The following is a 56563-nucleotide window of genomic DNA, read 5'->3' as shown; positions in this document are numbered from 1 at the left end:
GGGACATGGCTGCTGTATCGGCGGGGTGGGCGCCGAACTTGAGGGCGCTCTGCCGCCCGCGCGCTCCACACTGCCTTTATGGCGTCGCGCCATGCTCGACTCTACACAAGCCCCTCTGGCACACCCCTTGCACGCACCAGGGCCAGATCCCTTCGACAGGAGGCGCCATGCGCCGGGTCACATCTCTCTTCGCCATCGCGTTGGCCCTGGCCTCGCCGTGGGCGGTTGCCGCCGACTGGCAGCCGGTGGCCAGCATCCGCACCGCGGCGTTGTCGACGCTGCCGGCCGGCAGCGAGGGCGAGGCCCAGGTGGCCGATGCGCTGCGCCTGCCCAAGTGCGGGGGAGCACTGCAGGTGCAACCCACTGCCAACACCACGGTCGAAGTCAGCTGCCCCGATGCCGGTGGCTGGCGCCTGTTCGTGCCGGTAAAGGTGCGGCGCAACCAGACCGTGCTGGTGCTCAACCGCGGAATCGGCACTGGAGAAACCCTCACCGCCGCCGATATCACCACTGCCCAGCGTGACGCCGCCCGGATTGCCGGTGCAGTGCTGGCCGATCCCAATGCGGCGATCGGCCGCATCGCCCGCCGTCCGTTGCAGGCCGGAGCCCTGCTGTCGAACAACGATCTGGTGGTGCAGCGTCTCATCAAGCGAGGAGACAATGTAGCCCTGGTATCGCGTCGCGGCTCGGTCGAGGTCCGTATTGCAGGCCGTGCAATGGGCGATGCCGGTGAAAACGAACGGGTCTCGGTAGAGAACCTGTCCTCGCGGCGGATCGTGCAGGGCACGGTCGATGCCGCCGGTGACGTAATCGTGGCGCGTTGATTTACCGCAAAATATCCCTAAAGATCACGGCCCTGCGGCCGTTATCCCTTGTGAACGGCAACTCCAGGACACCCCATGAGCCAGAAAATCGACGGCAACCTGCAGGTCCCCCAGACACTGCGCAGCGTGACGACCCCGGCCAACAAGCCCGGCGTCAGCACCGATGCGGCGGCGCGCCCGGTCGAAGCGGCCGACAGCCTGCGCCTGACCGGCGAGGCCACCAATCTGCAGGCCATCGAGCGTGAGCTGACCACCGCCCCGGCGATCGACGCCCAGCGCGTGGCCGCGGTGCGCGAGTCACTGCAGAACGGCACCTACAAGATCAATCCGGACGCGATCGCATCGCGCATGCTCGAGCTGGACCAGCAGCTGCACGGATGACTGCGGCGATGAGCGAGCCGCTGCAGCGTCTTGCCCAGGCCCTGGACGTTGAACGCCAGGCCTTGGTCGAGCACGACGTGCACGCCCTGATCCGGGCCACCGGCGCCAAGCTTGAGGCGCTGCGTGCGCTGGAAGGCGCGCCGCCGGTGGGCGAGGGCGAGCAGCTGCAGGAACTGGCCGAGCGCAACCGCGCCAACGGCGTACTGCTGTCGCGCCGCCGCCGCGAGGTCAACTGGGCACTGCGCCAGCTCGGCCGCACCGAAGATGCCTCGGCCTACGATGCCAAGGGCCAGGCGCACACCGTCACTGCGCGCCGCCCACTCGCCGTCGCCTGACGCGACGGCGGTCGCACAACCCCATCAAGCGGGCTGAAGCCCGCTGCACGACCGCGTATATTGGGCGCCTGTTCGAACGCCTCGAGTCGCCGTGTCCGCAGCCAACGCCCTGGTTACCGCCCCCCTTCCGCCACAGCCGGTGCTGCAGGCCCTGCTTGAGCGCCTGCGCGAAGGGCTGCTGCTGTTCACCGACGACGGGCAGGTCGCCCTGGCCAACCCGGCTGCGCAGAACCTGCTGGCCAGTGGTGGGGGCGGCGATCTGCCACCGCCGCAGCGCCTGCGTGAACTGCTGCCGCCCGATGCGCTGGAGCAGGCGCGCCAGCATGGTCACTGGAACGGCAGCCTGCCGCTGGGCGAGGGCGTGGTCATCGCCCATCTGTATCACCACGGCCCGGTGGGCCAGGGGCACTTTCTGGCATTGTTCCGCCATATCGAAGGACAGGAAGACTACGAGCGCGAACTGCAGCAGCGCCATGCGGAGTTGCGGCAGGCGTACCTGCGCCTGAACGGTACCCAGGAAAAACTGCTGCAGTCGGAGAAGATGGCCTCGATCGGTCAGCTGGCTGCCGGCGTCGCGCATGAGATCAACAATCCGATCGGCTACGTGCACTCCAACCTGGGCAGCCTGCAGGAGTACCTGCGCAGCCTGTTCACTGTGATCGAAGCCTACGAGCGCGCATTGCGGGCGCCGGACCCGAAGGCGCTGATCCCGGAAATCGACGATATCCGTGACCGCCTGGACATCGACTTCATCAGCCGCGACCTGCCGCAGCTGATGGCCGAGTCGCGCGAAGGCATCGAGCGGGTGACGCGCATCGTGCGTGATCTGAAGGACTTCTCGTATTCCGGCCGCGACGAGTCGTGGAAGCTGGTCGACCTGCATGCAGGCCTGGAATCGACCATCAACATCATCTGGAACGAGCTGAAGTACAAGGTCACCCTGGTGCGGGAGTTCGGCCAGTTGCCGTTGGTCGAATGCCTGCCGTCGGAATTGAACCAGGTCTACATGAACCTGCTGCTCAACGCCGGCCATGCCATCGCCGAGCGCGGCACGATCACGGTGCGCACCGGCGTTGATGGCGATCACGTGTGGGTTGAGTTTGAAGACACCGGCGGTGGCATCTCGCCGGAACTGCGCCAGCGCATCTTCGATCCGTTCTTCACCACCAAGCCGGTGGGCAGCGGCACCGGCCTGGGCCTGTCGATCTCCTACAGCATCATCAACAAGCACCACGGCCGCATCGACCTGGACAGCATTCCGGGCGTTGGCTCGCGCTTCCGCGTGGTGCTGCCGGTGAAGCAGCCGCGCTGACCGCTTCTGGTAGTGCCGGCCGCTGGCCGGCAACCTCATTGAAGCCGATATCCAGAGCAGCCGGCCAGCGGCCGGCTCTACCAGAGGGGATCATCACCGCAAAGGGCGATCCTCACCGCCATCTCCGCTTTCCACCGGCGCCGGACCGGCGTTGCTGCGGCGCTGCTCCTCATAGGTGCGGAACGCCTGGTGGATGTGCTTGCGCAGCTCATCGTCGTTCCACGGCTTGGTCAGGAAGCGATAGATCGCGCCGCGGTTGATCGCGTCGGTCACGGTGTTCAGATCGGTGTAACCGGACAGCACCAGCCGGATCGTGTCCGGGTACAGCATCTTCACCCGGCCCAGGAACTCGGTGCCGCTCATGTCGCTCATGCGCTGGTCGGACAGGATCACCTGCACGTCGTTGATCGCCAGCAGATCGAACGCATCGCGCACGTTGCCGGCCGCCAGGATGCGGTAGCCGTCGCGGCGGAACAGGCGCACCAGCGAGCGCAGCACGTTCTCCTCGTCGTCCAGCAACAGCAGCGTGCGGTCTGGACGGGTCTCGGCAAAGGCTTCCGGGCGCAGGTAGCGGCGGCGCAGGGTCATGCCGGCGGCATCGGCCGACATCGGTTCGCCGAACAGGTAGCCCTGGAATACATCGCAATCGTTGCGACGCAGGAAGCCCAGCTGCGCCTGCGATTCCACGCCGTTGGCGATCACCGTCATGCCCAGCTGGTGGCCCATGGCGATGATCGCGCGGGCGATGGCCGCCTCACGGTTGCCGGCCGGCGCGCTCTTGATGAAGCTGCGGTCGATCTTCAGCTTGTCCACCGGGTAGCGCACCAGTGCACTCAGGCTGGAGTCGCCGGTGCCGAAATTGTCCAGGCTCAGGCTGATGCCTTCGTTGCGCAGGTTGGCCAGCGTCTCGTGCACGAAGTTGACGTTGTTGGTCAGCGCGCTTTCGTTGATCTCCAACGTCAGCATCTGCGCCGGTACGCCCGCAGCCTGGATCAGGCCCATGACTTCAGCGAAGAAGTTCGGTCGCAGCAGCTGCAGGGTGGAAACGTTCACGGCGATGGTGAAGTCGTCGAAGCCCTGGTCGCGCCACAGGCGGGCCTGCTTCAGTGCGCCTTCCAGCACCCAGGTGCCGATCTGCACGATGATGCCCAGCCGCTCGGCGGTGCGCATGAAGCGTTCCGGCACCAGCATGCCCAGCGTCGGCGACTGCCAGCGCAGCAGCGCTTCCATGCCGACCACGTGGCCGTCGCGGGCGCTGACCAGTGGCTGGTAGCGCAGTTTCAGTTCGCCGTTGGGAATGGCGTCCACGATCTGGCGGGCGATGATGCTTTCGCTGTGCGCGCTCGGCGGCGTGTCCACGGCGTGGATGCGCACCGCGTTGCCGCCTTCGCGGGCCGCCTGGTACAGCGCATCCTCGGCATGATCGAGCAGGCGCGAGGTGCTGCTGGCATGGTCCGGGCACAGGCTCACGCCCAGCTTGCCGGTCATGAACAACGTGTACGGCAGCACCGACAGCGGAAGTTCCATCTGCTGCCGGATCTCCTCGGCAAAGTCCTCCGGCAGCGGCACGTCGGCCGTGCGTGGCACCGCGATCAGGAATTCATCGCTGCCGTGGCGCCACAACTTGCCGCGACCACGCAGGTAGGACTGCAGCCGCTGCGCCACCAGTACCAGGGCCTGGTCACCCACCTCGGCGCTCATGTTTTCGTTGACCGAGGCGAAGTGGTCGATGTCGACATGCATCAGCATCAGTGCAGTGCCGCCCGAGGCCGCCTCGGCGACCATCGCCTGCAGCTCGGGGTTGCCGGCGCCAAGGCGATCTGGCGCATCATCGATGCTGACCGGGGGCTGGTTGGGATTCCACATAGGCTCAGTAGTCCGGTGACTCAACGGCGGCCATGCTGGCCGCCTGGTAGGGGAGGTGAACGTCGATCAGGGTGCCTTCGCCGTGCGCGGATTCGATCCGCACATGGCCACCAACGCTCTGCGCACGCTCACGCATCACGATCAGGCCCAGCCCGCGCGGACCGTCAGGGTCGAAACCCTCGCCGTCGTCGCGGATCTGCAGGTGCAGGCCGCGCTGGCCGACATCGCGCAGCTGCAATTGCACCTGGCTGGCGCGGGCATGGCGCAGCACGTTGGTCAGGCTTTCCTGGGCGATACGGAAGCAGGCCTGTTCGATGCTGTTGTCGGGACGGTGCGGCAGGGGCTCGATCTCGGCCAGCAGTTCCACCGGTGACGAGCGGAACAGCACCCGTGCCTGCCAGCTCAGGGCTGCTTCCAGGCCCAGCGCGTCGAGCTGCGGCGGGCGCAGCAGAGTAGAGATGTCGCGCAGCTTGGCCACCGTGGTATCGGCCAGGCTGACGATCTGCGCCAGGTCCTCGCCGCGGCGCTGCGGATCGTCCTCGTCCTGCGCGGCATAGGCGGACAGCTTGATCGCCGTGATCGCCTGGCCGATATCGTCGTGCAGGTCGCGCGAGATCGCGCGGCGTTCGTCCTCCTGCAGCGAGAACAGGCGGCCGGCCATCGCCTGTAGTTCACGGTTGCTGGTTTCCAGTGCACTGCGGGTGCGCTCGGAATCGCTCAGGTCGCGCACGATCAGCAGCTTGCAGTCGCGTCCGCCATAACGCACTTCGCCCACCGCCAGGCCAGCATGGAAGCTGCGGCCGTCAGCGCGCTGCATTGCCACCACGCTGCTGTGACCCGGCCCCAGATGGGGCTGGCCTGCACGCAGCTGGCTGCGCACGCGGGCCAGATCGGCGCTGTCCACCAGGGCCGACAGCGGCTCGCCCAGCAGGGTGTGGCTGCCATAACCGAACAGGCTGGCGGCCCAGGCGTTGGCGTACAGCACGTGTTCGTCGGAGAGGATCACCACGCCATCGGGCAGTACCCGTACCAGCTCGCGGAACTGCTCCTCGCGCTCGCGCAGCAGGCGCCGCGACTGCTCGCGCTCGGTCACGTCCTGCAGGGTACCCAGCACGCGGTTGCGGCCGGCCTCGTCGATGCCGCTGGCAGCACGCAGATGCACCATCAAGGCGCGGCCATCCATCGACAACAGCGGCAGCAGCACGTCCACGTGCACGGGATCACCGGAGCAGAGCTCGGCCAGCAGCTGTTCGGTCTGGGTGGCGGTGGCCGGGTCGGCCGGCACCAGCAGTTCGTCGAAGCGATGCCAACGCCGGGCCTCGGGCGGGCGGCGACCGAGCAGTCGATAGACCTGGTTCGAGTAGCGGCCGAGCCCGGTGGACGGGTCCAGCTCCCAGGCGCCGATGCGGGCCAGCTCGTGAGCTTCTTCCACCCGGGCCAGCGCCTGGTCGCGGCGCAGCTGGGCCAGGTCTTCGGCGGTGCGGTCGATGGCAATCAACAAGCGGGCGTTGTGGCCGTCATAGCTGATGGCGTTGGAGCGCAGCTCCATCTGCCGCAGTGAGCCATCACGCAGCTGCAGCTGGGTACGCAGGATGCACAGTTCCTCCGGTGCCTCGCGGATCGCCTCCAGCTTGGTCTGCAGCGCCAGGTCCTGGCCTGGCGGCCACAGCAAGTCGATGGTCTTCTCCAGCAGTTCGTCACGGTCCCAGCCGAAGGCCGTACAGGCCGCCGGATTGGCATCGAGGATCGCCAGCGTATCGAGGTCATAGACCAGGATCGGGCCGGGGTTGCCTTCGAACATCTGCCGCAGGCGCAGCTCCGAGGCCTGCTGGCGCGCATGGGTGTGCAGCACGTGCTCGGCCAGCGGGCGCAGCAGCAGATACAGCAGGCCGGCACTGGCGAGGGCGAAGAACGAGCCCTTCAGGCCCTGCCACAGGGCCGCCTGCTGCGGGTCGGGCACCAGTGCCTGCACCGCGCTGTCGGTGGAGATCATCCAGGCCAGCGCCATCGCCAGGTAGCTCAGCACCACCCGGCGCCGGTCGCGGCTCAGCGCCTGCGCCATCCGCGGGTCGGGAACTGGGGCGTTGCCGGTCGGTTCTGCGGGCATGGACAGGGCGGAAGAAAGGGGCGCCGGCCATCTTACCGCGCAGGTGCGCCCAGACCACTCAATTATCCGCCGCAGGCGCCGTTAACCACTGCGTGCCCCGCTGACGGGCGTGTCATCCGGAGCAAGATCGCGTGGACCAAGGGATCATCGCCAGCCTGCTGCAGCACCCGCTTGCGTCGGCGCTGGTCATCGTCGACCGCACGGGCCGCCCGCTGGCGGCCAATCCGGCTGCGCGCGAGCATGGCCTGCCGGCCACCGTGGCTGCGTATGCGCCGATGCTGGAGGATCTGCGCCTTATGGCCGCCGATGGCGGCATCGTAGCCTGCACGCTGCCGGGTGGCCCGCACGGGCACTACGACGGACACCTGCGTGCCGTGCACGATGGCGCCGGCAATCTGCTGGCCTTCACGCTGAGCATTCCCGAGCCGGTGCCGCTCGGCGGCGGTGGGCGCTGGGAGCTGGCGCTGGACAGTGCCGGCCACAGCCTCTGGGACTGGGACATTCCCAGCGACCGTGTGGTGCGCACCCCGGCACTGGGCGATGAAACCGCCACAGAAATTCTGGCCCGCGTGCACAGCGAGGACATCGCCCAGGTGCGGGTCGCACTGGACGAACATCTGCGTGGCTTGAGCGAGCAGTACAGCGCACAGTTCCGTTTCCGCCAGGCCGATGGCCAGTGGCGTTGGGTACTGGATCGCGGGCGCGTGGTCGCGCGCACCGCCGATGGCCAGCCGCTGCGCATGGTCGGCACGCATACCGATATCGAACAGCAGAAGCAGCTGGAAGGGCTGCTTCAGGAACAGCAGCTGCACCTGAGCGAGGCCCAGCGCATCGCCAGCATGGGCAGCTGGTCGTTCGACCCCAATAGCGGTCATTTCTGGTGGTCGCCGGAGCTGCGCTCGATGCTGGCGCTGGAGCAGGGCAGTGCACCCGGCCAGCGACGCTGGCTGAAGCAGCTGCATCCGCGCTCGCGTGGTGCGTTGCGTGCAGCGTGGCGGCGCCTTTGGCGCGATGGCCGGGCCGCCAACATCGAACTGGAGCTGACCCGGGGCAACGAACCGTCGCAGCATCTGCGGCTATGGATGCAGCCGCTGCTGGACATGGATGGCCAGCCCAAGCGCCTGCTCGGCCAGGTGCAGAACATCACCGAGCAGCACCAGACCGATGCGCTGATCCGCTGGCGCACCGAACTGCTCAACCGTGTTTCCGCGCTGGGCCGCATCGGCGGCTGCGAGATCGAGGTGCAGACCCGGCACATGCAGTGGACCGAGGAGTGCTACCGCATCCACGGCCTGCGCAAGGAGCCGATCACCCTCGACCAGGCGCTGGCGCTGTACACCGAGGATTCGCGGAATGCCTTCGACGCCGCGCTGGTCCGGATTGCCGGCGGCGGGCTGCCCGAACAGCTGGACCTGTGCTTCTACCGCCAGTCAGGCCTGCGCGTGTGGGTGCAGGTGCTGATCGAGCTGGATCGACGTGACGGCCTGCCGCCGCGCTTCGTGGTGCTGTTCCGTGACATCACCCGCGAGCGCGAGGCCAACGAGCGCATCGAGCTGCTGGCCCACTACGATCTGCTCACCGGTCTGCCCAACCGCGTGCTGCTCGGCGAACAGACGGCAGAGGCCATCGAGGAGGCGCGCGATCGCGGCACATCGCTGGCGATGCTGTTCATCGATCTGGACGGCTTCAAGACCATCAATGACAGCTTCGGCCATGCCACCGGTGATGCGCTGCTGAAGGCCGCGGCCACGCGGTTGCACCAGAACCTGCGCAACAACGATCTGTTTGGCCGCTTCAGTGGCGACGAGTTCATCGTGGTGCTGCGCGACCTGGCCGAGCCGGAAGACGCCGGCCACGTCGCGCGCAAGCTGATCGCCTCGCTGGCCGAGCCGCTGCGCCGGGGTGAGACCACGCTGAAGGTCGGTGCCAGCGTCGGCATCGCCATGCTCGGTGAGGCTCAGACCGATTTTGATTCGCTGCTGCGCGCGGCCGATGCCGCGATGTATGCGGCCAAGGAAGCGGGGCGCAACACCTACCAGTACTACAGCCAGGACGCGCTGGCCCGTATCCAGCGCAAGCTGGAGCTTGAACATGCCCTGCACGGGGCGATCGAACGCGAAGAATTCAGTCTGGCCTATCAGCCGTTGCTGGACGCGCATCATGGCGAGCCACCGGCGATCGAGGCATTGCTGCGCTGGCACCGGCCCGGGATTGGCTACTGCAGCCCGGCCGAGTTCATTCCGATTGCCGAAAAGTGCGGCGAGATCGTGCGCATCGGCGACTGGGTGCTGAACGAAGCCTGCCGCCAGGCTATTGCCTGGGACCGTGCTGGACTGCGTTTCGACCGCATCGCGGTCAATGTGTCGGCAGTGCAGCTGCGCGACCGCGGGTTCGCCGAACGCGTGATCGAGATCTGCCATGCCCACGGCTGGCCGCCGCAGCGGTTGGAGCTGGAGCTGACCGAGTCTGCGCTGATCCGTGACACCGACATCCTGCGCCATTGTTTCGACGTGCTGGAACGGCACGGCGTACCGCTCGCGGTGGATGACTTCGGTACCGGCTTCTCCAACCTCAATTATCTCAACCGCTTCCCGGTGGGCCGCCTGAAGATCGACCGCAGTTTCGTGCAGGGCATGCTGCATGATTCGGGCACGGCCGAAGTGACCCAGGCCATCGTGCACCTGGGCCACGCGCTGGGCATGAAGGTGGTGGCCGAGGGCGTGGAAACGCACCAGGAAGAAGATATGCTGCGCCGCCAGGGCTGCGACGAAATCCAGGGCTACCTGTACTCGCGCCCGCTCAGCCCGCGTGATCTCGCACAGTGGCTGCGGCAGCAGCACCCGACGCCGATGCGCACCGACGCCAGCGGCGAAGCAGTGCTGGTGCGCTGACAGCCCGACGCTGGTGGGTGCCTGCGCTCGCGACCATCCACGCATGGCATGGATCTACTGACGGCGCCGACTCTGGTGGGTGCCGACCGTTGGTCGGCACGGATGCCCGTGCCTCTCGATCATCCACGCATGGCGTGGATCTACCTCGAGAACTCCACCTTCAACTGCATGCGCAGCGTTTCTACGATGGCAGCGTAGCGCCGCTTCTGGATCAGATAGCTGGCCAGGAACAGCGGCAGCACCAGCAGCATGGGCGCCACCATCGGACGAATCGCCACCAGCAGCAACAGCAGCAGCAGCGACAATATCGCCACGAACCAGCTGCACAGGCCGATCACCCGCACCTCGTGCCGTCGCGCGTTGAGTACGATGCGACCGCACATCAATGATTTCGCCACCCCGGTAGATCCACGCCATGCGTGGATGTTGCGGCGAGGGCCAGGCGTCACGCCGGCGGATGAAAGCCATCCACGCATTGCGTGGATCTACCGGTTCATCAACGCAATGCCTGCAATGGAATAGCTGGCGATCAGCAGCCCGAACACGTACTCCGCCACGATGATCAGCCAAAAGGTCATCGGCTCGACGTCCCGCCACGCATCAATGGTGCCGGCGCGGTGGTGGCTTAGATGGACATGCCCGGTGTTGATCGCAGTTGCCGCCATCCAGGCACATAGAAAGGCCATCAGCATGAAGAGCAGGCTGCCGAACAGGAATGCGACAGGTCGATGCCGGGGCGGCCGCAAGGTGGCGTAGGCGGGGCGCCAGGTGAAGGTGACGGCAATGAGCACCATCGCGGCAAATCCCAGCCAGGTCATGAACGTGGTACTCATGCGACGACACTCCGTGTCCAGCCGTAGGTGGCATGGCCGGATCATGCCATGGGTTTGGAGCGGGTGGCGGTGACAGCCATCCACGCATGGCGTGGATCTACCTCAGCGCTTCGCCATCCAGCCCCAGGTCCCACGCCAGCCCCAGCACTTCCTCGTCCGCGCGGGACGGCGCCGGGCGCGCATCCGCCAGCTGCTGCAGTTCGCGGATCTCTTCGCGGGCGACGTCTTCCAGCTGTTGCAACTGCTCACGCACGCTCGCGTAGCGCGGGCGCTCGGTGTCGGTGAGGGAGGGCAGGGCGCGGATCAGGGTCATGGTGCGCGTACAGGATGCATCCAACGGCGGGTCACAGGCAAAGGCCCCGGACGAACCGGGGCCTTGCGGGCTGCCGTCGACGGCAGCGGACATCAGGATCAGAACAACTCGACCGTGCCAGCGCCCATGCTCTGCTGGGCAACCGGCTTGTGCGGCGGGCGCTCCCATTCGCTGCGCAGCTCGCGCAGGCGGCTGCCGGTGCGCTGCAGGGCGGTGGCGATCTCTTCGTCGAACACGCCGCCATTGCGGTGCAGCAGTTCCTGCAGGGCAACCGCTTCACGATTGATCGCGGTCAGGCGGTCCAGGTGGGTGTGCACGCCGCCCAGGGCCTGGGTCGCGATGTCTTCGAACTGCAGGGCGCGCACGGCTTCGGCCACGCTGCCGTCGATCGAACGGGCGCAGTCGGAGACTTCGCGCATGCCGTCGCCCAGCGAGGCATTGATCTGGGCGACGTTGTCGAGCATCGCCGCCGCTTCCTGGCGGGCTTCGCGGGAGCGGTCCATGTCACGCGAGGCCATGTGCGAGACCGTCTCGCGCACCTTGGCGATGGCGTCCTTGGAGCTGTGCGCCAGCTTGCGGATCTGCTCGTTGAAGGTGGTCGAACGCTCGGACAGGTTGCGCACTTCGTCGGCGACCACCGCGAAGCCGCGACCGGCTTCACCGGCGCGCGCCGCTTCAATGGCAGCGTTCAGGGCCAGCAGGTTGGTCTGGTCGGCGATCGACTTGACGTCTTCCAGCAGCGCGAAGATGCCATCCAGGTGCTGCGCCATCTGGTCGATGTGCTGCACGGTGGTGCTGCTCTGGCCGCTCACCTGTTCCAGTGCTTCCACCAGCTGTTCCATGCGGTGGCTGGCGTGCTGGGCGAAACGTGCAACGTCGAGACCGGCATTGCCTTCATCACCGGCGCGATCGACGATGCGCGACAGGGCCTGGCTCTGCTGGCGCGACTTGCGGTTCATGGCATCGAAGCTACCGCCCAGGCTGGAGACCGCCTGGCGGATCAGGTCACGGGCGCGTTCCACTTCGCCACGCGAACCGTCGATTTCGTTGCCGACGAAGTTGCGCAGTTCGGTCAGCAGCTGGTCCTGCTCACGCAGGACACGGGCATGTTCCGGGGAACGGTGCGCCTGGGCGCGGGTGGTCCACCACGCAAAGCCAAGCCAGCTCAGCGTCATCGTGGTCAGGATCGCCCAGCGCAGGGCGGCCGGCCATTCGAAACCGATGGCGAAGGGGAGCAGCAGGGTCAGAGCCAGGGGGGCGGCCAGACGGATGAAAATGCGTGAGTACATGGACGTTCTCGGGAGGTGCACGGAGGATGTATCGGCCGTACCCCCTTTCTCTTTAACGCCGATATGCCTCGAAGTGCATTCTGAATGCGCCGGTTTTCCGGCGCGGCCGGCGATTCGGGGACGGAGCCCTTTCCATGCTGGAAAGGGTTCCGATCCCACGCCCTCAGGCCAGCTGCCGGTCCACGGCCTCGATCATCGCCTTGCGGCCAAACAGGAAGTCCCAGTAGCTGCCGCCCAGCTGGCGCCACAGCACCGCCGAGCGCACCGCGGCCAGCAGCAGGGCGCGGATCTCGGCGACCACGCCGGCCTGGCCCAGGTAATGCGGGTTGCCCTGCACCATGACCCGCGGCTTCAGGTGGCTGATGGTGTCGGCGTAAAGGCCTCCCAGGTTGGCCAGCACGTCCGGATGGCCGCTGTCGCCCAGTTCGACGGCCTGGCGCTGGGCGCGCTCGATGCCGGAGGCGACCTTGTTCACGGTGGCGCCATCCTGAACGAAGCGGCGCTCCAGCTGCAGCACCGACAGGGCCAGCTTGGGCAGGATCGGGTCCTGGCCCTGGCTGCGGAAGTAGTTGTGCAGCAGGCGCAGCCCGGCCTTCAGTGCATGGCGGTCACCGAACACCTCCTGCGGCGAGGACGCATCGACGCGGAACACGCTGTCCACGGCGGTGCGCACGGCGGCGGCGTCGGAATGGCCGGTATCGGCGATGCGGCGTACCTGCTGCAGGGCCTGGGCAATGCCGGCCAGGGCCAGGACGCGGTCGTCGACAGTGAAACTCATGCAGCGATTACCTCAAAAGGGGAAGGGGTGGTGCGCAGGCGCTGTTCCAGCGGCGCATCGGTGGCGGCGATCACCGCGCCACCCAGGCACACGTCACCGTCATACAGCACCAGTGATTGACCGGGGGTAACGGCGCGCTGCGCGCGCGCGAAGGTGACCAGCACGCTGCCATCGTCCAGCACCTCGACCGTACACGGCTCGTCGGGTTGGCGGTAGCGGGTCTGGGCGGTGCATTCAAAGCGCCGTGCCGGCGGCGAACCGGCGATCCAGTGCGCGGTTTCCGAACGCAGGCGCTCGGACAGCATCCACGGGCTGTCGCGGTCCTGGTCCACGTACAGCACGTTGTTGGCCACATCCTTGCCGACCACGTACCACGGCGCGGCCGGACGTCCACGCACGCCGCCGATGTTCAGGCCCTCGCGCTGGCCCAGGGTGAAATAGAACACGCCCGGATGTTCGGCGATCACGCTGCCGTCGGCCGGGTCCAGGATCTGGCCGGGCTTGGCCGGCAGGTAGCGGCCGAGGAACTCGCGGAAGTCACGCTCGCCGATGAAGCAGATGCCGGTGGAATCCTTCTTGGCATGGGTCGGCAGGCTGACGTCACGCGCGATCCGGCGCAGGTCGGTCTTTTCCAGGTCGCCGATCGGGAACAGGGTCGCCGCCAGCTGCGCCTGGCCCAGCTGGTGCAGGAAGTAGCTCTGGTCCTTGGACCGGTCGGCACCACGCAGCAGCAGCCACTGGTGGCCACGCTGGGTCACCCGTGCATAGTGGCCGGTGGCGATGCGCTCGGCGCCCAGCTCGCGGGCGGCATCCAGGAAGTGTTTGAACTTCACTTCGCGATTGCACAGCACGTCCGGGTTCGGGGTGCGCCCGGCCGCGTACTCGGCCAGGAAGTGCTCGAACACGCCCTGCCAGTACTCGCTGGAGAAGTCCCGGAAGTGGAACGGGATGCCGAGCAGGCCGCAGACGGCCACCGCATCGCGGCGGTCGTCCTCGGCGCGGCAGTCGCCACTGCCGTCGTCGGCCCAGTTCTGCATGAACAGGCCGGCTACGGCCTCGCCCTGCTGCACCAGGCGCCAGGCGGCCACCGAAGAATCGACGCCACCGGAGACGCCCACCATCACACGCGGAGTGCTCATGCGACCTCCCGGACCAGGGAAAGCGGATGGCGCTGGCCACCCAGGTAATCGGCCACCACCTGCCAGACCAGCGGGCTGCGCTGGCGCTCGTCGGCGGCCTGCAGTTCGGCCGGGGTCAGCCACAGCGCGCGGTCGATGCCGGTGTCCAGCGGCTGCGCCGGGTCATGCGAGACCGGGCGCGCCGCATAGCAGAAGCGCAGGAAAGCGGTGCCGTCACCGGCGGTCCACTGGTAGCAGCCGATGAAGTGGGTCAGCTGCACGGTCCAGCCGGTTTCCTCGCGGGTCTCGCGCAGTGCCGCCTCGGCCAGGCTTTCGCCCGGCTCGAGGTGGCCGGCCGGCTGGTTCAGCACCTGGCGGCCGTCGATGGTCTCTTCAACCAGCAACACGCGGCCGCCGTCGATCACCACGGTGGCGACGGTGGCGTGCGGTGCCCAGCGCGGGTCCGGCGTAGCGTTCAACTCAGAACTCGTCCTTCTTGGTCAGTTCCAGCTCCATGGCGTCGGCGGTGCGGATGGCCGCATCGATGGCGTCGCTGAGCTGGTCGGCAGTGGCATCGGCGTCGATCTTGACCACGAACATGGCGGTGGTGTCCTGCTTCACCCAGCCGCCCATCTTGGCGTCCTGCGAATCTTCCAGCAGGCGGTTGGCCACGGCCACCGGGAACTGCTTGGTCTTGGCGTTGTAGGCCGGCGACCAGATCTCGCGGATGTTGTGGGTGCCGAAATCTTCCACCGACGAGCGCACGTAGACCATCTGGGTGCGGTCACCCTCGACGTCGAACACCATGCGGTAGTCGCCGTCCTCGTCGACCTCGTAGGTGTAGCCCAGCTTGTCCAGGTGGCGGGCCACGGCCTTGTCGCCCTCCGGCGCAGCGGCGGCGGAGCCAGCGGCGGCCAAGGCGATCAGCAGGGCGGGGAGAAGGGTCCTTTTCATGAAGATCCTGTGAAACAGTGTTGAGAGAGGATGCAATTGTGACGGTGGGCGTGCGTGCCGTCCAATCTGCGGCGGGCCGACGCAGGCTTGCCCGTGCCTCTATAATGGGTAGATGCCCCATGAGTCTTCCCCCGATTCCCATCACGAGCACGGCGTTGCCGTGGAGCCCGCGCGCCCGGAAGTGGCGCCGCCGCCGTTCTACCAGGTGATGCTGCTCAATGACGACTACACCCCGATGGATTTCGTGGTGGACGTGCTGCAGCAGTTCTTCACCATGGACCTGGACAAGGCCACGCAGGTGATGCTGCACGTCCATACCCGCGGCCGCGGTGTGTGCGGGGTGTTCACCCGCGAAGTGGCCGAGACCAAGGTTGCCCAGGTCAACGAGTATTCGCGGATGAACCAGCACCCGCTGCTGTGCACGATGGAAAAGGCCTGACCGGCCTTTTGTAGAGTCGAGTCGTGCTCGACTGCTGTTCACCCGGGCGTATTGCCCCGGGGTGGGCGTGCCCACCCTGGTGGGCACCTACCAAGGCAGAAGCCCGTATCGACCGTGGATGGAGCGCGCCTCCCAAGGTGGGCACCCGCCAAGCGCGAATCTCAGCTCTCCGCCAGCGCCTCCAGCGCCATCCGCGCCACCGCCTCGTCGACCTCGGCGGGGTCGCCGTCATCCCGGAACCACACCGCCGACAGGCCCGCGCTGGCTGCGATCCAGTGAAGCAGTCGCGCGCGTTCCAGCCCGGCCAGCGCACTGACCTGTTGCAGCCGGGCGGCAAACCGCTCGGGCCGCGTGGCAACGTGGATGCCCGGGCCACAGAGGTCCGGGTTGCTGAACATCGTCGTGTAATCGAAGGCGCGATCGCCCAGCAACCGCTTGGGGTCGATCGCCAACCAGCCGCGCGCGCCGAAATCCAGCACGTTGTCGTGGTGCAGGTCGCCGTGCAGCGGCCGGATTTCCTGTTCCTCTTCCAGCAAGGCCACCGCCAGTGATCTGCACTGTTCCAGCAGTGGCGGCAGCGCAGCCCTTGGCTGCAGCAGGTCGGCGAACCATCTACGGAGGCAGACCAGTTCCGCTGGCGGCGCGCTCCGTGGCCGGTGCAGCTGCTGCAGGACCTGGCACAGGATCGTGGTGCAGGCGTCATCGTCGCCCTCGATCGAACGTTGCCGCAGCGAGTCGCCGCCGGCACGCTCGATCAGGATCGCCGGCCCCTCGTGGGCCAGCAGGCGGGCAGCGCCATCGCCCTCCCACCAGCGCAGCAGGCGATGGCTGTTCTGCTCTTCGGTTTCGCTGCTGATCTTCAGCATGGCCGGTTCGCCGGCGGCGGTCAGCACCGGCCAGAGCTGGGCATGGGGCGTTTCGATGGCCGCGCCATCACGCCGCAATCGCCAGCGGCTCAGGTAGGGTTCGCTCATGCTGGGTGGGCTGTCCTGGAGTGAATGAAGATCAAGCGATTCGCACTGATAACGCCATCTGAACGCAGCAATCCGCTAGGGTGATGGAAATCGCGTAGTCAGGCCGCATATTGTCCCCATCTGCCGCCGGAGTAATCCATGTTCAGCAAAGACCTCGAACACACCATCGGCCAGTGCTACAAGCGCGCCCGTGAGGCCCGGCATGAGTTCATGACGGTCGAACACCTGCTGTTGGCACTGCTCGACAACCCGTCCGCCCAGGCTGTACTGAAGGCCTGTGGCGCCGACGCCGAACGCCTGCGCCAGGAGCTGGAGCAGGCCATCGAGGCCTCCGTGTCCCGCCTGGCCGAAGATGACGGCCGCGATACCCAGCCGACCCTGGGCTTCCAGCGCGTGCTGCAGCGGGCCGTGTACCACGTGCAGTCCTCGGGCAAGAAGGAGGTCACCGGCGCCAATGTGCTGGTCGCCATCTTCGGCGAAAAGGACTCCCACGCCGTCTATTACCTCAACCAGCAGGACGTCACCCGGCTGGACGTGGTCAATTACCTGTCCCATGGCATCGCCAAGCTGGGCGAGGAAGGCGAGCAGCCATCCTCCTCCTCCTCCGAGGGCGAAGGCCGCATCGAAGGCGGGGAGGGTGAGCCGAAGGGTGATGCCCTGACCGAGTTCGCCAGCAACCTCAACGAACAGGCCCGGGCCGGTCGCATCGACCCGCTGGTCGGTCGTGCCGACGAGATCGAGCGCACCATCCAGGTCCTGTGCCGCCGCCGCAAGAACAACCCGCTGTACGTGGGCGAGGCCGGCGTGGGCAAGACCGCCATCGCCGAGGGCCTGGCCCGCCGTATCGTCGAGGGTTCGGTGCCTGAGGTGCTGGCCGACGCGGTGATCTATTCGCTCGACCTGGGCGCGCTGGTGGCCGGAACCAAGTACCGCGGTGACTTCGAGAAGCGCCTGAAGAGTGTGCTGACTGCGCTGAAGAAGGTGCCCAACGCGGTGCTGTTCATCGACGAGATCCACACCATCATCGGTGCCGGCTCGGCGTCGGGCGGCACCATGGATGCGTCCAACCTGATCAAGCCGGCGCTGGCGTCCGGCGAGCTGCGCTGCATCGGCTCGACCACCTTCCAGGAATACCGTGGCATCTTCGAGAAGGACCGGGCGCTGGCCCGCCGCTTCCAGAAGATCGACATCGTCGAGCCGACCGTCGGCGAGACCTACGAGATCCTGCAGGGCCTGAAGTCCAAGTACGAGCTGCACCACGGCGTCACCTATTCCGACGAGGCGCTGCAGGCCGCAGTGGACCTGTCGGTGAAGCACATCGGCGACCGCCTGCTGCCGGACAAGGCCATCGACGTGATCGACGAGGCTGGCGCCCGCCAGCGCCTGCTGCCGGAAGGCCAGCGCAAGGAGCTGATCGACGTCGAGGAAGTGGAGGCGATCGTCGCCAAGATGGCGCGCATTCCCACCAAGCAGGTCAGCGCCACCGACAAGGATGTGCTGCAGCACCTGGAGCGCAACCTGAAGATGGTGATCTTTGGCCAGGACCCGGCCATCGAGACGCTGTCCTCGGCGATCAAGCTGGCCCGTTCGGGCCTGGGCAACCCGGAAAAGCCGATCGGCAACTTCCTGTTCGCCGGTCCGACCGGCGTCGGCAAGACCGAGGTGACCAAGCAGCTGGCGCTGCAGCTGGGCATCGAGCTGGTCCGCTTCGATATGTCCGAGTACATGGAGCCGCATTCGATCAGCCGCTTGATCGGTGCCCCTCCGGGCTACGTCGGCTTCGACCAGGGCGGCCTGTTGACCGAGAAGATCGTCAAGACGCCGCACTGCGTGCTGCTGCTGGATGAGATCGAGAAGGCGCACCCGGACATCTTCAACATCCTGTTGCAGGTAATGGACCGCGGCGTGCTGACCGATACCAACGGTCGTGAAGCCAACTTCAAGAACGTGGTGCTGGTGATGACCACCAATGCCGGCGCGGCGCAGGCCTCGCGGCGTTCGATCGGCTTCACCAAGCAGGACCATGCCACCGACGCGATGGAGACCATCCGTCGCAGCTTCACCCCGGAATTCCGCAACCGCCTCGACGCGGTGGTGCAGTTCCAGGCGCTGGGCTTCGAGCACATCCTGCGCGTGGTCGACAAGTTCCTGATCGAGCTGGAGATGCTGCTGCAGGACAAGCACGTCAGCCTGTCGGCCACTCCGACCGCGCGCGACTGGCTGGCCCACCACGGCTTCGACCCGCTGATGGGCGCCCGCCCGATGGCCCGCGTGATCCAGGACAAGATCAAGCGTCCGCTGGCCGACGAGCTGCTGTTCGGCAAGCTGGTCAACGGAGGTAAGGTCAGCATCGATGTCCGCGACGACGAGCTGGTGGTCGAGACCCAGGCCGAGCCGGAGCGGCTGCTGCCGGTCACGGTGGAATGAGCTGACGCCACAGGCTTGGCGTGAGAGACTGGGAATGACAAGGGTGGCTTCGGCTGCCCTTGTCTTTTTTTCAAGTGGGCCTGTCGTCTGCGGCCTTGCTTGAACGGAATGGAGGTGCCAATGCTGTCTTCTGGGCGCGATGGGGTGCTGCCCTGTTTGTATCGCGTAACGATACAGGATACAGTGATGATCATCGGTTTTCGTCACAAGGGCCTTGAGCGGTTCTACCGTTCCGGCAGCAGTAGTGGAATCCGCCACAGTCATGCCAGCAAGGTGTTGATGATCCTGACGATCCTGGATGTGGCTTCGGGTCCTGAGGATCTGGCCATGCCTGGACTGCGCCTGCATAAGCTCCGGGGCGGCCTGAAAGGGCATTGGTCTGTATGGGTCAACGGAAACTGGCGGATTACCTTCCGTTTCACCGGCAGCGACGTGGAGCTGCTGGATTACCTGGACTATCACTGAGGCCGCGCATGATTCATCACCATCCGCATCCGGGGCAGACGATCAAGGCAATGGTCTTTGATCCAATGGAACTGTCTGTGACCGAGGCGGCCGAGCGCCTGGCAATGTCACGGGTGGCCCTTTCGCGGGTTCTGAACGGCAAGGCGGGCATCAGTCCCGACCTGGCTATCCGCCTGGAGATGGCGGGAGTGAGTACCGCGGTTTTCTGGATGGGGCTGCAATCCAGCTACGATCTCTGGTTGGCGCGGCAGCGCGCGCAACCGAGAGTGTTGTCGCTGGTTGCCGCGACGCGTTGACGTATCTCGCGACAAGGGCGGCTTCGGCCGCCCTTGCCATCCATGGGGTCAGCGGCTGCGGCGGCGTGCTTCACGCTTGAACCGCTCGGCATCGATCGGCTCGATGCGCGCAACCTCACAGCTGCCGCGACCGGTGTCCAGAGCGCTTCGGCCCTCGCTGCACAGCTTGTCAGCCTCCTTGCCGTCGGTCTTGAAGTCGAGGCGGGTGGCCAGCACGGCAGAAGGGCAGCTGTTGCGGAAATGCACGACATAGTGGTCTTCGCCGGAGCGAAGCAGGATGTTCTTGTCGGCGCCTGCACGAACGATCTGCTGTTCGCCGGTCAGTGGTACGCACTGCGCCGGCGGGGTGTCGGCGGCATGGGCGGCCGGCGCCACCAGGGTGATGGCAGACAAAGCCAGGGGGATGAGCAGGGAAGACAGATTCATGGCGGGGCAGGGGGCGGCGATCCGGACTGGATCGGATCCCAAGATGCCGCCGCTGCTGCAAATGCGAATCTGCCGCAAGCAGGGCTGACCGACGTCACGGTGAGATCGGTCACGATGACCTTTGGCGCGTCAGGCTGCGATTGAGCGGAATCCCTGCTGGCGCCCCTGGTCGCCGCCATCCTCGATGACGAATGCGACTGCCTCATGTGGAATATGCAGGCGCTGCTTCAGAGTGCCTCCCGCATGTGCGATCTCGCGCTGCACGGCCAGGTACAGCGGGTGCGATGCGTCCATGCTGGTGCAGACCAGGCAGGGCTGGCCGAACCAGGTGCCATCCGGACCCTTGCTGGCGTAGCAGCGGCTGGTGACGGACTGGGGGTCCAGGACGATCAGGTAGGTCATGCGCGCAACGCCTTCTGTGAAGAACGCCTTGAGTCTGGAGTCCCGGCGCGATGCTGGATTTCAGACAAGGACGAAAAAATCGAACCACCTCGGTGCCGGGTACTTTCTTCCGCGCACGACAAAGGGCCAGCAGCGAGGCCGGCCCTGTCGGAGTGGCGCAATGCGCCGACCGCTTACTTCATGCGGTAGGTGATACGACCCTTGGTCAGGTCGTACGGGGTCATTTCAACCTTGACCCGGTCACCGGTGAGGATGCGGATGTAGTTCTTACGCATGCGGCCGGAGATGTGGGCGATGATTTCGTGCCCATTTTCCAGACGAACGCGGAAAGTGGTGTTCGGCAGCGTCTCGCTGACGGTGCCCTCGAACTCGATGGAATCGTCTTTCGACATGTAGTCCTGTGCGGTTCAGAAAACGGCCACGCTGGGCCTAAGGCGCGGTATTTTACGCGTGATGGGCCCGGCTTGCAAAGTTTGCGTTAACCCCCGGCCAAACGCTGTGCTGGCAAGCGTCCAACCGCCTGGGTCCAGGGGCCTTCACGGCCGTCACGGTGTACGGCCAGGCGGACGTGCTCCAGAAAGTCCGCGCGCGGCAGGTGTCCGGCGCCCATCCGCAGCAGGTGCGGATTCTCCACCTGGGCGTCGATCAGTTCCCAGCCCCAACCACGCAGGGTGGATGCCAGGGCGGCCAGGGCGATCTTGGAGCCGCCGCTGGCGCCACTGAACATGCTCTCGCCGAAGAACATGGCGCCGATCGCGACGCCGTAGATGCCGCCGACCAGCGTCTGCCGATCCCAGACCTCGAAGGAATGGGCGAAGCCGAGATCGTGCAGCTGGCTGTAAGCCTCGACCATCGCCGGGCTGATCCACGTACCGTCCTGGCCCGGCCGCGGTGCTGCAGCGCAGGCGCGCATCACACGGCTGAAGGCGGTGTCGGCGGTGATCTCCCACGTGCTGCTGCGCAACTGGCGGCGGAAGCGGCTGGACAGATGCACGCCCCCGGTGCGGAACACCATGCGCGGGTCTGGCGACCACCACAGGATTGGCTCGCCCTCGCTGAACCACGGGAAGATGCCGCCGGCATAGGCGTTGAGCAGTCGCACCGGATGCAGGTCGCCGCCCACCGCGAGCAGGCCGTCGGGCTGGCGCAGTGCGGTCTCGGCCGGAGGGAAGGGAGCGTCCGGCGCATCGGCCAGGCGCCAGGGCAGCTGGCGGGTCATGTCCTCATTGTATTCGTCGTGGCGATCGCTGATGTCTGGCACCATCAGCGTCCAACGGCAAGGAGCCCACGCATGAGTGACGCGATCACCGCCATCCTCGATGTGCACGACACCCCGCGCACGCGTAACGACAGCCAGGGCATGCTGCTGGCGCTGGCGACTGAGCAGCCGGTCCAGCTCGGTGCGCTGATGCTGCTGGCCCTCGCCCGGCGTTCGCCCAGCTCGGCTTTTCTCGACATGGCGCTGGATCTGCTGCCCGACGAAGCGGTTGCGCCGGTCTGTGCCGAGGCCTGGCGTCGCTATCGTGATGGCGAGCGCGGCGAGCTGCTGGCCAGCGTGATCGAATTCACCAGCTACCAGGCGCCGCAGGTGCTGCAGGACGACTGGGAGGCCTTGCTGGCGCTGGCCACCGAAGACGAGCTGCAGCTGGCTTCGCAGGTATGGCAGGGCCTGCCGTCCGCCACTGCCGCGCAGTGGGCGCGGATCCTGTCCGGAGCCGATGATGATCGCGAAATGGCGCGGGCCAGGGCGCTGCTGCTCGCCGCCCAGCCCGAGACCTATGCCGTTGCCCGCGGCTACCTCGCTGACTGGGGCGCGCTGGATGCTGAGGTCTGGGCGCATTGGGCTGACGTGGCCGATGGGCCGCTGCCGCGCCGCCTGCATGGGGAGCGGTCGCTGCACATCCGCTTTGGCCGCGAGCAACACCGCGCGCAGCAGGCGGACGAACCGAGCTGGCGCAAGCGCATCTGGCGCCTGCACCCGACCTGGAATGGTGGGCAGGTACACCATGCCGGGCAGATGGGAGGGCCGCTGGAAGCGTTGTGTGGCAGCTGCCATGCACCGCTGCAGCGGCTGCTGCGAACCGACGCTGCCGCGCTGCAGCCGGGCGCGGCGGGTGAGATCACGCTGGGCCTGTGCCTGGACTGCTGCGGCTGGGAAGACCCGCCGGTGCGCTTCTATCGCCACGATGCCGTCGGCCTGCCCAGCTGCCACCCCAGCCAGCGTCTGGAGGTGCCGGCCACGCCGACCGACAGCGGTGACCTGATGCAGGCCGAGGTCGGCCTGGCCGCCATGGACACCTCGCGCTGGCGGCAGCAGGACTGGGGTCAGTCCAACCATCGGCAGAACCTGTCGCGCGTGGGCGGCGCACCGAGCTGGGTGCAGAGTGCCTGGTATCCGGCGTGCATTGATTGCGGTGAGGAGATGCCCTTCGTGATGCAGCTGGATTCGACGCTGCCGACCACCGGTGGAGGCGCGCTGCTATGGGGCAGTGGCGGCATGCTCTACACGTTCTGGTGCGCGAAGTGCCGGGTGAGTGGGCATTTCTGGCAGTGCACCTGAGCACAGCGTCCTCGCCAGCGCTCTGGTAGATGCCAACCTTGGTTGGCACGCCTCATTGCCCTGGTAGGTGCCAACCTTGGTTGGCACGCTTTTCGGCACCGCGCCAGTCGAGCAAGCTCGACTCTACGGCTCTACGCGGAACGGCCCATGCCCTTGCAGCTCCTGCTGGTAACGCCGCACACCCTGTCGCTCCTGCCGGCACCAGTCCTGCAGCGCTTCTGCGAACTCCGTATCAGTCACCCAGTGCCGGCTGCGCACCAGTGTCGGCAGGAAGCCCCGCGCCAGCTTGTGCTCGCCCTGTGCGCCCGGTTCGAAACGGGTCAGCCCTTCGCGCAGGCAGTATTCGATGCCCTGGTAGTAGCAGGCCTCGAAGTGCAGGCCGGGCAGGGTGGCGCCGCCCCAGTAGCGGCCGTACAGGGTGTCGCCACCGCGCAGGCACAGCGCGCCGGCAATCGGCTCGCCGTCCTGTTCGGCCAGGAACAGCACCAGCCCGCGGCCCAATGAAATGGCCAGATGGCGCAGAAAGGCCTCGGTGAGCGCCGGGGCGTTTCCGTACTCGAGGAACGTCTGCAGATAGAAGCGATACATCGCCTGCAGGTCTGCGCGGCTGGCTTCATCGCCGTGCACCACGCGGAAGGTGATGCCCTGGCGGGTGACCTTGGCCCGTTCCTGGCGGATGTTCTTGCGATGCTTGTGGTTCATCGCGCCGAGGAACTGGTCGAATGTCGCCCAGTCACCCGGGTTCTGCCACTGGAACTGCACGTCTTCGCGCAGCAGCCAGTCCTTGCCGAACAGCGCCTCGTCCACTGCGGTGTGGAAGTTGATATGGGCCGAGGACACGTCCAGTGCCGGCAGTGCCTCGCGCAATGCCGACAGCAACGCTGCGCGCCCTGAATCGTGACGGGCCAGCAACCGCGGGCCGGTGACCGGCGAGTACGGCACCGCGCCCAGCCACTTCGGATAGTAGTCGCGGCCGTGGCGGGCATAGGCGTTGGCCCAGGCATGGTCGAACACGAACTCGCCGTGCGAATTGGTCTTCAGGTAGCCCGGAATGGCGCCGACCAAGGTGTCGCCTTCCCAGAGCGTGAAGTGCCGAGGCTGCCAGCCCCAGTCTTCGCGCAGGCAGCCGTGCTGTTCAAGGCCTGAGAGAAAGGCGTGGCTGACGAAGGGGTTCTGCCCGTCGTGCAGGGCATCCCAGTCGGTGGCGGGAATGGACTGCAGGGAGTCGAGGAAGCGGGGGGAAGGCATGAGGGAAGGATAGGGCAGATGAAACAGAAAGGCCGACGCACTGGCGTCGGCCTTTTATCCGGAATCGAGCGTGGCTCGACCCTACAGAAGCGGGTCAGCCTCTCAGCTGGCCTTGCCCTGTGCGTCCAGGAATCGCTCGGCGTCCAGTGCGGCCATGCAGCCGAAGCCGGCCGAGGTGATCGCCTGGCGGTAGTGCTGATCGGCCACGTCGCCAGCGGCGAAAACGCCTTCAACCGACGTCTGGGTGGCATTGCCGCCCAGGCCCGAACGGATTTCCAGGTAGCCGTTGTTCATCGCCAGCTGGCCGTCGAACAGGGTGGTGTTCGGGTGGTGGCCGATGGCCACGAAGAAGCCGTGGGCGTCGATGTCGCGGGTGCTGCCGTCCAGGGTGGACTTCACGCGCACACCGGTCACGCCGGCGTCGTTGCCCAGCACTTCCTCCACCTGGTGATGCCAGACGGTCTCGATCTTGCCTTCGGCCACCTTCTTGAACAGCTTGTCCTGCATGATCTTTTCCGCCTTCAGCGTGTCGCGGCGGTGGACCAGGTAGACCTTGCGGGCGATGTTGGACAGGTACAGAGCCTCTTCCACGGCGGTGTTGCCGCCACCGACCACGACCACGTCCTGGTCGCGGTAGAAGAAGCCGTCACAGGTGGCACAGGCGGACACGCCGCGGCCCTTGAACTCGTCTTCGGTCGGGATGCCCAGGTACTTGGCGGTGGCGCCGGTGGAAATGATCAGCGCGTCGCAGGTGTACTCGTGGCTGTCGCCGATCAGCTTGAACGGGCGCTGCGACAGGTCGGCGGTGTGGATGTGGTCGAAGATGACCTCGGTCTCGAAGCGCTCGGCATGGGCCTGCATGCGCGCCATCAGGTCCGGGCCCATCAGGCCGTGGGCGTCACCCGGCCAGTTGTCCACCTCGGTGGTGGTCATCAGCTGGCCGCCCTGCTGCAGGCCGGTGATGACGACCGGCTTCAGGTTGGCGCGGGCGGCGTAGACGGCGGCGGTCCAACCGGCCGGGCCGGAACCGAGGATGACGAGGCGCTGGTGGCGGGAGGGCAGGCTGGTGCTCATGTAAACTCGCGAAAAGGTAGATGGGACAAGGCGCTGGCGATATTTGCGCAGCATCCGTGGCAGGTCATAGAGTGGCGGCTGGGGCAGGGCGATTCAAGCCGATGAACAGAACGCCGTCATCCAGCGGTGGTTCCGGCGCTCTGAATGCCCTGTCGGATGTCGCATAACTGAAAACTGACGCCGTCTCATTTATTATCAATCACTAACAGCGCATTCCAAAGGTATGGTCTAAGGTGGCGAAGCAGGTCCCCGAACGCTCCAAGTCCGACGACAGCAAGGCGTCACGTCGCACGGCCGCGGCGGCGGCGACCGACAATCCACGCCGCCAGCGCCTCTGGCGCGATCTGGGTCTGATCGCCATCGCGCCGGCCCTGCTGTACCTGGCGGCCAGTCTTTTCACCTATTCAGCCACTGATCCGGGCTGGTCGCATACCGGCAGCGTGGTCGCGCCGGTGCACAACCTCGGCGGCCGCGCCGGCGCCTGGATCGCCGACGTGCTGCTGCAGCTCTTCGGCTACATCGCCTTCCTGCTGCCGGTGGTGCTGGGCGCGCTGGCGTGGATCGCCATGTTCGGCCTCAAGCGCGAGAGCAAGGGCGAAAACGACCTGGACCCGGCGCTGCGCCTGGTTGGCCTGGTCGGTTTCCTGATCGCCGGCACCGGCTTCCTGCATGTGCGCCTGTTCAGTGGCGATGTCTCCAGTGCCGGCGGCATCCTCGGCAAGCTGGTCGGCAATTCGCTCACGGTGGGCTTCGGCGCGTTGGGGGCGAACCTGTTCGTGCTGGTGCTGCTGCTGGCCTCGATCACTCTGGCCACCGGGCTGTCCTGGTTCACGGTGATGGAGAAGATCGGCCGCGGCGTGATGTCTCTGGCGCCGTTGCTGGCGCGCAAGAAGGAAGAAGTCACCGAGTGGCAGCAGACCCGGGTGATGCGCGAGGAGCGCCAGGAAGTGCGCAAGGCCGACGCCGAGGTGCGCGCCAAGCGCGAGCCGGTGAAGATCGAGCCGCGCCCGGAACCGGTGATCGAGAAGAGTGACCGGGCCAAGCGCGACACGCAGATTCCGATGTTCCGTGGCGTCAACGGCGATGGCTCGGACCTGCCTCCGCTGGCCCTGCTGGACGACCCCAAGCCGCAGCCGGTGGGCTACGACAAGGAAACCCTGGACGCGTTGTCGCGGCAGATCGAGTTCAAGCTGAAGGATTTCCGCATCGATGCCCAGGTGGTCGGTGCCAACCCCGGCCCGGTCATCACCCGCTTCGAGATTGAGCCCGCGCCGGGTATCAAGGTCAGCCAGATCAGTTCGCTGGACAAGGACATCGCGCGCGGCCTGTCGGTGAAGTCGGTGCGCGTGGTCGATGTGATTCCGGGCAAGTCGGTGATCGGCCTGGAAATTCCCAACGTCACCCGCGAGATGATCTACCTGTCCGAGCTTTTGCGCTCGAAGGAATACGACAAGTCGACCAGCGTGCTGACCCTGGCGCTGGGCAAGGACATTGCCGGGCGCTCGACCGTGGCCGATCTGGCGCGCATGCCGCATCTGCTGGTGGCCGGTACCACCGGTTCGGGCAAGTCGGTGGCGGTCAACGCGATGGTGCTGAGCCTGCTGTTCAAAGCCTCGCCGAAAGACCTGCGGATGCTGATGATCGACCCGAAGATGCTCGAACTGAGCGTCTACCAGGGCATCCCGCACCTGCTGGCGCCGGTGGTCACCGACATGAAGGAGGCCGCCAACGGCCTGCGCTGGTGCGTGGCCGAGATGGAGCGCCGCTACAAGCTGATGAGCGCGGTGGGCGTACGCAACCTGGCTGGCTTCAACAAGAAGGTGAAGGAAGCCCAGGACGCCGGCCAGCCGCTGATGGACCCGCTGTTCAAGCCGAACCCCGAACTGGGCGAGGCGCCGCGCCCGCTGGAGACGCTGCCGTTCATCGTCATCTTCATCGACGAATTCGCCGACATGATGATGATCGTCGGCAAGAAGGTGGAAGAGCTGATCGCGCGCCTGGCACAGAAGGCGCGTGCGGCCGGCATCCACCTGATCCTGGCCACGCAGCGCCCGTCGGTGGACGTGATCACCGGCCTGATCAAGGCCAACATCCCCACCCGCATCGCCTTCCAGGTCAGCTCCAAGATCGACTCGCGCACCATCCTCGACCAGTCCGGCGCGGAAACCCTGCTGGGCCACGGCGACATGCTGTACCTGCCGCCGGGCACTGCCATGCCCGAGCGCGTGCACGGCGCCTTCGTCTCCGACGAGGAAGTGCACCGCGTGGTCGAACACCTCAAGGCAATGGGCCCGGCCGACTATGTCGACGGTGTGCTGGACGAAGTGCAGACGATGGGCGACGGCGTGGTCGTCGGCGCCACTGGTCTGCCCGAGAACAGCTCTGCCGGCGATGAGTCCGACCCGTTGTATGACGAAGCCCTGCGGGTGGTCACCGAGACCCGCCGCGCCTCGATTTCCGGCGTGCAACGCCGGCTGAAGATCGGCTACAACCGCGCGGCGCGACTGATCGAGGCCATGGAAGCGGCCGGCGTGGTCAGTCCGCCCGAGCACAACGGCGACCGCACGGTGCTGGCACCGCCGCCGCCGAAGTAAGACCCGACGTATCCCCCACGACGTCCAAGGAACCGACGCATGCTTCACCCCGTACCAAGCGCGCTGGCACTGGCGCTGGCAGCCTTCCTGGCTGCCGGCCCGGCACTGGCAGACACCGCCACCTCCGCGCCCGCCACGGCGCCGCCTTCCACCAGCGGCGATACCGAAGCCAGCAATAATTTCAGCATTGTCCGTTACCGCGCCGATTACCAGGTGCGGCCGGATGCGGGCAATGTGCAGACCGAAACCTACGAAGTCCTGCTCAAGACCAAGGCTTCCGTCGAGCAGTTCAGCCAGGTGCGGCTGAGCTACAGCGAGAAGATGGAGACGCTGGAAGTACTTGGCGCCTACACCATCACCGCCGATGGCCAGCGCCGCGACGTCCCGGCCGACCGCATCTACACCCAGGAGAGCTACTCCAGCGCCTCGGCGGCGATGTATGCCGACCGCAAGGTGCGGGTGATCGTGTTCCCGAACCTGGCCCCGGGCACGCGCCTGTACTACCAGGTGCGCCGCACGCAGGCTACGCCGTACTTCCCGGGTTACTTCGGCCTGTGGGAAACCTTCAACGTCTTCACCGAGTACGAGGACGCCGAGGTCACCCTGAGTGCGCCGGCCAATCTGCCGATGTTCGTCGACAGCCGCGGCGTGCAGGGCAGCGACCGGCCGACGGTGAAGAACGGCCAGGCGCAGTGGCGCTGGCGCTATCAGCGGCGCGAAGCCATGCCGGCACAGAACTGGTCCGCGGCGGGATGGGAGTTCGGCCCGAACATCATGGCCAGCACGTATCGTGACTGGTCGCAGATGGGGCGCGCCTACCAGCTCAAGGCTGGTCCGGCGGCGCAGGTCACGCCGGAACTGCAGGCGCTGGCAGACGAAATCACGACTGGCATCAGCGACCGTCGCGAGCAGGCTGATGCGCTGTACCGCTGGGTGGCGCAGAACATCCGCTATGTGGCGGTGTACCTGGGCAACGGCGGTCTGGAGCCGAACAGCGCGCAGAGCATCCTCGACAACCACTACGGTGACTGCAAGGACCATGTGACGATCCTCGAGGCGCTGCTGGCGGCCAAGGGCATCGCCAGCTCGCCGGTGCTGATCGGTGCTGGCGGTGGTCCGACGCTGCCGAAGATTCCGGTGCTGGGTCGCTTCAATCACGCCATCACCTATATCCCGGAATTCGATCTGTACCTGGATTCGACCACCGCATGGGCGCGCTTCGGGCAGCTGCCGGAAGGTGACCTGGGTGCGCCGGTGATGCGTACCCGCGACGCCACGCTGGCACGCACCCCGGCCAACACGCCGGAGCGCAATGCCACCTCGATGGAGGTGCGTTTCACCTTCGACGCGAATGGCAACCTGCGCGGCGAGACGATCCCGAAATTGGGCGAGAACGCCGAGATCGGCATGCGTGCCCAGTTCTCCCAGCTCAACGCGCAGAACCGTGCGCGCGCTGAAGAGCAGATCATGGCCGCCTCCGGTTTCGACGGGCGAGGGCAGCTGCAGATCCAGGGTGTGCCGGTCGACCTGACCCGGCCGTTTGGCTATCGCATGGCCTTCCAGGCCGAAGACTACGCCGACTTCAGCGTGGCCGGCGGCATGGCCGTGCCGGACCCGCCGGGTGGCGAATCGGTGCGCGGCCTGTACGCCACCGCCTCGGCGCCGGCCAACGAGACGCCGTTCTACTGCAATGCCAGCCTGCGCGAGGAAACCTATCGCCTGCAGTTCCCGGCCAATGCACCGATCATCGCCATCCCGGCCAGCCAGCGTTTCAGTAACGCCGCGGGTGAGTACCGGGTCGACTGGAGCCGCGAGGGCCAGGACGTGATCGTGCACCACCGCTTGCAGCAGAATGCGGTGCGTGGGCCGGAGGCGTTGTGCCAGCCGCAGGACTATCCGGCGTTCCGCGCGCTGTATCGCGAAGTGCGGCGCGGCTTCCGTGGCCAGGTGCTGTACGGCAAGCTGCCGGCATCCGGCGGCTGAATCGCCGATGGACGTTCAGGGCGGCATAATGTCGCCCTGATCGCCCATTCATCTTTCCCCGGGCACACTGGCAACCACCTTTCCTGGCGCCCGCGCCCACAGGATTCCCGCATGAACTTCCGCTTCCGCCGTTTCCTTGCCACCACCACCCTGGCCGTGGCCTGCGCCGCCGCCGGCAGCGCCTGGGCTGGCGCCCGCGATGACCTGAAGACCTTCACCAGCGGCCTGAAGGGCCTGGATGGCCAGTTCAGCCAGCAGGTGTTCGACAGCCGCGGCAAGGTGAAGGAATCGACCAGCGGCCGCGTGGCACTGTCGGCGCCGCGCCTGTTCCGCTGGGAATACGTGCGCCCGCACGAACAGCTGATCGTGGCCGACGGCAAGAAGGTCTGGATGTACGAGCCGGACCTGGAACAGGCCACTGTGCGCGAGCAGGGCAAGGAAGAGCAGAACAGCCCGCTGACCGCGCTGATCAACCCGGCGCTGCTGGAGCAGCAGTACGACCTCAGCGAAGAGGCCGCCCAGCGGGATGGCCTGCAGTGGCTGTCGCTGTCGCCGAAGCGCGATACCGAAGCCAGCTTCCAGTACGCCGCGCTGGGCTTCAACGCCCAGGGCCTGGCCAAGATGGAAATCACTGACGCCGTCGGCCAGCGCACCGTGATCAGCTTCAGTGGCTGGAAGCGCAACCCGGGCTTCGCCGCCGGCACCTTCAGCTTCACCCCGCCGAAGGGCACCGACGTCATCGGTAATTGATCTCTGGGGGGAAGCGCTTTGGTGGGTGTCAACCTTGGTTGACACGCTTTTGATCTGCCGGCCAGCGGCCGGCACTACCGATTCCTGTGGCTTGGCGCTGGTGGGTGCCAACCTTGGTTGGCATGCTCTCGCGGTACAATGACCGCGTGCCAAGACATCGCTCCACTTCATTCCCCGGCCCCGATCTGCTGAGCGTTGATCGGGAACACATGCGCCCGCTGGCCGAGCGCATGCGCCCCCGCACCCTCGACGAAATGGTCGGGCAGAAGCGCCTGCTGGCGCCGGACAGTGCGTTGCGTCGCGCGGTCGAATCTGGTCGCGTGCACTCCATGATCCTGTGGGGGCCGCCGGGCTGCGGCAAGACCACGCTGGCGCTGCTGCTGGCCGAGTATTCCGACGCCGAATTCCGTGCCATCTCCGCGGTGCTGTCCGGCCTGCCGGAAGTGCGCCAGGTGCTGGCCGAGGCCGCGCAGCGCTTCGCCGAAGGCCGGCGCACCGTGCTGTTCGTGGATGAGGTGCACCGCTTCAACAAGGCGCAGCAGGATGCGTTCCTGCCTCACATCGAGCGCGGCACCATCCTGTTCGTCGGTGCCACCACCGAAAACCCGTCCTTCGAGCTGAACTCGGCGCTGCTGTCGCGCTGCCGCGTGCATGTGCTGGAAGGCGTTTCGCCGACCGACATCGTCGAGGCGCTGGAGCGTGCGCTGGGTGATCGCGAGCGCGGCCTGGGCGAGGAGGGCATCGAGGTCGCTCCCGAGCTGCTGCTGGAAATAGCCACGGCCGCCGATGGTGACGTGCGCCGTGCGCTGACCCTGTTGGAGATCGCCGCCGAACTGGCGGGCGGGGAGGGCGGTCGCATCACGCCGCAGACCCTGACCCAGGTGCTGGCCGACCGTACCCGTCGCTTCGACAAGGGCGGCGAGCAGTTCTACGACCAGATCTCGGCGCTGCACAAATCCGTGCGCAGTTCCAACCCGGACGCCGCGCTGTACTGGCTGACCCGCATGCTCGATGGCGGCTGCGATCCGTCCTATCTGGCGCGCCGACTGACCCGCATGGCCATCGAGGATATCGGCCTGGCCGATCCGCGTGCGCAGAGCATGGCGCTGGAGGCCTGGGACATCTACGAGCGGCTGGGCAGCCCGGAAGGCGAACTCGCGTTCGCCCAGCTGGTGCTGTACCTGGCCAGCACCGCCAAGTCGAATGCCGGCTATGCGGCCTTCAACCAGGCCAAGGCCGACGTGCGTGAAAGCGGCACCGAAGAGGTGCCGCTGCATCTGCGCAATGCGCCGACCAAGCTGATGAAGGAACTGGGCTATGGCGCCGAGTACCAGTATGACCATGATGCCGAAGGTGGCATCGCGCTGGACCAGACCGGCTTCCCGGATGCGATGGGCGAACGGGTGTATTACAACCCGGTGCCGCGTGGGCTGGAAATCAAGCTGAAGGAAAAGCTGGATCGGCTGCGCGCGGAGCGTGAGGCGGCGCGGGCAGCAAAGGGTCGCTGACCCCGCTTGTGTAGCGTCGAGCCATGCTCGACTTCGCTCTTGGCCGGACTGTTGGCACATTCGGTAAAGCAGTCGAGCAATGGCTCGCCACCACATTGTCCTGCACGCGTGCATTTGGCACACTGCGCGGCCACATTTTCAAGGATCGATGCCGTGCAGGAAATGATTCTGCCGTTGAAGCGCTATGCCCAGTTCGAGGGTCGCGCCAACCGCCGCGAATACTGGATGTACCAGCTGTTCCTGTTCCTGGTCGCAACCGCGGTGACACTGCTGGCCGGTGTGCTGGCGATCCTCCTGCGCAACAGTGCCGATGCACTGGCTGGCATCCTGATCGGCATGGTGGTGCTGCTGTGTGTGATGTGGCTGGCCACGATCGTGCCACTGATCGCCGTGACCGTGCGCCGCTTGCATGACTGCAACCAGTCGGGCTGGCTGTACCTGCTGGCATTGGTGCCGGGTGGGGGCATCGTGATCCTGATCTTCGCGCTGCTGCCGGGCACGCCGCAGGAGAACATTTATGGTCCGGTGCCTACGGGGCCGTGACCTTGCATGAGTCGAGCATGGCTCGACTCCGCAGCGGCAAAGAAGAGAAGCCGGCGTTTCGCCGGCTTCGTCGTTACTTCAGGCTGCAATCGCCGAAGGACAGGTAGTCCGAGCCGGAGCTGAACTGCAGCGTGCAGCTGGCGGTGAACACGGCACCTTCTTCAAGCGCGCCGAACTTGGTGGCCTGCGGGTCGTCGGAGGTGGTCAGGCGGGCCAGGACATTGCCCTGGTCATCGCCGGCCTCGATCAGCGGCTCGCCCTGCAGGTTGCTGGATACACCCAGCGCCACTGCGGTGAAGGTCACCGTCTGGTTGAGTTCTTCCATGCTCAGCGTCGAATAGCCGGCTTCCTCATAGGCCTGGTAGAGCGTTGGCAGATCCTGCGCGGCATGGGCGGCCAGCGGTGCGAGCAGGCCGAGGGAGAGTGCGATCAGGGTGGTGTGCTTCAAGGGAGTCTCACGATCATGGGATCCAATCCCATGGCGGTCATGGCGCGGATGAACGCGACCGGACCGACGGCAGACTGCCCGCCCTCCTGGCCGCGCTGTAAGCGGGGCGATCCAATGCCCCGGTGGCCGGCAAAATAGGGGAAATGCCGTGCCCAGTGCAAGCGGGTCATCGCGCGCGTGATACACAGCGTGACGTTCGATCGATGTGATAATCATTCGCGTTTAAGGTAGACTGCGGTCCCTTGTGAACCGGCGGCCCTGGGCCGCTTCTGCCGCCGCTGATGAAGCATTTCGTCCCGCCTTCGCGCCGTGGTCCGCTGGCCCGCGGCCTGGCCGCCTTGATGATGGGTCTGCTCCTGGCCACCCCGTACGCCCATGCGCAGCAGCGCAATCCGCTGCAGAAGATCGGCCACACCGTGCTCGACGAGCCGGCGGCCAGCTATCGTTTCGAGCATTTCGTGGTGGACAGCCCGGATCAGCAGCGCCGTTGGCGGGTGAATCTGGCAATCCCGGCCAAGGCCGGCAAGTCGCCCTCCCCGGTGCTGTACGCGCTGGACGGCAACGCCGTCGCCATGGTCCTGGACCAGCCGTTGCTGGCCGAACTGGCTGCGCGCAAGGCGCCGCCGGTGCTGGTGCTGATCGGCTACGACAACGACCTGCGCATCGATTCCAAGGCGCGCACCCGCGACTACACCGCGTGGATCGACCGCGCAGATGACGAGAGCGGTACGACCCAGGCGGTCGGTGGTGGCGCCGCAGCCTTCCTGGATGTGATCGAACGCCGCATCAAGCCGGAAGTCGAACGTCGCGCACGCATCGATACGCAGCAGCAAGCGCTGTGGGGCCACTCGCTGGGTGGCCTGTTCGTGCTCAATGCGCTGTACACCCGTCCCGCCGCCTTCCAGTCCTATCTGGCGGCCAGCCCGTCGCTGTGGTGGAGCCAGGGTGCGGCGCTGGGTGATCCGGAACAGCAGTTCGTGCAGAACGTGCATGGCCAGCCGTCAAAGCTCTGGCTGATGCTGGGCGGTGCCGAGCGTGTTGGCGATCGCGGCAAGCGCGACATGAACAATCCGCGCGTGGTCGCGCACCTGCGCCGCATCGGTGGCGCCACCCCGGATGCGGCGATGCAGTTGTCCGAACGGTTGGCCAAGGTGCCGGGCATGAGCGTGCAGTACCGCGAGTTCGACGGCCTCGGCCACGGCCCGATGCTGCCCGCCTCGTTCCATGCCGCGCTGCACGAGCTGTACGGCGTAACCGACCGCAGTGCCGGTGACGGTGCGCCCAACGGCGGTGACAACGCCGCCGAATGAATCCCCTCGCATGCCAAGGCGTGCGACCCCACTACCCAGGCGAGGCTGCCGATGTGCAGCGGCCCAGGCAACCGATGAATCCCGCGTCACGTGGCGCGGCCTACGTGTGCAAGGAGCCTTCCATGTCGTTCCGTCCGTCTTTCCGTCTCACCTCTCTCGCCGCCGGCCTGTTGCTGGCGGTGACCGCCACCGCACAGCCGGTGTTCGACCAGCCGGCCAACGCCACCTTCAAGGGCGAGGTCGTCTCGCGCGGTGAGAACGTGGTTCCCGGCAGCACTGCCGACGTGGTCGGTCGTGGCTTCGTGCCGGGCCAGAAGGTCAACCTGCTGCGTGGCGACAGCGTGCTCAATACGCAGCCGCTGGTGGTCGATGCCGATGGCAACTTCAAGACCCAGCTGAGCATTCCGGCCGACGCGGTGCCGGGCACCCACCCGGTGGTGGTGCGCGCCAGCCAGCCGGCCGCAGCCACCGTGCTGAAGCTGCGCGTCTCGCCGCAGCTGCCGTTGTCCGGCCAGGCGCAGTTCGCCACCCAGTCCAACAAGCTGGTGCCGGGCCTGTATCAGTCCGCCTACAGCGCCGCCAGCAACGCGGTGTTCGTGACCTCGGCCGTGGGCCGCCCGCCGGTGACCCAGTCGCAGCTGCTGAAGCTGGACCCGAAGTCGCTGAAGGTGACCAAGGCGATCACTCCGGCGCAGGTGCCGGGCAGCACCAATGGCGCGGTGTACGCGGTCTACGGCGTTGGCGTGGATGACACCAACGGCAACGTGTGGGTCACCAACACCCGCCAGAACTCCATCGCGGTCTATCGCCAGAAGGACCTGTCGCTGATCCATCAGTTCCCGGTCGATGCCGTGCCGCACGCGCGCGACGTGGTGGTCGATGGCACTCACGGCAAGGTGTTCGCGTCGGCCACGGGTGAAGACCACCTGTCGGTGTTCGATGCCAAGACCCTCAAGGAGCTGCCGGCGGTGACGCTGGAATCCGGCGTGGATGACGGCAAGTTCACCCCAATGAGCCTGGTGCTGGACGAGAAGGGCGGCAAGCTGTTCACCGTCAGCATCGGCACCCCGGAAGCGGCGGTGATCGATGTGGCCAGCGGCAAGGTGGAAAAGGTCATCGACCTGGGCAATTCGATCAGTGCCTCGGGCGTGGCCTTCGACGCGGCGCGCAACCGCCTGTACGTGGCCTCGCAGGGCACCGACAACCTGCTGATCGTCGATGTGGCCGCCGGCAAGGTGCTGCACGATGTGCCGGTCGGCGCCGGCGCGCTGAACGTCGCCTTCGATGATGCCTCCGGCCTGGCCTACGTCAGTAACCGTGGCGCTGGCACGGTCACCGTGGTGAACGGTGACGGCAAGGTGGTCGCCAATCTTGATGGCGGCACGCTGCCGAACCACGTCCGCGCCGATGGCAAGGGCAACGTGTTCGCGGTGAACAAGTCGCGCGGCGCTGAAGACCCGAAGGGTGACCGTATCACCCGCATCACCCCGAAGCAGTAAGTCACAGGGCAGGGCGGCGTGCGCGTCGCCCTGCCAGCAAGGAGAATGTGCATGAACATCGCGTCCCGTCTGCGCCTGTGTGCGCTTCCGTTGGCTGTTTCGCTGGCGCTGGCTGCCTGTGGCGGTTCGTCGGCTCCCTCTGATGCCAATACGCCTGCCGAGTCGCCCGCAGCAACGGCGGCCGCTGCGGAAACCGCGTTGCCGGCAGGCTGGCAGCGCGTGGCAGGTGCCGAAATGCCGGCCGTGCATGACCAGAAGGCGGTGCTCCCGGCCAAGGTGCATTCCGACGATGGCGCTGACATTGAAGTGGCCGATACCAGTCGCATCATCGCCGGTGGCGACGACGTCATCGCGGTGATCGAGGCACTGGGCCTGGGCAAGCAGGTATTTGCCGCGCCGACCAATACCACCACCCAGGCCGGCCTGGCCGCGCCGCACCAGTTCCTGTTCAACCGAACCACTGGCGTGGAGGGCGTGCTGAGCCTGCAGGGCTCGCTGTTCCTCGGCAACAGCCTGCGCCGCCACACCGAGCTGGCCAAGAAGCTGCGCGAAGTGGGCGAGCCGGCCGTGGTCATCGATGACCTGCAGCCGGCGCCGGACAAGGTGCGCAAGGTCGCCGCCGCACTAGGGCTGGCCGAAGCAGGGCAAGCACTGGCCACGCAGGTGCAGCGTCAGCTCGACGAGGCTGCAGCGATTGGCAAGGGCCTGGGCCATGCGCCACGACTGATCCACGTGTCGGCCACCGGCGCTGGCGGCTCACCGACCGTGGCCGGTGCCGACAGCGCCTCGGCGCAGCTGATCGCGCTGGCTGGCGGCGTCAACATCGGCACCGAGGCGGGGGTGAAGAACTACTCGCAGCTGAGCAATGAAGGCGTGGTCGCCGCGGCGCCGGAGGTGATCCTGGTGACCGAGCATGACCTGCAGCTGTTTGGTGGTGCCGAAGGCCTGTGGAAGGCATACCCGACGCTGAAGCAGACCCCGGCCGGGCAGGCCAATCGGGTCTGGGTGATGCCGGACGTGCAGCTGAAGTACACCAGTGTCGGTTCCGGTGCTGGCGCGCTGGCGCTGGCCAAGGCCCTGGCGGCGTTGCCGAAGGCATGAGTCCGGCGGATCGGCGCCGCCGCCGCGGGCGGACGATGTTGCTGGTGGCGTTGCTGGCACTGCTGGGTGCGGTGCTGGCCTCGTTCGCCGTGGGCCCGCTGCGGCTGCCGCCGCTGGAGGTGATGCAGGCGTTGGCGGTGAAGCTGGGTCTGCTCGATCCGCAGGCGGTCAGCAGTCGCGACCTCGCCGTGGTCTGGCAGCTGCGTATTCCGCGCGCCCTGTTGGGCGCGATGGTCGGTGCGTCGTTGGCAATGGCCGGTGCCAGCCTGCAGGGCCTGTTCGGTAACCCGCTGGCCGACCCCGGCATCGTCGGTGTCAGCCAGGGCGCTGCGCTGGGTGCGGTGGCTGCCATCGTGCTGGGGGCTGCCGGTGCGGCAGGCTGGCTGGTGCCGGTGGCCGCGTTCGTTGGCGGTGCGCTGGCGATTGGCCTGACCTACGCGCTGGCGCGGCCCGGCAAAGGAAGTGGCAACGCCACGCTGCTGCTGGTCGGCATCGCGATGGCCGCGTTCTGCTCCGCGCTGATCGGTTTCCTCACGTACATCGCCAGCGAAAGCGAACTGCAGTCGCTGGTGTTCTGGCAGATGGGCTCGCTGGCGCGTGCCAACTGGGCCGATGTGGCGGCGGTGGTGCCCCTGTTTGCCATCGGCGTGTTCGCGTTGCAGCGGTTGGCCACGCCGCTGGACATGCTGGCGCTGGGCGAACGCCAGGCGCAGCATCTGGGGCTGGACGTGACCCGCACGCGGCGTCGCCTGGTGGCGTTCAGTGCGCTGCTGGTGGGCGCGGCGGTGGCCTTTGCCGGTTCGATCAGCTTCGTTGGCCTGGTGGTGCCGCACGTGGCGCGCCTGCTGGTCGGTCCTGGCCATCGCTGGCTGCTGCCGTTGTCCGGCCTGCTCGGTGCACTGCTGATCGTGGTGGCCGACACCGCGGCACGCACGCTTGATCCGCCCGCGGAGATTCCGCTGGGCCTGTTCTCGGCCGCCCTGGGCGCGCCGTTCTTCCTCTGGCTGGTGCTGCAGCAGCGCCGCAAGGCGGCTCCATGAGCGTGCTGCTGGAGCTGCACGAGGTGGTGGTGCGCCGCCAGCAGCGCGAGATCCTGCATGGCATCTCGCTGGCATTCGAGCCGGGGACGGTGACTGCCCTGGTTGGCCCGAATGGTGCAGGCAAATCCACGCTGTTGGCGGTGGCTGCCGGTGACCTGCGTGCCGACGTGGGTGAGGTGAGCCTGCTGGGCAAGCCGTTGGCCAGCTACAAGGCGGGACCGCTGGCACGCGAGCGCGCGGTGATGCCGCAGGAGCATGGTGTGCGCTTTGCCTTCAGCGTGGAGGAAGTGGTGGCGATGGGGCGGTTGCCGCATCCGCCGGATCCGGTGGTGGACGACGCCCAGGTGGAGGCGGCAATCGATGCCGCCGAACTGCAGGTCCTGCGCCTGCGCGAGGTGCAGCAGCTGTCCGGTGGCGAGTCCGCCCGCACCACGTTCGCGCGCGTGCTGGCGCAGGACACGCCGCTGCTGCTGCTGGATGAGCCGACCGCTGCGCTGGATCTGCGCCATCAGGAGCGCACGCTGCGCAGTGTCCGCGCCTGTGCCGAAGCCGGTGCGTGCGTGATCGTGGTGCTGCACGACCTCAATCTGGCCGCCGGCTATGCCGATCGCATCGTGCTGCTGGAGCAGGGCAGGGTGGCAGCCGATGGCACACCGTTGCAGGTGCTCACCGAAGACAATCTGCAGCGGGTTTACCAGCAGGATGTGGTGGTGCTGGAGCATCCGCGGCGCGGGGTGCCGCTGGTGGTGGTGACCTGAGCGGACGCTCGCCTGGCTGCGCCGCGTATCATGGTCGTTTCGCTTTTCTCAATGGACTGATGCAATGATCCGTACCGTTTCTCGCGGGGTGCTGCTGACCGCGATGGCCGCTTCTGTCTGTGCCGCCAATGCGGCCTCCACGTCCTCGGTGTCACTGGTGAGCGCGTCCGAGCAGGCGTCGCTGATCGAGACCCGGCATTCCGCGGGCGACGGCACGCCGGTCGCCACGATGTCGACCCGCCACTATGCCAACGACGAGTTGTCGGTGAGCTGGGACGACCAGCAGGTGCTGGTGCTGTGCAAGGAAGCGGCGTACCTGAAGATTCCTGCCGCGAAAGCGGATGCGCGTGCGCTGAGCGCGGAACAGCGGCAGATGATCGTCTATCAGGCGGTGATGTCGGGGCTGGGCGCGATTGCAGCCGTGGCCGAAGCGGCGGGTGATTCGGTGCTGGTGGCTGACGACGGCAGTGAGCTGCGCAGCACGGCCGAAAGCAACTGGGCCTATGGTGTGGAGCGCTATGACGTCACGACGCAGCGCATGGCCGATGGTGTGTTGCGGGTGCGTGCGCTCAAGGCCGAGACCGTGAACAACGCCAAGCCCGCTTCGCCGGACGATATGTTCAGCACCGAGGATGATCAGGCGGCGCGCCTGTCCGAGCTGGCGCCGGTTGGGAGCTGGACCGAGGTGCTGATCCACGGTGGCCCACGGCTGCCGCACATGGACCCGGCGACGTCGCTGAAGGGGTGGATCTCGATGGGGGATGACCAGGCAGCGACCGTGGCGGATGCCCGCACCCTGCATGGGTGCAAGTAAGGCGCCAGGCACTCATCACAGCCACCCATGGGGTGGCTCTACTGTGGTGTGCATCGTTCCATTTTTGTGATCAATATTCACTTGCGCGCCAGATTGGCAGGTCTAGAATGCGCCCCATGAACCGGATGCCGCTCCTGAAGTTTTTCACCCTGACCCGCGCAAGCGCGGAACGGGCGTGTCTGCCTGGAGCCCCACGAGGCCGTTGAAGCGGCCATCGCTGGACCTTCGACAGAGCGCCCTCCGGGGCGCTCTTTTCGTTTCTGATTTTCCGCAAGTCGACTGACAGTCGACTCTACCCAGTCGGCCCTACCCAGTACTCAAGGAGAACGTGCCATGCACCAGATCGCCGAGACCGAACGCTAGCCGCGCACCCTGTCGCCAACCGGGGTGTGCGGCCCCTGAAGTTGGCTTTGCAGGAATCTTTTTATGAACACCCAAGTCCTTTCCCGTCGTCGCAACCTCGGCATCATTGCCCACATCGACGCCGGCAAGACCACGCTGACCGAACGCCTGCTGTGGAAAAGCGGCGAGATCCACCGCGTCGGCGAAGTGCACGACGGCAATGCGACCACCGACTTCTCGGCGATCGAGCGCGAACGTGGCATCACCATCGGCGCCGCCGCCGTGCAGGCGCAGTGGGCGCCGCGTGACCTGCCGCCGCATCGGCTGACCCTGATCGACACCCCCGGCCACATCGACTTCGCTATCGAAGTCGAGCGTTCGCTACGCGTGCTTGACGGTGCCGTGGCGGTGTTCTCGGCCGTGGACGGCGTACAACCGCAGTCCGAAACGGTGTGGCGCCAGGCGCGCCGCCATCGCGTGCCGCTGATCGCCTTCGTCAACAAGATGGATCGCGTCGGTGCTTCGTTCGAGCGCGTGCTGGAGCAGCTGCAGGACAAGCTGCGGGCGCGGCCGTGGGCACTGGGCGTGCCATTGGGCAGCGAAAGCGACTTCAATGGCTGGGTCGATCTGGTCGACGAGCGCGTGCTGCAGTGGCGCGACGGTGCGGCGACGGTCATCACCCCGTGGGACGACGCGGCACGCGCGCAGTGGCAGGCTCAGCGCGATGCGCTGGTCGAGGCCGTGGCCGATCATGACGAAGAACTGGCCGATGCCTGGCTGGAAGGTCGCGTGATCGATGCCGGGCAGCTGCGCGCGGCGATCCGCCGGGCGACGCTGGCGGGTGCGGGCGTGCCTGTGCTGGCCGGTGCTGCGTTCAAGGACAAGGGCATCGAGACGCTGCTGGACGCCGTGGTCGATTACCTGCCGTCGCCGCTGGATCGCCCTGCCGTCAGCGCTGAAAGCGATGAGGGCGAGGTGGTGCTGCCGTCGGATCCGGACGGTCCGCTGGCGGGCCTGCTGTTCAAGATCACCCACCAGCAGCACGGCGCACTGAGCTTCGTGCGGCTGTACTCGGGCACCTTGAAGGTGGGCGACGCCGTGGCCAGTTCGCAGCATCCGCAGGGACGGCGTGTCAGCCGCCTGGTGCGCGTGCAGGCCGACCAGACCCACGACATTGAGCAGGCCGTGGCCGGTGACATCGTCGCGGTGCTGGGCTGGAAGGATGCGGTCAGTGGCGAGACGCTGAGCAGCCGTGCGCAGCCGCTGCGCCTGGAGAACATCCAGGCCCAGGCGCCGGTGCTGGCCTGGCGCCTGGAGCCGGCGCGTGCGGCCGACCTGATCCGGATGGCGCAGGGCCTGGCCAGCCTGGCCCAGGAAGATCCCTCGTTCCGCGTCGAAACCGATCGCGACACGGCGGAGACCCTGGTCTGGGGCATGGGCGAGCTGCACCTGGAGGTGATGGTCGAACGCCTGCGCAGCGAATGGAAGGTGGACGTGGGCGTGGGTTCGCCGCGCGTGGCCTACCAGGAGACGCCGGTGCGTGCGATGACCGGCGTGGTCGGGCGGCTTGTCAAGCAGTCCGGTGGCCAGGGCCAGTTCGCGCACGTGGTGCTGGATGTTTCGCCGCGCGAGGACGACCAGGTGGTGTTCAACGACCGCATTGTCGGTGGCGTGGTGCCGCGCAGCTTCATCGCGGCGGTGGAGAAGGGTGTGCGTGCTGCGCTGTCGGAAGGGCCGCAGGGCCATCCGGTGGTCGGTATCGAGGTCAGTCTTGTCGATGGCCAGACCCATGCCAAGGACTCTTCGGAGATGGCGTTCCACCGTGCGGGTGCCGAGGCGATCAAGGCGGCGCTGGCCGAGGGTGGCACGCAACTGCTGGAGCCGGTGATGGCGGTGACGGTGCATTCGCCGTCGGCGTCGGTGGGTGATGTGGTTGGCGACCTCAACCGTCGCCACGGCCGTATTGCCCGCATCGACGACCAGGACGGTCGCGCCGAGGTCAGTGGCTTTGCGCCGCTGGCGCAGCTGGTGGGTTACACCACGTCGCTGCGTTCGCTCAGTCAGGGGCGGGGGAGTAGTGAGGCGCACCTGCACGGTTACGAGCCGGTGCGCGCTGCATGAGGAAGGTGAGGGGAGCCCGTTCGCGGGCTCCCTTTTTTTGTGGTCGGGAATGTGCATCCACGCATGGCGTGGATCTACCGGGTGTCGCACGTGAGTCTGCAGTAGATCCACGCCATGCGTGGATGGATTCGGCGCGGCGCGCGAAACGTTTTTTGCATTGCATCGCAACAAAACTGCAGAAAAAGCTGGATTAAAGTGATGCCTCACGATAAATTGCGCACCCGCCGTTGCTCGCCGCCGCCCGCACCCCTCTCATGCGTGATGACAAAGACCCCGGAACCCTGGAGCTGACCTTGCCGCGAAAGCGCGGCCGTCCGCCCAAGTTCGGGTACGCAATGAGTGACGCGCAGCGGGCCGCGCGCTATCGCGCCCGCCGGGCAGGGCAGGCCAACCATGCCGATGTGCGCGCCTGCTCGGACATGGTGCTGCTGGACAAGATCCGTGCGGCGGTGAGTGCACGCGACACCGAGCTGGCCGGCTTCCTGGTCCACGTTCTCTGGCAGCGCTACCCCCTGCAGCTGAAATAGGCCGTCGGTGGGGTGGCCGTTGTCATCGAGCTTGTTGATAATGCGGGATTCAGGTTGTTCCCGCTGGCGCGCCCGGGATGGCAGGCGCGCATGATCGAACGGTTCCCAAGATGACGACCACCAGCGACACCACCACCGAAGCGGCGCCGAGCAGCGCCCCCCTGTTCTACACCCGTCCGGTGCCGCTGCAGGCCGATGTGCATGCCGATCTGCGCATCCTGCCGGGCAGGCTCGAGTTTGCCGCCGGCAACAACGCCATTCCGCTGGTGCTGGGCGAGTTCTCGCTGGCCCTGCACCACTTCCCGATTCTGTTCGCCGGCCCGACCGCGGTGCCGATGGCCGCCGTCGGTGTTTCCGACCAGAACCTGTTCATCAAGGACGGCCTGTGGGAAGACGAGGCCTACATTCCGGCCTACCTGCGTCGCCACCCCTTCATCTTCATCGACACCGGTGCGGACAACGACTTCCTGCTGGGCATCGACGAAGAGAGCTCGCGCGTGGTCAAGGGCGGTGACGAAGGCCAGCCGCTGTTCGTGGACGGCAAGGCCACCGACATGGTGCAGCAGGCGCTGGAGTTCTGCGGCCAGTACACCCGCGAGCACGAACAGACCCAGGCCTTCTCCAAGGCCCTGATCGACAACGGCCTGCTGGTCGAGCGCAATGCCACCGTCCGCACCCCGGATGGCCGCGAGTTCAATCTCAACGGCTTCCTGGTGGTGGATGTCGAGAAGTTCGTGGCGCTGCCGGAAGCGACCGTGGTCGAGTGGCACCGCAGCGGCTGGTTGGCGCTGGTCCATCAGCACCTGATGTCGCTGGGCCGCTTCAACGACCTCACCCGTCGCCAGGTCGAGCGCCTGGCGGCCTGATCAGGCCGATGGTGCGGCTTCCGCCTTGCGGGAGCCGTGCCACTGCTGTAATCCCTGCAGCAGTCGCCGCGCCTCGACCCAGTCAGGCGCGGCCTCATGCCCCAGCTCCCACAGGTCGGCCGCCGTGCCGGCCTGATCCGTAGCCCGGCACATCTGCAGCGTGCCCTGCAGGCGGTGTGCATGATGGCGTAGCGTCGAGATATCGGCGTCCTGCACGGCCTGTTCGATCCTGGCCAGCTCATGGGCAATGTCCGCAGCGTAATCCGGCTCGGCGCCAGGGGCGTCATCGGGTGCAGTGCCGTGTGCCGGGGGCGGGAGGCCCAACGCCTGCAGCAAGCTCGCAACCTGCAGCGGCTTGACCAGGATGGCGTCGACTCCGGCCCTTCGGCAGCGTGCCGCATGCCGGCGCCCCATGCGGGCGGACAGGGCAATCACTCGCAGGGGCGCCTGTGCCTGAGCGCGCAGCTGTTGCGCCAGTGCGTAGCCATCCGGGCCGCGAAGCCCGATATCCAGCACGACCGTGGCGGATGGTCGTAGCGCATGCTCGGCCAATGCGGTGTCGGCATCGGCAACCGCGCGTACATCGGCACCCAGCCGACGCAGCTGCTCTGCGACGACGTGCCGGCTGAGTGCATGATCCTCGACCAGGAGCAGGTCGATGCCGGCCAGTGGCGTCTGCTGCATAGGCTCGATGGGAGGCTGATCACCGTGGACGGCGCGGACCGGCAATCGCAGGGTGAAGCGGCTGCCGCGCCCATGCACGCTGTGTGCGGTCAGGTTGCCGCCCATGGCAACGGCCAGTTCGTGCGCAATCGTCAGGCCCAGCCCGCTGCCGCCACGCCTCTGGCCATCCTCGCTCTGCTGGAATGGCCGGAACAGCAGCGCCAGTTGAGCGGGCGCGATGCCGATGCCGCTGTCGATCACATCCAGCAACAGCTCCCGGGGAGCCCGGGCGGGTGAAAGTTGCAGCCGCACTTCGATACCGCCGACATCCGTGAATTTCAATGCATTGCCCAGCAGGTTGTCGACAATCTGGCGCAGTCCATCAGCATCGAGCGCGACCACCGGCGCTGGATCCGGCGCGCGATCGAGCTGGAGTGACAGGCCTCTCCGTCGTGCCTCCGGGCGGATTGCTTCCAGTGCGCGGGCACAGAGTTGACCGACGTCGCAGGGTGCCAGCTGAGGCCTGAAGCCGCCGCTGGCAAGGCGCGAGAACGCCAGCGAGCGATCCAGCAGCCTGCGTAGCGAGTGGCCGGCGGCAAGCGCTGCCGCGAGCAGTTCGCGCTGCCCCTTGGGCTGGGGTGACTGACTCAATAGGTCGATCGAGGCCAATACCGTCTGCGCGGAGTTGCGCACTTCATGGCTGATCATCCCCGCCGCGCGCCCCAGACGCTGTTCCGCACGGCCGATTCGCCAACGTAATGCCTGCCACAGCACGGGCAGGCCGATCAGTGCGGCGGCCAGATACAGCAGCCATGGCAGGAACAGGGGGCGCACCCCGTCCAGTGCGCTCTCGATGGATGCGGGCAGCATCTGCTGTGCCCACAACTCCAGCAGGCCTGCGTGCTGTTCGAGCGTGATGGCGCGCAGCGCCTGATCGATGCGCGCCAGCAGCTGCTGGTCCTCGCGGCGGACAAGCAGGTGCAGGTCGGTGGAAAAATCGCTGTCGAACGGGTGCAGTTGCAGGTTGCTCGCGAAGTGCTGCCGGATCAGCGAGTGCAACGTCGCTTCCAGGCCGATCGCAGCATCGGCGATGCCGCTTTCCACGGCGGCCAGGGCCGCATGGCGGTCGGGCAGGTGCAGCAGGTGGATCCGAGGGTGGTGGAACGCCAGCCAGCTGGCATAGGGGCCGCCGTCAACCACGGCCAGCACCTGCGCCCTCACGCCGGTGAGGTCACGGGGCGGGTGCTCGCCTTTACGCACGGCCAACACCGTCTTGCCGCCATGGAAGGCGCCGGAGGCCATCAGGTCGGGACAGGGGAGCGGGCGATGCGAAGGGTTGCCCATGACCAGCACCAGATCGGCCTCGTGCCGGCAGACCGCAGCGACCGCCGCGCTCGTGCTGGCGTAGGTGAGATCGCGGAAGCGCAGGCCGGAATGCTGAGCCACAAGCCTGGCATAGCCATGGGCGAGGGTGGGGAGCGTGCTTGAATCCGCCAGCGTTGCAGGTAGCGGGCGCAGAGATGGCGCGGTGGCGACCCGGACCTCGCGTCCGGCGGACCATTTCTGCCGCTGTGCATCTTCGGCCGAGGCTGCTGGCAGCAGGGTCAGGGCCAGCCACAACATGCACGACGTGCGCAGACGGAGGCGAACACGCCCCCTCATTGGAGCTCCAGCTGCTGCCGCAGTGCATAGATCTCCACGTCATTGCGCAACCCGAGCTTGCGCAGTGCGGCGACCTTCTGGGTACTGACCGTCTTGACGCTGCGGTGGCGGCGCAACGCGATCTCCGAGACGGTCAAGCCGGCCAGGAGCAGGTCCAGCACTTCGCGTTCATTGCGACTGAGTTCTTCGCGACAGGCCGGGAACAGGCAATCGGCGGGCAGGCGGCACAGTCCCTGCGATATGCGCACGATGGCATCAGACAGCATCTCCAGGGGCTCGGACTTGCTGACTACGCCGGAGATGCCGGCCGCCAGCAGGTGGTCGATGCGGGTGGTTGGCGTCAGCGTGGCGAAGGCGAGCAGGGGAATATGTGGAAAGCACTCGCGCAGCAGGGGAACCAGCTCATCGCTGCTGCGGTCGCCAGGCGCCAGGGTGAGATCGACGATGGCGACATCCACCGCCAGCTGGCGCAGGCTGCCGATGAGCTCATCGCTGCGGGTGTGGCTGGCGACAATGTTGAAGCGGACGTCGCGGGACAGGTGCAGGACGGTACCGCGGCGGACGACTTCGTGATCGTCGAGGAGTGCCAGCCGCAGTCGGCGCGGTGCAGGGTATCCATTCATGCGCTGGGAGGTGATCGGCGCCCGAAGGGCGTGGCGATCATTCTGGCGCTGCTGTCGCGTCGAGCATCGAATTTGTTGGATTTTTGCGATTATTCCTAAGAGTCGATGTGCAAGACCCATCAATCCAGTGTTGCCGATTGATGCGGTGGATCATCAGGCCCCAAGCGCGCCCTTCAGGGCACTTCGCTCCCGCTGCCCAGGGCGCGGGCCATTTCGCTGGTCGCAGCCCATCCGAGATCCGAATACAGCGGTTTCCCTTGGGCGGTAGCGTGCAGCACCGCGTAGGCCACCCCTCGTCCGGCGAATGCATGGTCGGCCAGTTTCATCAGTTGGCGGGCGATGCCGCGACGCCGATAGCCGGGCTCCACGTAGACATTGAGTACGTAGCCGCGCGTGTCCTGCTCTGGATGGGCGGGGTGGGGCGGCCAGTCGATCAGCATCAGGCCGATGCCTGCGATGGGTTGTCCCTTGTCGGAAAGTACATGGCCGAAATAGTCGCCCGACACCAGGCGCGGTTCGAGCCAGGTGCGGAACGGGGCCGCCATCCGCTGAAGGATCTCTTCGCTCCGGCCGCTTTCACGGAACATCGCTTCCCGGTGAGCACAGATGAGGTCGAGGTCGCACGGAAGGATCTGGCGGACTGCGAATCCATTCCATGAGGTTGTGATGGCGTCGTCCGCGGGGCTGTTCATCGATCGTGTACCCGTTCCGGCCTTGCTGGCCTGTCCAGCATCGTATCTGCAGGGGGCGCCGCGAGTGCACCACGTTGCAATGATTGATGATCGACTGATGCTCCAGGACGATCGACCCGGGCAGAAGGTGCCGTGTCATCGCACCGACTACCAGCTCCACAGTGTGTTGACGGCCAGCTGCACCAGATAGAACAGCAGCGCGGGTCGTGCCCCACGCCAGCCGCGTTAAGGTGATCGCCACCCATTCCACAAGCCCGGAAACCTCTGAGCTCCGCTTCATACCGCACAGCTCCCTGATGCGCATGCTCCGGTATACGCGCAGAGGCCCCGAATGGATGCAGGTCGCGGGCCTTCAGTCTGATGATCCGGCGGCAGCCGATCCCTGGCTTGCTGGCAGCAGGGAAGGCTGTTGATCAAACCACTCGCGCGCCTTGGCTAGATGCCACTGACGCCTGTCACCGTCCAGCGCGATGCCCGCACCCAGCAGCCCCCACCGAAGGTAGAGATCACCGCGTTTGCGCTGTTCCAGCAGATCCAGCCTCGCGTGTACCGACAGGCGATCGTTCTCAGCCTGCAGTCCATCGATGACCAGATGGCCAGGCCGCCAGCGCAGCGTCGCCTGTGCCTGCACCTGTCCAGAATCCAGGAGGGACAGGGTCCAGCGCGGGTAGTCGGTGCGCTCTGCGAACAGCGCGAGCAACGGACGGGCATCGCTGAGATCCAGATCTGTGGTGGCATCGACCTGGAACGGCGACTGCGCATCGATACGACCACGCTTGAAGGCCGCGCGGCCTTTCCAGGCAGTTGTGCGTTGCGTACCCGCCACCTGCACGTTGCGCAGCTCGACCGTGGTGCCGGACAGGTCGAAATGACGCTGGTTGAAGTCGCCGCGGCGCAGTGTTGCATTCACGTCGACATCGCCACCCATGTCCAGCCCTGCCACCTTGGCACTCGCGTTGCGCCCCAGCAGGCGGGCGGTGCCATGACCGACGCGCCCATCGGTGTCGAGCGTGGCATCGCCACTCAGGCTGCCAGTGCCACGCAGCAGTCGCACCTGTGGCGAGCCAAGGTAACGGTTGTATGCGGTCAGATCAGGAATGGTTGCTTCGCTGAAGCGCAGACGCGCGCGGACACCTTTGCGCAGCTCCTGCAGGCGACCATCGCCGGTCAGGTCCAGGGCCAGATCACGCCCGTCGAACAGGCGCACGTCCTTGGCATCGGTTGGCCGCGCAGTGAATCGCGGCAGCCGGACCGCCAGCTGCGCCTGGCTGGGGCTGCCGGCCTTCAGCTCGCCATGGGCGCTGGCCGTGCCCGTCAGGCGTACGCCCGCCACTTCGGCCACGGCTTCGGCGGCCGGAATGTCCACGGTGCTGCCCTCGATCAGCTCGCCGTTGCGCACGCGCAGATCCGCTTTCAGCGTGCCACCGCCGTCCAGCTGCAACCACGGCTTGCGGACGAACAGGGCAGGGATCCAGTTGAGTGAGGTGAACGTCCATTCGCCACGCACGGTTCCGGAGCTGCGTTCCAGCAGCTGGGCAGGTTGTTGGAAGGGGATGTGCCGGCCACTGATGTGCAGATCGGCATCCACTTCGCTGCCTGAGCCAGGTTTTGGCGGCAGGCGGGCCTGCAGGCGCAGGTCGTTGGCCACATTGAGCTGCAGTGCCAGCACGCCGCGATCGGGTGCGCCGTCACCCAGGTGGAGCGGTACCTGCCACAGCGCGTGGTCGCCGGGCTTCAGTTGGCCGTCGATCAGGTGGAGCGCCAGCTGAAGGCGTCCGGGCACGGGCGCGCTGGAGATCTTCGGTGTTGTCGCATCCGTGTCCATGCGCAGGCCCTGGCTGCGGGCATCGACATCAAGCTGGGCATACGGCAGCTTCAACTTGGCCAGACCGGGCGCCTGGTCCCGATAGTGGCGCGGATAGCTGAAGCGCGCGGTGAGATCCAGGTCGCCCAACAGCTGCACGCCGTCAAAACTGGTGTCCGCATCGCTGAACGCAACTTCGGATTCGAAGAGTTCCGACGGCCCGCCGCGCAATTGCTTGAGGAAGCCTACCGTACCCCGGCCCTTGCCGATGATCAGCAGCTTGCCCAGCCGGGCGCTGTGGATGCTGTCGCTGTGGATGGCATCGAAGCGCAGGGTCCAGCCCTGGTCGCTGCGCGGCGGCGAAGGGATGGCTTCTTCGACACGGTTGATCTCGGCGGAAACCCCGGTGGCCTGCAGCCTTGGCACCCGCACCTCGCGCTGGAAAAGGGGCAGCACCGCCAATCGGGCGCTGGCGCGGTCTGCGTGCAACACATAAACGGTGTGGTTCACGTGGCCGCGCATGTGCACGTTCCAGGCGATCACGTGGCCCGGCAGCAGCGTAATGGCCGGCCCAGTGGTCATCACGAACTTGTGCGGCTTGCGGTTGGTGACCTGGTTGAACAGGGGCGTGTTGAGGAAGATGTTGCCGGCCAGCAGATACAGCAGGTAGATGCCCAGCAGGACGCAGGCAGGAACGCGCCAACGTCGAAGCCGGTGCGGGATGTGCGTGGAAACAGGAGGCATCTACTGCTCTAAAGACTGGAATTTCCTCAACTATTACGGAGCGGATGGCGGTGGCGCGTGAAGCAGCGACGGGGCCGGGGCTCGATCTATGTTGTGGATGCGATGACACAAAGGCAAGGCGTGGGCCGGGCTTTGGTGGAACACAGCCTGGAGCGGGCGAGGGCGGAAGAATTCCTGGCCATGCAGTTCAATTACGTGGTCTGTACCAATGCCCCGGCGGTGGTGTTGTACGGGAAGCTGGGGTTTGCTGTGGTCGGGACGTTACCGAAGGCGTTCCGGCATGGGGCGCTGGGCCTGGTGGATGTCTTTGTGATGCACAGGTTCCTCTAGGGCTGTCGATGTGCCCTGGGCCCATGTCGCGTCTTCGTTGATCAGCGGATAGCTGATCGTCCCTGTTGCCAGGCCGCAAATACACGAGAAAGAGATGTGGGCGTCTGGTTGAGGCCTGGCGCAGCCACGCCTTGGAGTCGCTTTTCCCACTCAGGCGCAAGTGACTGAGGCAAGGACTGACAGCTCCCGGCCTTGCCGTTTCATTGCTTTCAGTGTGAATACTCCATGAATAATAAGATTCACATAAATTTTCTATGAATCACAAATGTGTCACAAAGGCGTCGCTTCGTATTCCGTCCATTGATTTCAACTGAAACAAAGGGGATGCGCGATGTCGAGTGCTTATCTGCGTCAAGCGATCTTTGTAGCAGCAACTGCCATGACTTTGGCTGTGCCGACTTGGGCGCAGTCGGTGACGGGCAGCATCTACGGAGCCGCCGAGCCGGGCGCCACCGTCACCATCGAGAATCTGGGTACCGGTACCAAGCGCTCCACGAGTGTTGACCGCAATGGTCGGTACCGCGCAGCAGATCTGCCTGCTGGCAACTACAAGGTGAGTGTCACGAAGGATGGGGTGATTGTCGGCGCACGTGATCGTGTCGAAGTCCTGATCTCGTCAGGGACGGACGTGTCGTTCGCGCAACCGGATGCGGGCGTCCAGGATCTGGCTCGAGTCAACGTCACTGCGGCGGCGGTTCCGCGAATAGATGTCAGCCAAGTGGATACGCGAACCGTGTTCACCGCCGAGGACATGCTGAAAATTGCCGTCTCGTATGACATTTCCAGCGTGGCACTGTTGGCTCCCAGTGTCGTGGCCAACTCAAGTTATGGCGTGCCCAGCTTCGGTGGATCGGCGTCTTCGGAGAACGCCTATTACATCAATGGCTACCCGGTGACCAACCCGCTCTCATCAATCGGCTTCACCACGCTTCCATTTGACGCCATTGCCCAGCAGCAGGTTCTTACCGGCGGCTACGGTGCGGAGTTTGGACGGGCAACCGGCGGTGTCATCAACGTGGTGACAAAGCGCGGCTCCAATGAATGGAAAGGGGGTGCGTACTCCACATGGAGTCCGGAATCGCTCCGCGCGAGCCCGAGGAACGTCTACTTTGCCAATACTGGGTTCTATGGGAGTGACAATCCTGATCCGACCAAGCGAACAGACGGAGCGCTGTACCAGTATCGAAAGAAGAACCAGAGTTGGACCCAGCGGATGGGGGCCTATGCGGGCGGTCCTTTGATCAAGGACAAGCTCTTCTTCTATGCCAATGTTGAGCTGACCAAGCGTGAAGGTTCCAGCGTCGCTTCGACCAGCCAGACCGCACGCGGTTCCAGCAATGCGTGGCGGAACTATTCCTCCAAGGATCCGCGTTGGGCAGCGAAGATCGACTGGAACATCTCGGACAACCATCTTCTGGAGTTCACCGGAATTTCAGATGTCAACAAATACGAAAGCGAAGGATTCACCTTTGACTACAGGAACATGGCCCGGGGGGAGGTGCAGAATGCAGGCACCAGCAATGAAGACAAGTCAAAGCTTTATATCGGCAAGTACACCGGGCACCTCACTGATCGGCTGAGCGTATCGGCCCTGTATGGAACGCAGAAGATAGAGCACAGCCGGTCCCCCTGGGGCTACGATCCTTCTTGTCCGAGGACGTCATCCACACCAACGGATCGTGCTCCAGGGATTCCGGAATCAAATTATTCTGGGTGCTGGACGGCGGCATCGTTCGATGTGCCAGGCGCCTATGACAAGACCAAGGGCTATCGGTTCGACGTCAGCTATCGCATCGGTAACCATGATCTTCGCGCCGGATTGGACAACATGGAGGCGGAGTCATTCACCGGAAGTGAGTATGGTGGTGGTTTTGCCTGGGTTTACAGTAGAAGTGACAAGCCCAACACCGCCATTGATGCAGGTCTGGGGGTGGGTTCGCCGGCGTCTGGTGGGGGATTGGGGAGGAACGGCTACTACGTGCGCAAGCAGTACAACACGCAGATGGCCAATGTACGAACGGAACAGACTGCGCAGTACATTGAAGACCGCTGGCAGGTAACCGATACCATTGTGCTGCAACTTGGGCTGCGCAATGAGACCTTCAAGAACTACACATCGGCCAACGAGGTGTACGTCAAGCAGGACAACCAGTGGGCACCGCGGCTTGGATTTGTCTGGGATGTTCGTGGCGACTCCTCATTGAAGTTGTTCGCCAATGCAGGTCGCTATCATCTCGCGCTGCCGAACAACGTCGCAGTCAGAGCGGCGTCGAACTCGCTGATCACCCGGGAGTACTTCACCTATACGGGCGTATCTGCCAATGGCACACCTACGGGCCTGGTTCCCATACCGGTTGATCCCAGCATGGGCTATACCTGTCCCGGCACCAACGCAGTGTCCTCGAACCTGGAGTGCGGGAAAGCGCCGAATGCGCGCACTGTAGCTGCAGACAATCTGAAGTCCCACTATCAGGATGAGTACATTGTTGGCCTGGAGTCGGCACTTGGCAGTCGTGCCACGTGGGGAGCCAAGATCACCTATCGCGACCTCAAGAGCGCAATTGACGATACCTGCAGCCCGGTTCTGGGTGGCGGATGCTTCATCTTCAATCCGGGTGAGGGAAACACCTTCTATCGAAAGCAGCCTGATGGCAGTTTCAAGTACGTGCACTATACGGCCGAGCAACTTGCGTTGCCCAAGCTCAAGCGCCGCTACTATGCACTCGACCTCTTTCTGGAGGGTTCGATCGGCGAAAAGTTCACGGGGCGGGTGAACTACACATTCTCCCGGAACTATGGGAACACCGAGGGCCAACTGGCTTCCGACCTTGATACCGGTGGCGGTGGGCAAACCGATGTCTCTGCCACCCAAGACTGGGATCTGCCGCAGCTCATGCGGGGTGCAAATGGTCCGCTCCCAAACCATCGAGCTCATCAACTGAAGGCATACGGTTCGTATCAGATCAATGAGGAGTGGAGGGTAGGTGGCTCACTGCTGGTGGATTCTGGTCGTCCCAGGTCATGCACGAGCTTCTATCCAACTGCAGACAAGGGGCTCTACAACGGCTCTTACTACTACTACTGCGGGCTCGCAGGTAGCGGAACAAAGCCCGGTACGCCCGGCTACGTTCCTCCATCCAAGGACTATCGCCCTTCACCTCGAGGCAGCAACGGGGAGGCGCCGTGGAACATCACGCTGAATCTCTCGGTTGCCTACCTGCCTTCCTGGGCGGACAAGAAGCTGACTCTTCAGGCGGATGTCTTCAATGTCTTCAATCGTCAGGTGCCTGCCTTCTACTACAGCGGCTACTCGTCCAATCGCGTAACCCCCAATCCACGGTACAACCAGCCAATGGATTACAGCAGTCCGCGGCAGGTGCGATTCTCGGCCAGGTACGACTTCTAGTCGATCCTCGTAGACGGGGCAGGGATTGCACACCACGGCTGATGCCTTGTTGTGTTGGCCAGGTGGCGATGATGGGCAACGTTGGTGGGATCTCTGCTACGTCTGCGGACTGGGGTGCGCGCAAGCGCACCCACCGGGTAATGACGCTTCGCTACCGGTTTCCCCGCACGTACGGTCCGTCGCCTTGATTGTTAAGGGCGGTGGTCCCCCCCATGCTTTGCACAGAGACCTATCATGAACGCATCGGATGATGTCGAACTGCGGGTGCAGTACACACCGGCCAACACAGATGATGAAGACGCCGCAACACCAGACCCCCACAACCTGATCGGCCTGCTGGATCAGATCGGTTGCGGTGCAGTCGCCGACGGCCAGCCCTGGCCCGAACGCCCCCGTGCGGCTCGTCTATTCTGTTCGGTGACGGAGTAAGTACAAGAGGTATGCTGAGGTTAAAGTAGAGTCAGAATTGCCAGCCCGGCACAACTGAGCCTAGTGAGTTATGGACTTCGGTGGCCAAGGCCATGCTCCCGCGAACAACGAGAAGGGAGGGTGCGTGCGTAACTTGATGAGGCGTCACACAAAGCTCTCCGGAGAGTGTTAGCTGAAAATTGGGTGCACGGTGGCGGGGCCTAACAATTCACTCAAGCGAAGCCATCTTCGCTGGTCATGTTGATTCCAGAATTGAACGCCCGCGTGTGGTCGATAGCGTTCATTGGCTAGCAAATGGGGCAGGGAAGCTGCCGCCCGGCTGTGGGATTAGGAAGATTTATCGCGAGCACGGCCGATACGCGGGATGCTGACTCAAAATCGCGCTGACAATCGGGCCAATCGTAGAACGACTGCCCCGGGTTTGATCGGAATCCTAGCATGGTGTGTAAATTGCTTTCACGGAGATGGATTGATCGTCTTGCCTCCATTGCCGGGTGATCAGGCAACCATGCCTTCCCAAAGGTCTGTACAGTCGCCGCACGTTGACATACCCTCGACTGATTAGGCTCAGGCAGTGCGCCGCTTGGGCTGTGCTGGATGGACACTGCACAGAGTTCCAAGGCAGGATTAGCGACTGCTGCGTGTAGTATCTCTGTCAGTTGATGCGACCTCGTTCTGACCTATGGAAGGGAAGGTATGCAGTTGACCGTTGCCGAAGAAGACGTGCTGGGCCTGTCAGGCAATCAGCAATTGATATGGATCGACCAGGCGGCACATCCGGATCTTCCCGGTCAGAACATCGGAGCGTCAATCGAAGTCATGGGACATGTCTGCCCGATTCGATTGGAGCGTGCACTCAACGAAATTGCGCGCACGCATGATGCGTTGCGTATCGTGATTGGAAGTGAGGGCGGACGCCCGTTTCAACAACTCTTGGAGTGTGTTGATGTAAAGCTGAGGGTGATCGATGCGGATGCGGGTGCCGGATCGCATTGGCGGGATACGATGGATGTGGAGTTTCGGCAGTTATTTTCTCTGCAGCCAAGCGAGCTTCCCTGGTCATGTACGCTACTCAGGATATCGCCCCAGCATTCGTGCGTGTTCCTCCGATTCCACCACATCATCATGGATGGCGTGGGCGTCGGCATGCTATGCAGAGCGTTGAGCGATGCTTATCTCGGGGTGATGCCCGCACGCGCGCCTGGATCCTTCCTGCGGCAGATCCAAGATCATCGGAAATATCTTGCCTCTGAGAGATTCCAGCGAGATCATGCTTACTGGCTAGGTCGATATCCCGACGGTTCTTCGCCAGCCCTTGCACCAATGTCGTGCGGCGCGTCGACTGCAGTCGGTGCCAACGTCATTCGTTTTCCTCTTGGGCGCGCTGTCTACAATGCGATTACAGAAAGGGCATCATCGTCAGGATGTTCTGTTTCCAACCTGATACTGTCCTTCATCGGACTGTACTTCGCCAGGACCAACGGCGAAGGGGTGGCCACGGTCGGGCTGGCCATCCATAACCGAGATGATGCCGCAAGCAAAGCGACGGCCGGCATGCTGGCCTCCGTTCTCTTGGTGGACATTGATCTGCGCGCTTCGACATCATTGTCGCAGTTGTTGGATAGTGTTGCTCGGTGTACGAAACAGGGGTTTCGGCATCGACGGCTCCCGCTGATTGAGCTGAAGAAGAGCCTTGCCCAGGAAAGACGCAAGCAGCGCCTGTTCGATGTGAGTGTTTCGTTCGAATCTTTCGGTGAAAAAGAAGGCTATTTTGGAGGGGATGCGCACGCGGTCGCCTTGAACAATGGTTGCGAGCAGACGCCACTGGCCTTCTACATTCGCGACTATGATCCTGATGCGGACCTCGTGGTTGATGTCTCGTTCAATGGGGAGCTGTTGTCCACAGTATATGCGCGGCAGATTGCGGTCCATATCCAACACCTGTTGACTCGCCTTCCATCGATTTCCCCTGGCGTCGACGTCAACACGCTATCCATCATGCCATTGGCCGAAAGGGACCAGGTAGTCCATGAATTCAATCCAGTCGCGCGTGGGTATCGTTGCGCGCCGCTGGTCCATCATGCCTTTGAAACGCATGCGCGCACGAATCCCGGGGTCGTTGCAATCGAGTTCGACGGCGTCACGTTGAGCTACGGGGAATTGGACTGTCGGGCAAATCAGATCGCTCACGTGTTGCAAGCATCGGGTGCCGGCCCGGACAGGTGCGTCGGGATCTGTTTCGAACGAGGCCTGGACATGATCGCGGGCTTGCTGGGTATTCTCAAGGCCGGCGCTGCCTACCTTCCTCTTGATCCAAGTTATCCGGCTGAACGTCTCGCGTTCATGCTGCACGATTGCCAACCGATGGCGGTGCTGACCGGGCGCAGTCTTCGCCCAATGATCGAACCGATAGCGGCGGGGATGCCGGTGATCTCAGTGGATACCCCCCGCATCGCCGGGGCGCCCACGCACGCGCCGGCCGTTCCTGCGCTAGATGCTCATCATCTTGCCTATGTGATCTATACCTCGGGCTCGACCGGTCAGCCCAAGGGTGTGATGGTGGAGCATGGTCAAGTCGCACGGTTGTTTGCGGCGACTGATGCGCAGTTCCAGTTTGGTCCCGAGGATGTGTGGACGCTGTTCCACTCCTTCGCATTCGATTTCTCGGTATGGGAGATATGGGGTGCACTGCTG

At 65.5% G+C, this 56563-nt stretch carries 51 protein-coding genes and 1 pseudogene (1 of these 52 cut by a window edge); 28 read left to right on the top strand and 24 right to left on the bottom strand.

The genetic code is table 11. From position 1 onward, the window contains the following. A protein-coding gene (locus tag EKL94_RS08145) for a chemotaxis protein (protein WP_049436370.1) crosses the window boundary here: on the bottom strand, positions 1-7 show its start. It extends 938 nt beyond the left edge of the window; 7 of the gene's 945 nt are visible here — the first part of the coding sequence; it begins with the start codon at positions 5-7; the stop codon falls past the left edge of the window. A gap of 160 nt (positions 8-167) precedes the next feature. Between EKL94_RS08145 and flgA the strand changes: the two genes are divergently transcribed. The 4 genes from flgA (at position 168) to EKL94_RS08125 (ending at position 2852) form a co-directional block, all read left to right on the top strand. Further along, complete coding sequence (flgA, locus tag EKL94_RS08140) at positions 168-824, top strand: flagellar basal body P-ring formation chaperone FlgA (protein ID WP_126928703.1); 657 nt, start codon at positions 168-170, stop codon at positions 822-824. A 75-nt stretch (positions 825-899) separates the two neighbouring features. Then, the gene (gene flgM / locus EKL94_RS08135; protein ID WP_126928702.1) at positions 900-1205 is read left to right on the top strand and encodes a flagellar biosynthesis anti-sigma factor FlgM; all 306 of its coding nucleotides are present in this window, start codon (positions 900-902) and stop codon (positions 1203-1205) included. Next, on the top strand, positions 1202-1540 hold the full coding sequence (locus tag EKL94_RS08130) for a flagella protein (protein ID WP_010485882.1): 339 nt from the start codon (positions 1202-1204) through the stop codon (positions 1538-1540). Before flgM ends, EKL94_RS08130 begins: the two co-directional genes overlap by 4 nt. Before the next feature lie 109 nt (positions 1541-1649). Beyond that, positions 1650-2852, top strand: a complete 1203-nt coding sequence (locus EKL94_RS08125; RefSeq protein ID WP_440087553.1) for an ATP-binding protein — start codon at positions 1650-1652, stop codon at positions 2850-2852. A gap of 93 nt (positions 2853-2945) precedes the next feature. Here the strand turns inward: EKL94_RS08125 and EKL94_RS08120 are convergent, their stop codons facing one another. Together EKL94_RS08120 and EKL94_RS08115 are read right to left on the bottom strand one after the other, a co-directional pair. Then, positions 2946-4718: an EAL domain-containing protein gene (locus tag EKL94_RS08120; protein ID WP_032127372.1), complete on the bottom strand. Its 1773-nt coding sequence runs from the start codon at positions 4716-4718 to the stop codon at positions 2946-2948. 4 nt (positions 4719-4722) lie between these two features. Beyond that, complete coding sequence (locus EKL94_RS08115) at positions 4723-6825, bottom strand: sensor histidine kinase (protein WP_126928700.1); 2103 nt, start codon at positions 6823-6825, stop codon at positions 4723-4725. A gap of 131 nt (positions 6826-6956) precedes the next feature. Between EKL94_RS08115 and EKL94_RS08110 the strand changes: the two genes are divergently transcribed. Then, complete coding sequence (locus EKL94_RS08110) at positions 6957-9716, top strand: bifunctional diguanylate cyclase/phosphodiesterase (RefSeq protein ID WP_126928699.1); 2760 nt, start codon at positions 6957-6959, stop codon at positions 9714-9716. A gap of 140 nt (positions 9717-9856) precedes the next feature. On the opposite strand, the gene EKL94_RS08105 is transcribed toward EKL94_RS08110, so the two are convergent. The 8 genes from EKL94_RS08105 to EKL94_RS08070 form a co-directional block, all read right to left on the bottom strand. Beyond that, entirely contained in the window at positions 9857-10099 is a 243-nt protein-coding gene (locus tag EKL94_RS08105) for a hypothetical protein (RefSeq protein WP_260473406.1), read from the bottom strand. 102 nt (positions 10100-10201) lie between these two features. Further along, positions 10202-10549 (bottom strand): hypothetical protein, encoded by a 348-nt coding sequence (locus EKL94_RS08100; protein WP_126928698.1) that lies wholly within the window; start codon positions 10547-10549, stop codon positions 10202-10204. A gap of 97 nt (positions 10550-10646) precedes the next feature. Next, positions 10647-10862, bottom strand: a complete 216-nt coding sequence (locus EKL94_RS08095) for a hypothetical protein (RefSeq protein WP_126928697.1) — start codon at positions 10860-10862, stop codon at positions 10647-10649. A 98-nt stretch (positions 10863-10960) separates the two neighbouring features. Next, a complete protein-coding gene (locus EKL94_RS08090; protein WP_032127364.1) occupies positions 10961-12151 on the bottom strand; it encodes a methyl-accepting chemotaxis protein in 1191 nt (396 codons plus the stop codon). 163 nt (positions 12152-12314) lie between these two features. After that, the gene (gene hflD / locus EKL94_RS08085) at positions 12315-12929 is read right to left on the bottom strand and encodes a high frequency lysogenization protein HflD (protein WP_087922503.1); all 615 of its coding nucleotides are present in this window, start codon (positions 12927-12929) and stop codon (positions 12315-12317) included. Then, a complete protein-coding gene (gene mnmA, locus EKL94_RS08080; protein WP_126928696.1) occupies positions 12926-14068 on the bottom strand; it encodes a tRNA 2-thiouridine(34) synthase MnmA in 1143 nt (380 codons plus the stop codon). The genes hflD and mnmA overlap by 4 nt, the downstream gene beginning before the upstream one ends. After that, complete coding sequence (locus EKL94_RS08075; protein WP_126928695.1) at positions 14065-14526, bottom strand: NUDIX hydrolase; 462 nt, start codon at positions 14524-14526, stop codon at positions 14065-14067. Before EKL94_RS08075 ends, mnmA begins: the two co-directional genes overlap by 4 nt. A gap of 1 nt (position 14527) precedes the next feature. Then, positions 14528-15001: a hypothetical protein gene (locus EKL94_RS08070; RefSeq protein ID WP_126928694.1), complete on the bottom strand. Its 474-nt coding sequence runs from the start codon at positions 14999-15001 to the stop codon at positions 14528-14530. Positions 15002-15113: 112 nt separating this feature from the next. Here EKL94_RS08070 and clpS point away from each other — a divergent pair, with 112 nt between their 5' ends. Continuing rightward, entirely contained in the window at positions 15114-15440 is a 327-nt protein-coding gene (gene clpS, locus EKL94_RS08065; protein WP_126928693.1) for an ATP-dependent Clp protease adapter ClpS, read from the top strand. A 161-nt stretch (positions 15441-15601) separates the two neighbouring features. On the opposite strand, the gene EKL94_RS08060 is transcribed toward clpS, so the two are convergent. Then, positions 15602-16414 (bottom strand): APH(6) family putative aminoglycoside O-phosphotransferase, encoded by an 813-nt coding sequence (locus tag EKL94_RS08060; RefSeq protein WP_126928692.1) that lies wholly within the window; start codon positions 16412-16414, stop codon positions 15602-15604. A gap of 138 nt (positions 16415-16552) precedes the next feature. Here EKL94_RS08060 and clpA point away from each other — a divergent pair, with 138 nt between their 5' ends. From clpA to EKL94_RS08045, 3 genes are all read left to right on the top strand, one after another. Further along, positions 16553-18841, top strand: a complete 2289-nt coding sequence (gene clpA, locus EKL94_RS08055) for an ATP-dependent Clp protease ATP-binding subunit ClpA (RefSeq protein WP_126928691.1) — start codon at positions 16553-16555, stop codon at positions 18839-18841. Between the two features lie 186 nt (positions 18842-19027). Further along, positions 19028-19306, top strand: coding sequence for a type II toxin-antitoxin system RelE/ParE family toxin (locus tag EKL94_RS08050; protein ID WP_019659639.1), 279 nt, complete (start codon positions 19028-19030; stop codon positions 19304-19306). Between the two features lie 8 nt (positions 19307-19314). Then, a complete protein-coding gene (locus tag EKL94_RS08045) occupies positions 19315-19602 on the top strand; it encodes a HigA family addiction module antitoxin (RefSeq protein ID WP_126928690.1) in 288 nt (95 codons plus the stop codon). A gap of 48 nt (positions 19603-19650) precedes the next feature. On the opposite strand, the gene EKL94_RS08040 is transcribed toward EKL94_RS08045, so the two are convergent. The 4 genes from EKL94_RS08040 to aat all read right to left on the bottom strand — a co-directional run bounded on the left by EKL94_RS08040 (position 19651) and on the right by aat (position 21649). Beyond that, positions 19651-20028 carry a hypothetical protein gene (locus EKL94_RS08040; RefSeq protein WP_126928689.1) on the bottom strand — a complete coding sequence of 126 codons (378 nt, stop codon included), beginning with the start codon at positions 20026-20028 and terminating at the stop codon, positions 19651-19653. Positions 20029-20157: 129 nt separating this feature from the next. Beyond that, a complete protein-coding gene (locus EKL94_RS08035) occupies positions 20158-20430 on the bottom strand; it encodes a hypothetical protein (RefSeq protein ID WP_032127354.1) in 273 nt (90 codons plus the stop codon). A gap of 173 nt (positions 20431-20603) precedes the next feature. Further along, on the bottom strand, positions 20604-20822 hold the full coding sequence (gene infA, locus EKL94_RS08030) for a translation initiation factor IF-1 (protein ID WP_005409596.1): 219 nt from the start codon (positions 20820-20822) through the stop codon (positions 20604-20606). A gap of 86 nt (positions 20823-20908) precedes the next feature. Further along, a complete protein-coding gene (aat, locus tag EKL94_RS08025; protein WP_126928688.1) occupies positions 20909-21649 on the bottom strand; it encodes a leucyl/phenylalanyl-tRNA--protein transferase in 741 nt (246 codons plus the stop codon). 72 nt (positions 21650-21721) lie between these two features. On the opposite strand from aat, the gene EKL94_RS08020 reads away from it, so the two are divergent. Continuing rightward, complete coding sequence (locus tag EKL94_RS08020; RefSeq protein WP_126928687.1) at positions 21722-22990, top strand: hypothetical protein; 1269 nt, start codon at positions 21722-21724, stop codon at positions 22988-22990. Between the two features lie 123 nt (positions 22991-23113). On the opposite strand, the gene EKL94_RS08015 is transcribed toward EKL94_RS08020, so the two are convergent. Next, a complete protein-coding gene (locus tag EKL94_RS08015; RefSeq protein WP_126928686.1) occupies positions 23114-24238 on the bottom strand; it encodes a GNAT family N-acetyltransferase in 1125 nt (374 codons plus the stop codon). Positions 24239-24340: 102 nt separating this feature from the next. Next, a complete protein-coding gene (gene trxB / locus EKL94_RS08010) occupies positions 24341-25312 on the bottom strand; it encodes a thioredoxin-disulfide reductase (RefSeq protein WP_126928685.1) in 972 nt (323 codons plus the stop codon). Positions 25313-25545: 233 nt separating this feature from the next. Here trxB and EKL94_RS08005 point away from each other — a divergent pair, with 233 nt between their 5' ends. From EKL94_RS08005 to EKL94_RS07985, 5 genes are all read left to right on the top strand, one after another. Further along, positions 25546-27906 carry a DNA translocase FtsK gene (locus EKL94_RS08005; RefSeq protein ID WP_126928684.1) on the top strand — a complete coding sequence of 787 codons (2361 nt, stop codon included), beginning with the start codon at positions 25546-25548 and terminating at the stop codon, positions 27904-27906. 39 nt (positions 27907-27945) lie between these two features. After that, a complete protein-coding gene (locus EKL94_RS08000; protein WP_126928683.1) occupies positions 27946-29889 on the top strand; it encodes a DUF3857 domain-containing protein in 1944 nt (647 codons plus the stop codon). A 111-nt stretch (positions 29890-30000) separates the two neighbouring features. Then, positions 30001-30639, top strand: a complete 639-nt coding sequence (lolA, locus tag EKL94_RS07995; RefSeq protein WP_126928682.1) for an outer membrane lipoprotein periplasmic chaperone LolA — start codon at positions 30001-30003, stop codon at positions 30637-30639. Positions 30640-30761: 122 nt separating this feature from the next. Beyond that, positions 30762-32147 carry a replication-associated recombination protein A gene (locus EKL94_RS07990; protein WP_126928681.1) on the top strand — a complete coding sequence of 462 codons (1386 nt, stop codon included), beginning with the start codon at positions 30762-30764 and terminating at the stop codon, positions 32145-32147. Between the two features lie 153 nt (positions 32148-32300). Beyond that, a complete protein-coding gene (locus tag EKL94_RS07985) occupies positions 32301-32690 on the top strand; it encodes a DUF805 domain-containing protein (RefSeq protein ID WP_126928680.1) in 390 nt (129 codons plus the stop codon). Positions 32691-32763: 73 nt separating this feature from the next. Here EKL94_RS07985 and EKL94_RS07980 read toward each other — a convergent pair whose 3' ends face one another. Next, positions 32764-33138 (bottom strand): hypothetical protein, encoded by a 375-nt coding sequence (locus EKL94_RS07980; protein ID WP_126928679.1) that lies wholly within the window; start codon positions 33136-33138, stop codon positions 32764-32766. Between the two features lie 281 nt (positions 33139-33419). On the opposite strand from EKL94_RS07980, the gene EKL94_RS07975 reads away from it, so the two are divergent. The 9 genes from EKL94_RS07975 to EKL94_RS07935 all read left to right on the top strand — a co-directional run bounded on the left by EKL94_RS07975 (position 33420) and on the right by EKL94_RS07935 (position 43516). Continuing rightward, positions 33420-34448, top strand: coding sequence for an alpha/beta hydrolase (locus tag EKL94_RS07975; RefSeq protein ID WP_126928678.1), 1029 nt, complete (start codon positions 33420-33422; stop codon positions 34446-34448). Positions 34449-34570: 122 nt separating this feature from the next. Continuing rightward, positions 34571-35947, top strand: coding sequence for a YncE family protein (locus EKL94_RS07970; RefSeq protein ID WP_126928677.1), 1377 nt, complete (start codon positions 34571-34573; stop codon positions 35945-35947). A 51-nt stretch (positions 35948-35998) separates the two neighbouring features. Next, complete coding sequence (locus tag EKL94_RS07965; protein ID WP_126928676.1) at positions 35999-37048, top strand: heme/hemin ABC transporter substrate-binding protein; 1050 nt, start codon at positions 35999-36001, stop codon at positions 37046-37048. Then, positions 37045-38088, top strand: coding sequence for a FecCD family ABC transporter permease (locus tag EKL94_RS07960; protein WP_012480148.1), 1044 nt, complete (start codon positions 37045-37047; stop codon positions 38086-38088). The genes EKL94_RS07965 and EKL94_RS07960 overlap by 4 nt, the downstream gene beginning before the upstream one ends. Further along, positions 38085-38846 carry a heme ABC transporter ATP-binding protein gene (locus EKL94_RS07955; RefSeq protein ID WP_126928675.1) on the top strand — a complete coding sequence of 254 codons (762 nt, stop codon included), beginning with the start codon at positions 38085-38087 and terminating at the stop codon, positions 38844-38846. Before EKL94_RS07960 ends, EKL94_RS07955 begins: the two co-directional genes overlap by 4 nt. A gap of 64 nt (positions 38847-38910) precedes the next feature. Then, positions 38911-39660, top strand: a complete 750-nt coding sequence (locus EKL94_RS07950) for a hypothetical protein (protein WP_126928674.1) — start codon at positions 38911-38913, stop codon at positions 39658-39660. 426 nt (positions 39661-40086) lie between these two features. After that, a complete protein-coding gene (fusA, locus tag EKL94_RS07945) occupies positions 40087-42123 on the top strand; it encodes an elongation factor G (RefSeq protein ID WP_126928673.1) in 2037 nt (678 codons plus the stop codon). 254 nt (positions 42124-42377) lie between these two features. Beyond that, complete coding sequence (locus EKL94_RS07940; RefSeq protein WP_006366874.1) at positions 42378-42650, top strand: hypothetical protein; 273 nt, start codon at positions 42378-42380, stop codon at positions 42648-42650. A gap of 110 nt (positions 42651-42760) precedes the next feature. Continuing rightward, positions 42761-43516: a SapC family protein gene (locus EKL94_RS07935; protein ID WP_126928672.1), complete on the top strand. Its 756-nt coding sequence runs from the start codon at positions 42761-42763 to the stop codon at positions 43514-43516. Here EKL94_RS07935 and EKL94_RS07930 read toward each other — a convergent pair whose 3' ends face one another. From EKL94_RS07930 to EKL94_RS07910, 5 genes and pseudogenes are all read right to left on the bottom strand, one after another. Continuing rightward, positions 43517-45802, bottom strand: coding sequence for an ATP-binding protein (locus EKL94_RS07930; RefSeq protein WP_260473404.1), 2286 nt, complete (start codon positions 45800-45802; stop codon positions 43517-43519). It abuts the gene before it with no gap. 35 nt (positions 45803-45837) lie between these two features. Continuing rightward, positions 45838-46464 carry a LuxR C-terminal-related transcriptional regulator gene (locus tag EKL94_RS07925; protein WP_126928670.1) on the bottom strand — a complete coding sequence of 209 codons (627 nt, stop codon included), beginning with the start codon at positions 46462-46464 and terminating at the stop codon, positions 45838-45840. 173 nt (positions 46465-46637) lie between these two features. Continuing rightward, positions 46638-47156 (bottom strand): GNAT family N-acetyltransferase, encoded by a 519-nt coding sequence (locus EKL94_RS07920; RefSeq protein ID WP_126928669.1) that lies wholly within the window; start codon positions 47154-47156, stop codon positions 46638-46640. Between the two features lie 150 nt (positions 47157-47306). After that, a pseudogene (locus EKL94_RS22665) lies at positions 47307-47381 on the bottom strand (tryptophan-rich sensory protein); the annotation flags it as partial. Between the two features lie 127 nt (positions 47382-47508). Further along, the gene (locus EKL94_RS07910) at positions 47509-49704 is read right to left on the bottom strand and encodes an AsmA family protein (RefSeq protein ID WP_126928668.1); all 2196 of its coding nucleotides are present in this window, start codon (positions 49702-49704) and stop codon (positions 47509-47511) included. Between the two features lie 57 nt (positions 49705-49761). Here EKL94_RS07910 and EKL94_RS07905 point away from each other — a divergent pair, with 57 nt between their 5' ends. The 4 genes from EKL94_RS07905 to EKL94_RS07890 form a co-directional block, all read left to right on the top strand. Further along, complete coding sequence (locus EKL94_RS07905; RefSeq protein WP_260473403.1) at positions 49762-50034, top strand: GNAT family N-acetyltransferase; 273 nt, start codon at positions 49762-49764, stop codon at positions 50032-50034. 331 nt (positions 50035-50365) lie between these two features. Further along, positions 50366-53440, top strand: a complete 3075-nt coding sequence (locus EKL94_RS07900) for a TonB-dependent receptor (protein ID WP_126928667.1) — start codon at positions 50366-50368, stop codon at positions 53438-53440. 234 nt (positions 53441-53674) lie between these two features. Next, positions 53675-53869, top strand: coding sequence for a hypothetical protein (locus EKL94_RS07895; RefSeq protein WP_126928666.1), 195 nt, complete (start codon positions 53675-53677; stop codon positions 53867-53869). A gap of 696 nt (positions 53870-54565) precedes the next feature. Continuing rightward, positions 54566-56563: AMP-binding protein (locus EKL94_RS07890; RefSeq protein WP_148105802.1), on the top strand; the 1998-nt coding region annotated here is incomplete at its 3' end.

It is taken from the genome of Stenotrophomonas maltophilia (genome assembly GCF_003970865.1).
GTDB lineage: Bacteria > Pseudomonadota > Gammaproteobacteria > Xanthomonadales > Xanthomonadaceae > Stenotrophomonas > Stenotrophomonas maltophilia_AR.
The sequence above is the reverse complement of the archived record's forward strand: the minus strand, read 5'-3'. Positions and strand labels throughout refer to the sequence as shown.

What these genes read in the sequence shown, in the direction of transcription:
- flgA (WP_126928703.1), top strand. Translation starts at nt 168, where the DNA reads ATGCGCCGGGTCACATCTCTCTTCGCCATCGCGTTGGCCCTGGCCTCG.
- flgM (WP_126928702.1), top strand. Translation starts at nt 900, where the DNA reads ATGAGCCAGAAAATCGACGGCAACCTGCAGGTCCCCCAGACACTGCGC.
- EKL94_RS08130 (WP_010485882.1), top strand. Translation starts at nt 1,202, where the DNA reads ATGACTGCGGCGATGAGCGAGCCGCTGCAGCGTCTTGCCCAGGCCCTG.
- EKL94_RS08120 (WP_032127372.1), bottom strand. Translation starts at nt 4,718, where the DNA reads ATGTGGAATCCCAACCAGCCCCCGGTCAGCATCGATGATGCGCCAGAT.
- EKL94_RS08115 (WP_126928700.1), bottom strand. Translation starts at nt 6,825, where the DNA reads ATGCCCGCAGAACCGACCGGCAACGCCCCAGTTCCCGACCCGCGGATG.
- EKL94_RS08105 (WP_260473406.1), bottom strand. Translation starts at nt 10,099, where the DNA reads ATGTGCGGTCGCATCGTACTCAACGCGCGACGGCACGAGGTGCGGGTG.
- EKL94_RS08100 (WP_126928698.1), bottom strand. Translation starts at nt 10,549, where the DNA reads ATGAGTACCACGTTCATGACCTGGCTGGGATTTGCCGCGATGGTGCTC.
- EKL94_RS08095 (WP_126928697.1), bottom strand. Translation starts at nt 10,862, where the DNA reads ATGACCCTGATCCGCGCCCTGCCCTCCCTCACCGACACCGAGCGCCCG.
- EKL94_RS08090 (WP_032127364.1), bottom strand. Translation starts at nt 12,151, where the DNA reads ATGTACTCACGCATTTTCATCCGTCTGGCCGCCCCCCTGGCTCTGACC.
- hflD (WP_087922503.1), bottom strand. Translation starts at nt 12,929, where the DNA reads ATGAGTTTCACTGTCGACGACCGCGTCCTGGCCCTGGCCGGCATTGCC.
- mnmA (WP_126928696.1), bottom strand. Translation starts at nt 14,068, where the DNA reads ATGAGCACTCCGCGTGTGATGGTGGGCGTCTCCGGTGGCGTCGATTCT.
- EKL94_RS08070 (WP_126928694.1), bottom strand. Translation starts at nt 15,001, where the DNA reads ATGAAAAGGACCCTTCTCCCCGCCCTGCTGATCGCCTTGGCCGCCGCT.
- clpS (WP_126928693.1), top strand. Translation starts at nt 15,114, where the DNA reads ATGCCCCATGAGTCTTCCCCCGATTCCCATCACGAGCACGGCGTTGCC.
- EKL94_RS08060 (WP_126928692.1), bottom strand. Translation starts at nt 16,414, where the DNA reads ATGAGCGAACCCTACCTGAGCCGCTGGCGATTGCGGCGTGATGGCGCG.
- clpA (WP_126928691.1), top strand. Translation starts at nt 16,553, where the DNA reads ATGTTCAGCAAAGACCTCGAACACACCATCGGCCAGTGCTACAAGCGC.
- EKL94_RS08050 (WP_019659639.1), top strand. Translation starts at nt 19,028, where the DNA reads ATGATCATCGGTTTTCGTCACAAGGGCCTTGAGCGGTTCTACCGTTCC.
- EKL94_RS08045 (WP_126928690.1), top strand. Translation starts at nt 19,315, where the DNA reads ATGATTCATCACCATCCGCATCCGGGGCAGACGATCAAGGCAATGGTC.
- EKL94_RS08040 (WP_126928689.1), bottom strand. Translation starts at nt 20,028, where the DNA reads ATGAATCTGTCTTCCCTGCTCATCCCCCTGGCTTTGTCTGCCATCACC.
- EKL94_RS08035 (WP_032127354.1), bottom strand. Translation starts at nt 20,430, where the DNA reads ATGACCTACCTGATCGTCCTGGACCCCCAGTCCGTCACCAGCCGCTGC.
- infA (WP_005409596.1), bottom strand. Translation starts at nt 20,822, where the DNA reads ATGTCGAAAGACGATTCCATCGAGTTCGAGGGCACCGTCAGCGAGACG.
- aat (WP_126928688.1), bottom strand. Translation starts at nt 21,649, where the DNA reads ATGACCCGCCAGCTGCCCTGGCGCCTGGCCGATGCGCCGGACGCTCCC.
- EKL94_RS08020 (WP_126928687.1), top strand. Translation starts at nt 21,722, where the DNA reads ATGAGTGACGCGATCACCGCCATCCTCGATGTGCACGACACCCCGCGC.
- EKL94_RS08015 (WP_126928686.1), bottom strand. Translation starts at nt 24,238, where the DNA reads ATGCCTTCCCCCCGCTTCCTCGACTCCCTGCAGTCCATTCCCGCCACC.
- trxB (WP_126928685.1), bottom strand. Translation starts at nt 25,312, where the DNA reads ATGAGCACCAGCCTGCCCTCCCGCCACCAGCGCCTCGTCATCCTCGGT.
- EKL94_RS08000 (WP_126928683.1), top strand. Translation starts at nt 27,946, where the DNA reads ATGCTTCACCCCGTACCAAGCGCGCTGGCACTGGCGCTGGCAGCCTTC.
- lolA (WP_126928682.1), top strand. Translation starts at nt 30,001, where the DNA reads ATGAACTTCCGCTTCCGCCGTTTCCTTGCCACCACCACCCTGGCCGTG.
- EKL94_RS07990 (WP_126928681.1), top strand. Translation starts at nt 30,762, where the DNA reads ATGCTCTCGCGGTACAATGACCGCGTGCCAAGACATCGCTCCACTTCA.
- EKL94_RS07975 (WP_126928678.1), top strand. Translation starts at nt 33,420, where the DNA reads ATGAAGCATTTCGTCCCGCCTTCGCGCCGTGGTCCGCTGGCCCGCGGC.
- EKL94_RS07970 (WP_126928677.1), top strand. Translation starts at nt 34,571, where the DNA reads ATGTCGTTCCGTCCGTCTTTCCGTCTCACCTCTCTCGCCGCCGGCCTG.
- EKL94_RS07965 (WP_126928676.1), top strand. Translation starts at nt 35,999, where the DNA reads ATGAACATCGCGTCCCGTCTGCGCCTGTGTGCGCTTCCGTTGGCTGTT.
- EKL94_RS07960 (WP_012480148.1), top strand. Translation starts at nt 37,045, where the DNA reads ATGAGTCCGGCGGATCGGCGCCGCCGCCGCGGGCGGACGATGTTGCTG.
- EKL94_RS07955 (WP_126928675.1), top strand. Translation starts at nt 38,085, where the DNA reads ATGAGCGTGCTGCTGGAGCTGCACGAGGTGGTGGTGCGCCGCCAGCAG.
- EKL94_RS07950 (WP_126928674.1), top strand. Translation starts at nt 38,911, where the DNA reads ATGATCCGTACCGTTTCTCGCGGGGTGCTGCTGACCGCGATGGCCGCT.
- fusA (WP_126928673.1), top strand. Translation starts at nt 40,087, where the DNA reads ATGAACACCCAAGTCCTTTCCCGTCGTCGCAACCTCGGCATCATTGCC.
- EKL94_RS07940 (WP_006366874.1), top strand. Translation starts at nt 42,378, where the DNA reads ATGCGTGATGACAAAGACCCCGGAACCCTGGAGCTGACCTTGCCGCGA.
- EKL94_RS07935 (WP_126928672.1), top strand. Translation starts at nt 42,761, where the DNA reads ATGACGACCACCAGCGACACCACCACCGAAGCGGCGCCGAGCAGCGCC.
- EKL94_RS07930 (WP_260473404.1), bottom strand. Translation starts at nt 45,802, where the DNA reads ATGTTGTGGCTGGCCCTGACCCTGCTGCCAGCAGCCTCGGCCGAAGAT.
- EKL94_RS07925 (WP_126928670.1), bottom strand. Translation starts at nt 46,464, where the DNA reads ATGAATGGATACCCTGCACCGCGCCGACTGCGGCTGGCACTCCTCGAC.
- EKL94_RS07920 (WP_126928669.1), bottom strand. Translation starts at nt 47,156, where the DNA reads ATGAACAGCCCCGCGGACGACGCCATCACAACCTCATGGAATGGATTC.
- EKL94_RS07910 (WP_126928668.1), bottom strand. Translation starts at nt 49,704, where the DNA reads ATGCCTCCTGTTTCCACGCACATCCCGCACCGGCTTCGACGTTGGCGC.
- EKL94_RS07900 (WP_126928667.1), top strand. Translation starts at nt 50,366, where the DNA reads ATGTCGAGTGCTTATCTGCGTCAAGCGATCTTTGTAGCAGCAACTGCC.
- EKL94_RS07895 (WP_126928666.1), top strand. Translation starts at nt 53,675, where the DNA reads ATGAACGCATCGGATGATGTCGAACTGCGGGTGCAGTACACACCGGCC.